The sequence below is a fragment of the Streptomyces sp. NPDC054849 genome (genome assembly GCF_053610945.1).
Genome location: NZ_JBSGZI010000058.1, coordinates 1 through 48,935 on the forward strand (window position 1 = coordinate 1; position 48,935 = coordinate 48,935).

A 48,935-nucleotide genomic window follows, 5' to 3' on the forward strand; every position below is an offset into this window, starting at 1 on the left:
CCGCCCCGGGTCCCGCGCCTCGAACGCCTGCGGGGCTGAAAGATCGGGGCTCCGCCCCCGACCCCGCGCCTCAAACGCCTGCGGGGCTGGAGTGTGCACGGCGGGGCAAAAAGATCGGGGCTCCGCCCCGGGGCCCGCGCCTCGAACGCCAGCGGGGCTGGAGTGTGCACGGCGGGCCGCCGCTGCCGGGGGCTCGGCCCCGACCCCGCGCCTCAAACGCCGGCTGGGCTGGAGTGTGCACGGCGGGGCGGAAAGATCGGGGCTCCGCCCCGGGCCCCGCGCCTCGGACGCCGGCGGGGCTGCACTGGCACGCGCCTCGAACGGCGGCCGGGCTGGAAGGCCGGGGGGAGTCCCCGCGACGGCGGCGCATCCGCACGGCCGTCAGGCGGGCAGGGCCTGAAGGCTCACCGGCGGCCCGGTTTCAGTTCGCAGTGGCCGTTCGTGCACTCCCGGCGGAGCCGGCCCCGGGAGACGGTCTGGGCCAGGCCGATCGTCCAGCACATCGGGCAGCCGCGCAGGGCGAACAGGCCTGCCGGGGCGAGGAGCAGGGTGGCCGGGCCGAAGGCCGGGAGGAGGGCGAAGGCCGCGATCAGCGCGCCGAACCCCACCGCGCCGCGTGCCAGATGCCGGGGCACGGACGCGCTCGCGAAGCCGGACCCGGACCCGGACCCGGAGCCGGACCCGGAGCCGGACCCGGACCCGGAGCCGGACCCGGAGCCGGACCCGGAGCCGGACCCGGACCCGGAGCCGGACCCGGAGCCGGACCCGGAGCCGGACCCGGAGCCGAGAGCCGGGGCCGGGGCAGGGGTTTCAGTGGTGGGCATGGGTGGCTCCCAGGGTGTGCTGGACGGCCGCGCGGGCCCGGTGGAGCCGCGACTTCATCGCGGCCGTGCTGAGGCCGAGGGCCTGCGCGGTCATCCGGCCGCTGTGGCCCTGGACGTCCCGCATGATCAGTACGCGCCGCTGGTCCGCCGGGAGCGCGGCGATCGCCTCCGCCACCCGCCCCGCCTCCAGGCGTTGCAGCACCTCGTCCTCGGCCGACATCACACTGGCCTCGGGCGGCGGCTGCGACAGCGGCGCCCGCTCCCGTGGCATCAGCCGGGCGCGGCGCAGGCACTCGTTGCGGACGATGCGGAACATCCACGACGCCAGTGCCCCGGACGCCCTCAGCATCCCGATCCGGCGGTACAGGATGATCAGCGCCTCCTGGGCCGCGTCCTCGGCGTCCTCGGGCGACGCGCACAGCGAGTGGGCGAAGCGCCGCACGTTCGGGTGGGCCCCGGCGACCAGGGCGGTGAGCGAATCGAGGTCACCGCCCTGCGCGGCGGCGATCAGCGCCTCGCCGGGCCAGGTCCGCTCAGCCACGGGCCCGGCCCCGACCACGGCGCAGTACGAGGACGGTGCACGCGCAGAGCAGGACAACCGCGCCGGCGCCGACGAGAACAGCGATCACGACAACCTCCAGGTCAGGTGCCGACCTTGGCGTCGGCACGTATACAAGAGGCATGGCCGGCGCGAAAGGATTCACCTCAGGCTGGGGTCGATCACCGTTTCTCCCGTCGAGGCGCGGCGGATCGCGTCCGCCAGGTCGTCGACCGGGCCGTCGCGCAGCACCAGCCCGGCCGCGCCCGCGGCGAGCGAGGCGTCCAACAGGCCAGGGTGCGCCGAGCCCGTCAGGACGAGGATCCGGCACTCGGGCTCGTCCGCCAGCAGGGCCGTCACGGCGGTGAGCTCCTCCACCAGCGCCACCGCAGGCCGCGCCATCAGGTCCCGTACGACCTCGATGTCCGGCTGGAGGCCGAGCTGGAGGGCCAGGGCCGGGTTCTGCGGATCGAGCAGGACCCTTAGGGCGCGGGTCTGACGGTGTTCCACGGGCATTTCTTCCACCCGGAAAGCCTATCTGACGTGAAGTCAGGAGTCTTCCCAACTGCAGGGGGGTGCGTTATACATTCCCTCACCGGCCGGGCCTAGAACGCGTTCTAGAACCGGCCCCCGTATACGACCTCGGTGCGGCCGACGGTGCGGACGGCCGCACCGAGGTCTTCCAGGACAGCGATCATCCGAAGACAGGGAGCCGCATCCTCATGCCGATCGATGCCGCCAAGGCCCTCGCCGCCGCCCCCCGCCTGGGGGAGATCGGCTGGGACCACAAGGACATCCAGCTCTACCACCTGGGCCTCGGCGCGGGCCGTCCCGCCAACGACCCCGACGAGCTGCGCTACACGCTGGAGTCCAAGCTCCACGTACTGCCCAGCTTCGCGACCGTCGCAGGCGCCGGCATGGCCATGCTGGGCGGCCTGGCCGCCCCCGGTATCGACGTCGACCTCGCCGCCGTCCTGCACGGCGGCCACTCCATCGAGCTGCACCGGCCCATCCCCGTCAAGGGGCGGGCCACCTCCAGCTCCAAGGTCGCCGCCGTCTACGACAAGGGCAAGGCAGCCGTGATCGTGCTGCGCTCCGAGGTCGCGGACGCCGACGGGCCGCTGTGGACCAGCGACGCGCAGATCTTCGTCCGCGGGGAAGGCGGCTTCGGCGGCGAGCGCGGCCCGTCGGCCAAGGAGGAACGGCCCGAGCGCGCGCCCGACCGCACCGAGGAGCGGCGCATCCGCGAGGAGCAGGCGCTCCTCTACCGCCTCTCCGGCGACTGGAACCCCCTGCACGCCGACCCCGAGTTCGCCAAGCTCGCCGGCTTCGACCAGCCGATCCTGCACGGCCTGTGCTCGTACGGGATGACGCTCAAGGCCGTCGTCGACACGGTCCTCGGCGGGGACGTCTCCCGGGTCCGCGCCTACCGCACGCGCTTCGCCGGGATCGTCTTCCCCGGCGAGACGCTGCGCATCCGGATGTGGCGGGAGTCCGGCCGCGTCCTGGTGGCGGTGACCGCCGTCGAACGGGACGACGCGCCGGTCCTCGCCGACACCGTCGTCGAACACGCGTAAGTACGAGACCGAGAGACCCTAAGGAGCCGCACCGTGCGCGCAGCACTGCAGAGCGAGATCGGCCAGGACAAGCTCGAGGTCGTCGACGACATGGAGGCCGTGGGCCTCGGTTCCGGCAAGGTGAAGATCCGGATCAAGGCCACCGGTCTGTGCCACTCGGACCTCTCCGCGATGAGCGGCGTCCTGCCGCAGCCCGCCCCCTTCATCCCGGGCCACGAGGGCTCCGGGGTGATCTCCGACGTCGGCGACGGGGTGACCTCCCTCAAACAGGGCGACCGGGTCCTCGTCTGCTGGCTGCCGCCGTGCGGCCAGTGTCCGTCCTGCAAGCGCGGCCAGGGTCATCTGTGCCTCGCCAGCCTCGTCAACGCGGGCACCCCCAACTTCCGCCGCGCGGGCGGCGACATCTTCGGCTTCGCCGCGACCGGCACCTTCGCCGAGGAGCTCGTGGTCGACGCCGCGTGCGCCGTCCCGATCCCCGACGACGTGCCCTTCGACATCGCCGCGCTCATCGGCTGCGGCGTCACCACCGGCCTCGGCGCGGCCATCAACACCGCCAAGGTGGAGGCCGGCTCCTCGGTCGCCGTCATCGGCTGCGGCGGCGTCGGCATATCCGTCATCCAGGGCGCCAAGGTGCAGGGTGCGGCCCAGATCATCGCCGTCGACCCGGTGGAGTCGCGGCGCGAGGGGGCCCTGCGGTTCGGGGCCACCGAGGCCGTCGGTCCGGAAGCCTTCGACGACGCCAAGAACCGGATCACCGGCGGTGAGGGCTTCGACTACGTCTTCGAGGTCGTCGGCAAGTCCGCCACCGCCCAGACCGCCTACAAGATGACCCGCCGGGGCGGCAGCGTCGTCATCGTCGGCGCCGGCGCGATGGACGACACCTACCAGGTCGACATGTTCTCCCTCTTCTTCGACGAGAAGAAGATCCTGCCGTCGATGTACGGCGGCGGGGACGTGCTCCGCTCCTACGAGCGCACCATCGCCCTGTGGCGGGCCGGCCGGGTGGACCTGGCGAGCCTGATCACCCACCGGGTGCAGCTCGCCGAGATCAACGACGCGCTCGACCAGATGCGCACGGGCGTGGCCCTGCGCACCTGCATCGAACTCTGACCCCGCTCCGCGCACCGCAGACCTGCGAGAGGAACCGTACGGATGTCACTGCCACTTGAGGGACTCTCCGCCATCGTCACGGGCGCGGGCCGCGGGCTCGGCCGGGCCGAGGCGATCGAGCTTGCACGGCTCGGCGCGAGCGTGGTCGTCAACGACTTCGGGCAGCCGGGCCGCGACGGGTCGGGAGAGGCCTCGGCCGCCCCGGCGCAGGAGGTGGCCGCGCAGATCCGTGCCGCGGGCGGCCGGGCGGTGGCGCACCTGGGCGACGTGGCCGACTTCGCGCAGGCGCGCGAGCTCGTCGAGCTGGCGGTCGGCAGCTTCGGGAAGCTCGACATCCTGGTCAACAACGCGGGCATCCTGCGTGACCGGATGGTCTTCTCGATGTCGGAGGAGGAGTGGGACTCGGTGATCCGGGTCCATCTCAAGGGGCACTTCAACACCACGCACTTCGCGTCCGTGCACTGGCGCGAGCGGTCGAAGGAGGCGGGCGGTCCGGTCTACGGCCGGATCGTCAACACCTCCTCCGAGGCCTTCCTCGGCGGCTCGGCCGGCCAGCCGAACTACGCGGCGGCCAAGGGCGGCATCGTGGGCCTGACCACCTCGACCGCCCTGGCCCTCGCCAAGTACGGGGTCACGGTCAACGCGATCTGCCCGCGCGCCCGCACCCGTATGACCGAGGACGTCTTCGCCGGCTTCGAGGTCCCCGAGGAGGGCAGGCTCGACGCCCTCGCCCCCGAGCACGTCTCCCCGCTCGTCGGATACCTGGCCTCACCGGCCTCGGCCGGGGCCAACGGCCAGCTGTTCGTCGTCCACGGCGGCATCGTCGTCGTCATGGAACGCCCGAAGGTGGCAGCCAAGTTCGACACGGGCAAGGAGGCCTTCTCCTACGAGGAGCTCGACGAGGTCCTGACCCCGCACTACGCCTCCCGCCCGGCGAACGAGACCTTCGCGGCGACGGAGGTCCTGGGCCTCAAGCACGGCTGAGACACGCCTCGGCGACGCCCGTGAGGGCCTCAGGCGACAGGGCGGCCGCGGTCTCGTGCCGCAGCCGCCCCTTGTCGCGCGAGGGAGCTGGGCCACCAGGCGCGCGGCCCGATGTCCAGCACCAGGGCGGGGACCAGGACGGACCGGACGAGGAGGGTGTCCAGGAGGACGCCGAAGGCGACGATGAAGGCGATCTGGGTGAGGAACGCGAGCGGGATGACGATCAGGGCGGCGAAGGTCGCGGCCAGCACCACGCCCGCCGAGGTGATCACTCCGCCCGTCGCCGTCAGCCCGCGCAGGACGCCCTCCCGGGGGCCGTGCAGCAACGACTCCTCACGAACCCGCGACATGAGGAAGATGTTGTAGTCCACGCCCAGGGCGACGAGGAAGACGAACCCGTACAGCGGCACGGACGCGTCGGTGCCGCTGAAGCCGAACGCGTGGCGGAAGACCAGCGCGGCGACTCCCAGCGTGGCCAGGTAGTTCAGCGCCACCGTCGCCACCAGCAGCAGGGGGATGAGGAACGAGCGCAGGAGCAGGACGAGGATGGCCAGGATGATCGCCAGCACGACGGGCACGATCAGGTCCCGGTCCTGCCGCGCGGTCTGCTGGGTGTCGTACTGCTGGGCGGTGTAGCCACCCACGAGGGCGTCCGCCGCCGGTACGGCGTGCACCGTGGCGCGCAGCCGTTCGACCGTCTTCTTCGCGGCGTCGCTGTCCGCGGCGTCCTCGAGGGTCGCCTCGATCCGCACCCGCCCGGTTCCCGGTGCGGCCCCGGGCTCCGCTCCTCCGCGCACGGTGGCCGCGGCCACGCCCTCCGTCCCCTCCGCGGCGGCCCTCACCTCTTCGGCTGCACCCGCATCGGTCACGATGACGGCGGGATTGCCCGAACCGCCCGGGAAGTGCCTGCCCAGTGTCTGCTGCGCCGTCACGGACGGCGCGTCGTTGACGAAGATCTCGTCCAGCGGCACGCCCTTGGGGGACAGCAGGGGCGCGAAGCAGGCCAGCAGAGTGAGCAGCAGGGCTGCGGACACCCATACGCGCCGTGGCGCACGGTCCACGAGGGCGGCGACGCGCCGCCAGACGGCGTGTCCGCCGGAGGCCTCGTCCGCGGGCCTCGGCTTGGCCGGCCAGTACGCGGCCCGGCCCAGGAGGACGAGCATGGCGGGCAGGAACGTCAGCGTGCTGAGCACGGCGCACACGATGCCGATGGCGCCGACCGGCCCCAGGGCACGGTTGTTCGTCAGATCGCTGGCGAGCAGCGCGAGAAGGGCGAGGGCGACGGTCGCGGCGCTCGCGGTGATCGCGCCGAAGGATCGACGCAGGGCCGCGCGGGCTGCGGCGAACCGGTCGTCCCGTGCGGCGATCTCCTCGCGGAAGCGGGCGGCGAGCAGGAGTGCGTAGTCGGTGGCGGCCCCGATCACCAGGATCGAGAGGATGCCCTGCACCTGTCCGTCGACCCGCACGATGTCGTGCCGGGCCAGGACGTAGACGACGGCGCATGCGAGCGCCAGCGAGAAGACGGCGCCGAGAATGATCACGAACGGCAGCAGGACACTGCGGTAGACCGCCAGGAGGATCACGAGTACGGCACCGAGCGCCACTCCCAGCAGGAGGCCGTCGATACCACCGAAGGCTTCCGCCAAGTCGGCCTGGGTCGCGGCCGGTCCCGTGAGCTGCGCGGTCGTACCCGGTACGGATCCGGCCGCGGCCCGGATCCGGTCCAGCGTCGCGGCGAGATCGTCACCGAGGTCCGGCTCCAGCTGGACGACGCCCTGCAGCGCCCTGCCGTCCTCGGAGGGGAGGGCGGGCGAGGGAGCGCCCACCACCCCCGCAAGACCTTGGAGGCCGGCCAGTGCGCGCGTGGCCGCCTCCAGCTGTCCGGGCGTGACGGGGCCCCGGTCGGCGGTCCAGACGGTGATGGCGGGGAGCGTCTGGGACTGGCGCAGCGCCTCCTGCTCGACGGTCACCTCCGTGGACTCGGCGCTCCGCGGCAGGAATGCCGCCCGGTCGTTGGAGGAGACCTCGCCCAGCTTCCCCGCGTAGGGACCGAGCGCGCCGCCGACGAGCAGCCAGACGACGACGAGGAGGCTGGGCAGCAGCCAGCGGATGCGTCGGTGTGCGGTGCTGCCCATTGCTTCCCCAATTCCGCTCTGTGTTCACGGCCGCGGCCGCGGCCACGGCGCCGGGTCCGGGTCCGGGTCCGGGTCCGGTCCACGGTGCCCGGCGCTATTAGCTCAACGATAAAGTATCTCAATGATCGAGAAATACTATCCTTGAGGCATGTCCGGCACGAGGGAAGACCCCCACCCAGATCCAACCCAGGACCCCACGGGCCTGCAGACCTTCGCCGTGTTGCTGCGCCGCATGAACAACGAGTTCAACCGCATGGCCCACGAGTTCGCCCAGGCTCACGGACTGCACCCCACGGACGTTCAGGCGCTGATCGCCCTCCTGGACAACGGCAGCGACGGCTCCGCGCAGCCGATGACGCCCGGGCGGCTGGGGGAGCAGCTCAACCTCACCTCGGGTGCGGTCACGGCCTGCCTGGACCGCCTCGAACGGGCCGGACACGTACGGCGCACCCGGGCCCCGGGTGACCGTCGCGTGGTGCACCTGCAGTACGCACCCGCGGGCCGGGAGGTCGCACGCGACTACTTCATGCCGCTCGCCCGCACCACCGACGCCGTCAGGGCCGAGTTCAGTGCGGGCGAACTGTCCGTCGTCGTCAGGTTCCTGGCGTCCATGAACGACCGCCTCGGCCTGCTGCGCAACGACGCCGACTGAGGGGCGCGACGGCTCGGGCCGGCAGGCGGGTCCGCTACAGCGGAGCCTGCTGGAGCGGCACGGGGCGTGGCGCGGCCGCCGGCGGGTCCACGCGGACCGGCGGGTCGACGCGGACCGGCGGGTCGACGCGGACCGGCGGGGGAGGGGAGACCGGCAGATTCAGGCCGGCGACCCCGCAGGAGACCTCGGGGGTCGCGTACGGGAGGTGCAGGCGGCCCTGGGGGCTCCACAGGCCCGTACCGCCGAGCCAGCCCGCCGGGGCGCCGAGCCGGGAGACGTGCCGGTCGGCGGGACGCCACAGGCCGATGTCGCCCTCGGGCAGCCGCAGCGCCACCCAGCAGGACTCCGGCATCAGGGCCTGCCCCGGCTGCGCCGCGAAGGGGCGCGCGTCCCCCAGCCGCAGGCACTCCGGGAAGCGGACCGGCCGTGCACTGCCCAGCACCCCCCAGCCGAGGCGCGGTTCGCCCGGAGCGTCGGAGCGGATCAGGAGCAGGCCGCTGTCCGGGTCGGCCAGCAGCAACAGGTCGTCGCTGTCCTCGGTGATCTGCAGCAGCGGCGAGACCTCGCCGCGCCCCAGGTCCACGGCGACGGTCTTGGTGGTGCCCTCCAGCTCGCGGTCCAGCGCCAGCATCCGGCCGGCCCGGTCCAGCCAGACGCCGCCGGAGCACCGACCCGGGATCCGGGCGACCGGCTGGGGCCCGAAGGGGCCCCCGGCCACCCGCCACACCGTGGTCACCGACTCCGCCGAGGCGAGGGCGAAGGCGCCGGCTCCGTCCGGCGACGGCGGGAGCAGACGGACCTGTACGCCCTCCTGCGCATCCACCCCGCCGAGTTGGAGCTCCCCGGTCCGGGGTCCGGCCGCGGCGCCCGTCGGGTACAGCAGCACGAAGGCGTGCCGGTCCGCGACCCGCCGGTGGATCAGTACCCGCCCGTCGGCCAGCGGCAGCACCTCGCTGTCCGCCTCCTCGGGCTGCGAGAGCGGCAGCGGGACCGCGTACGGCTCGGGCCCGGCGAGCGTCCAGCGCTCGGCGTAGAGCGCCTCCCCCTCCCCGGCGAGCCGGGCGGCATACGATCCGTCCGCGGCGATCGTGAACGCGGCCGCGGTCGTGATTTCGATGGCACAGACAGTCATCCGTGCTTCACCTCCGGGGGGGAAGCTAGTTTTCGGGCTTCCTGCCGAACAACACCCCCAACACGGCTTCACACATACGGGTGTCCGGGCCGGGATTCGTTTGTGGTGGACGCGGCGACTGTGCTGTCTGAGGCGGGCCCCGGCCGGGCCCGGCCTCCCTACGGCAGGGCCGGGCTGAGGGCGTCCCGTACGAGACCTGCCGCCCGGGCCCCGGCGTGGGCGGCGCCGACCTCGTCCTCGGCACTCCGGGCCGCCTCCCGGTCACGTAGCCGCGGGTCCGGGTCGGGGCCGGGGGCCGGGGGTTGAGGTCGGGTGGCCGTGGGCCGGGGGCGGTCCTGACCGGGACGGTCGCCCCGGACGGTAGCCTTGGCCCGTGCCCCGTCTCTCTGAAGTCATCGCCGCGCTGGACGCTCTCTGGCCCCCCTCGCGGGCCGAGCAGTGGGATGCCGTCGGCACCGTCTGCGGCGACCCCGAGGCCGAGGTCACCCGCGTCCTGTTCGCCGTGGACCCCGTCCAGGAGATCGCCGACGAGGCGGTCACACTGGGCGCCGACCTGATCGTCACCCACCACCCCCTCTATCTGCGGGGTACCACCACCGTCGAGGCCGGCACCTTCAAGGGCCGCGTCGTGCACACGCTGATCAAGAACGACATCGCGCTGCACGTGGCCCACACCAACGCCGACACCGCCGACCCCGGAGTCTCGGACGCCCTCGCCGGCGCCCTGGACCTGCGGATCACCGGTCCGCTGGTGCCCGACGCCGCCGACCCGCAAGGCCGCCGGGGCCTCGGCCGGATCTGCGAACTGGACCACCCAGAGACCCTGCGCGAGTTCGCCGCACGCGCTGCGGCCTGGCTGCCGCCGACCGCCCAGGGCATCCGCGTGGCCGGCGACCCGGACGCGATCATCCGCCGCGTCGCCGTCAGCGGCGGCTCCGGCGACAGCCTCTTCGAGCAGGCCCGCGCCGCCGGCGTGGACGTCTTCCTGACCGCCGACCTGCGCCACCACCCGGTGTCCGAGGCCCGCGAGCAGAGCCCGCTCGCCCTCGTCGACGCCGCGCACTGGGCCACCGAGTGGCCCTGGTGCGAGCAGGCCGCCGCGCAGCTCGACGCGATCTCCGAGCGCCACGGCTGGGGTCTTCGGACCCACGTCTCGCGCACGGTCACCGACCCGTGGACGGCGCACGCGCCGTCCGTCACACCCCCTTCTATCCCTGGAGCCCCCAACTGAACGCCGAGCCCGCCGACCAGATCCGACTTCTCGACGTCCAGGCCCTGGACGTCCGGCTGTCTCAGCTCGCCCACAAGCGCAAGTCACTGCCCGAGCACGCCGAGCTCGACTCGCTCACCAAGGACCTGACGCAGCAGCGCGACCTGCTCGTCGCCGCACAGACCCAGGCGAGCGACACCGCGCGCGAGCAGACCAAGGCGGAGCAGGACGTCGACCAGGTGCGTCAGCGCGCGGTCCGCGACCAGCAGCGGCTGGACTCCGGCGTGGGCATCTCGGCCCGGGACCTGGCGAACCTGCAGAGCGAGGTCGTCTCCCTCGCCAAGCGTCAGGGCGACCTGGAGGACGTGGTCCTGGAGGTCATGGAGCGTCTGGAGGCCGCGCAGGAGCGCGTCACCGAGCTGACCGAGCGGGTATCCGCCCTCGAGGCCAAGACGGCGGACGCCACCGCGCGCCGTGACGCGGCGACCGCCGAGATCGACGCCGAGGTCGCGAAGATCATCAAGGACCGCGAGGTCATCGTCGCGTCCATGCCGGCCGACCTGATGGCCCTGTACGAGAAGATCCGCGTCAAGCAGGGCGGGGTCGGCGCCGCGCGCCTGTACCAGCGCCGCTGCGAGGGCTGCCGGCTGGAGCTCGACATGGCAGAGGTGAACGAGATCAAGGCCGCGGCCCGCGACCAGGTCGTACGTCACGAGAACTGCGGCCGCATCCTGGTCCGTACGGCCGACTCGGGCATCTGATGCCGCGGTTTGTCGTGGAGGCGGACGGCGGATCCCGGGGCAACCCGGGGCCCGCCGGCTACGGCGCGGTCGTCCTCGACCCGGCGACGGGCGAGACGCTGGCCGAGCGCGCTGAGTACATCGGCGTCGCGACGAACAACGTGGCGGAGTACAGGGGCCTGATCGCCGGGCTCACGGCGGCTCGTGAACTCGCTGCGGACGCGCAGGTCCTGGTCCGGATGGACTCGAAGCTCGTCGTCGAGCAGATGTCGGGCCGCTGGAAGATCAAGCACCCGGACATGAAGCCCCTCGCCGCCGAGGCCGCGCGGATCCTGCCGCGCGCCCAGGTGACGTACGAGTGGATCCCGCGCGAGATCAACAAGCACGCGGACCGGCTCGCGAACGAGGCGATGGACGCGGGCAAGCGCGGCAGGCCATGGGAGCCGTCGGCCTCCACCGCCGCCCTCGACCACGGCGCGGCCCGGTCCCTGGCCGAGCCGCAGGGCCCCGCGGGGGACGCGGTCGCCGGTGCGGCGGCCGTGCGGGCGGCCCTGGCCGCCGCCTCCGGCGCGGGCGGCCGCAGCGGCGCCACGGTGTCCCCGGACCTCGCCGACACGCTGTTCGCGGACGCCGAGGCCCTGCCCGGCTCCGTGGAGGACGCCGCCACGATCGAGCCCTGCCTCGACTCCGAGACGCCGGCGTCCCCGGTGTCCGGTTCGGTGGCCGCCCCCGCGGGCGGCCAGGGCTGGGGCCCCGACATGGGGGCGCCGGCCACCTTCGTGCTGCTGCGCCACGGCGAGACGGCCCTCACCCCGCAGAAGCGCTTCTCCGGCAGCGGCGGCTCCGACCCCGAGCTGTCCCCGGCCGGCCGCCGTCAGGCCGCCGCCGTGGCCGAGGCGCTGGCCGCCCGCGGCACCGTCCAGACGGTCGTCAGCTCCCCGCTGCGGCGCTGCCGCGAGACCGCCCAGTCCGTCGCCGACCGCCTCGGCCTCACCGTGACGGTCGAGGAAGGCCTGCGCGAGGTGGACTTCGGCGCCTGGGAGGGGCTGACCTTCGCCGAGGTGCAGGAGCGCTTCCCGGACGACCTCCAGGCGTGGCTGGACTCTCCGAGGGCGGCCCCCACGGGCGGCGGCGAGAGCTTCATGGCGGCCACCCGCCGGATCTCGGCCACCCGCGACCGGCTGCTGGCCGTGCACGCGGGCCGCACGGTCCTGCTGGTCACGCACGTGACCCCGGTCAAGATCCTGGTCCGCCTCGCCCTGGGAGCCCCGCCGGAAGCGCTGTTCCGCATGGAACTCTCGGCGGCCTCCCTCTCGGCGGTGTCCTACTACGCGGACGGCAACGCCTCGGTCCGGCTGCTGAACGACACCTCGCACCTGCGGTAGGCACGACAGGCGAGCGGATGCGGAGAACCCCCGCCCCCGGCGGTCCGGCGGCGGGGTGGCATCACCGTGCAGGCATCAGGGTGCAGGCATCAGGGTGCAGGCATCAGGGTGGGGGCATCAGGGTGGGGGCCTGAGGTGGACGAGGGCTTCCACGGACCGGTCCAGGGCGCGGACCATGTTGCGGGCCTCGGCGTTCGCGGACCGGATCCGGCCGCTCGCCGCGCGCGCGTACGGGCGGGGCTCTCCGTCTGTGGTGGCCCAGTCGTCACGGCGGTCGATGTGCCGCGCCAGCTGTTCCAGTGCCTTTTCGAGGTGGCGGGCGAGGTCGCGCAGGCTCTCGGTCACCGAAGCGACGTCGGCGGGGCTTCCGTAGGCGTCGTGGGGGTTTTCGGTCGCTTCGGCGAGGTCACGTAGGTGCGTGGCGGCGGCGGCCGCTATGGCGGCGTGATCGGTCATGAGGGTGAGCGTGCCGCATCGCATCCTCCACCGGGGAGTGTTTGCGGCAGCTGCCGGGATCCGGGCAGCACCCCGTGATCGCACCACCCCGAACGGAGTGGGAAGGGCAGACGAGCCGGCCTGTACGCCGGGTTCTGTCGCCCGGTGACCTCGCGGTCGCCGGGGAGACGGCCATCCATCTAGGACCGGTGTTGCCACCGGCCTCGTGCGGTCTACCCGCGAACTCGGGCGAGCAGCCCTCGATCGTCCGCGCAGACCCGTCCGGAGACGGATCCTCTTGACCTTGCTCCGGGTGGGGTTTACCTAGCCGCCTGAGTCACCTCAGGCGCTGGTGGTCTCTTACACCACCGTTTCACCCTTACCGAGGGCCGAAGCCCCCGGCGGTCTGTTTTCTGTGGCACTGTCCCGCGGGTCACCCCGGGTGGGCGTTACCCACCACCCTGCTCTGTGGAGCCCGGACGTTCCTCGGCGGGATCCGAAGATCCCGACGCGGCCGCCCGGCCGACTCGTCTGCCGTGGCGACCATGTTACCGGCTGCGCCGTGACGGCTTGACCTTGTCGCAACGGCAGGGTTTCTACTGGTGGGCATGCGAATCGGAGAGATCGCCGCGCTCGTCGGGGTCACCACCCGGGCGATCCGGCACTACCACCACGTCGGGCTGCTCCCGGAGCCGGAGCGGCGACCCAACGGGTACCGGGCCTACAGCGTCCGTGACGCCGTCCTGCTGGCCCGCGTACGGCGGCTCACCGAACTGGGGCTCAGCCTCGACGAGGTGCGCGACGTCCTCGCCGACGACGCCGGGCGCGAACTGGCCGACGTACTCGAAGAACTCGACGCCGACCTGGCCCGGCAGGAGGCCGAGATCGGGGAGCGACGCCGGCGGCTCGCGGCGCTGCGCGCCGCGGGTCCGGGGGAGGGAGAGCCGCTCTCGCCCGCGCTCGCCGCGCTGCTGGCGAAGGCGCCGCAGACGGACTCGCCGACCGCCGCGATGGACCGCGAGCACCTGATGCTGATCGACGCCTCGGGCGCGGGCGGCGAGGAGATCTACGCCGCGCTCGGGCCGCTGGTCGCCGATCCCGCGGTGCTCGCGCTGTACGAGAGGCTGGACGCCCTCGCCGCCGCCCCCGTGGACGACCCGCGGATCCCCGCCCTGACGGCGGAGCTGGTGGCGGCGGTCCCCGACGAGGTGTTCGCCGCGATCCCCGCGGACGGTGTGGTCGTGGCCGGGTTCAAGGAGGCGCTGCTCGCCGAGTTCGCACCCGCCCAGGCGGAGGTCGTCCGCCGGGTGATGGAGGCGTTCATGGAGAGGGGCAGGGGATGAGCGGGATACGGGCGGCACGGATCGCCGCCACCGCCGTCGTCCCGGCGGAGCTGGCGATCGTGGTGTGTCTGACGGCCGGGGTCCGGCTGCCGGGGTGGGCCCTGGCCGCCGCCGAAGTGCTGGTAGTCGGGGTGGTCCTGCTGGAGGCCCGGGTACTGAGCCGGCTCTACGCAGCCGAGCGGGCCCGAGGCGCCGCGCCCGGGCAGGCCGGGCGGGCGGCGCTGCGCGCCGTGGTCCCGGTCCAGCTCCGCCGGCTGCTGCGGCACGAGCTGCGCGCCGTCGCCTCCCTCGGCCGGTGGATCGTGCGCGGGAGGCACGGGGTGCGTCCCGGGGACCTGGCCGCCGGGTACACCGGGCCGCAGACGGCCATGATGTACGGGCTGGTCTTCGTGTCGGTGATCGAGACGGTCGCCCTCGCCTTCCTCATCCCCTGGCCCGCGGTCCACCGGGTGGTGCTCGTGCTCGACGTGTACGGGATCCTGCTCGTGCTCGCCCTGCACGCCTCCTGCGTCACGCGCCCGCACGTGGTCCGCCCCGACGGGTCGCTGCGGATCCGCTACGGCGCCCTCTTCGACCTCGTCGTCCCGCCGGACGCGGTGGCCTCGGTGCGGGTGGACCGCCGCTACCCGGAGGGCCGGCTGGTCACCCTGTCCGAGGCGGGGGTGCTCGACCTGATCGTGGGCGGCCAGACCACGGTGACCCTGGAGCTGAACCGGCCCCTGCCCTTCACCCGCCCGCTCGGCGCCGTGGGAGAGGCGCGGACCATCCGCTTCCACGCCGACGACCCGCGCGCCCTGGTCAGCGGCTTGCGACAGCCCGCGTAGCGCGCTGCCGGCGGAGCCCGTGGAGCGCTCGGGGCGTTCCTCAGGCGGGGGCGAAGAGGATCTTCGCGGTGCCGGGGTCGGCCGCGGTCAGCCGGACCCGGAGGCGTTCGCCCAGCGGCAGGTCCCGCGTGGCGGACTCGATCCGGCCGACCACCGCCGGGTCCTGCAGGTGGACCGTCCCCACCAGCGGCTCCCGCTCCTTGACGTCGATGACCGTGCCCTCGAAGGTCTCCCCGACGCGGTCCTTCAGCACGGCGGCCTCGACGAGGTCCACGCACTCCCGCTCCACCGTGTTCGCCAGCCGGGTGCCGTCCGCCATCGTGTCGGGAAGGGCCCCGAGCGCGGCCACCGCCCACGGCGGGGGTTCGGCCCCGGCCACCGCCGCCACGCACAGTTCGCCGGTGTACCGGTCGACGAGCCGGCGCAGCGGGGCGGTGCAGTGGGTGTACGGGGCGGCCACGGCGGAGTGGATCGCCGGGTCGGGGCTGTCGCCGCCGGTGAAGGCGGTGTAGCCCGCGCCGCGCAGCAGGGCCGTGCACTCCTGGAGGAAGGCCGCGTGGGCGGGGCGGTGCGGGTCGAGGGAGCGGACGAGTTCGGCGTAGGGGACGTGGTGCGGCCAGTCGATCCGCAGGGCCTTCGCCGCCCGCCGGAGCCGGCCGACCGCGCCGTCGGGGGCGCTGGGCAGGGTCCGCAGGATGCCCGTGCCGGTGGCCAGCATCAGATCGGCCGCGGCCATGCCGGTCATCAGGGAGATCTGTGCGTTCCAGCCGTCCGCCGGGAGCGGGGCGCGGTAGGCCAGCGCGTATGTGCCGTCGCGCTCGACGATCTCCTGCTCGGGCACGTTGAGCGAGATGCCGCCGCGCTCCTGTTCGAGAGCCTCGCGGAGCCGGCCGATGTCTTCCAGCAGGGCGAGGGGCTCCTCCGCCGTGCCGGTGTCGATGGCCTTCTGGACGCGGTCGTAGTCGAGTCGGGCCCGGCTGCGGATGAGGGCGCGCTGGACGTCGACGGTCTCGACCCGGCCGTCGGCATCCAGGTCGAGGCGCCACAGCAGCGCGGGGCGGGTCTGGTCGGGCAGCAGGCTGGCCGCCCCCTCCGAGAGCCCGGCCGGGTGCAGCGGAACCTTCCCGTCGGGGAAGTAGAGGGTGCTCACGCGGCGGTGGGCCTCCGCGTCGAGCGGGCCGCCGGGTGTGACGAAGGCGGCGACGTCGGCGATCGCGTAGTGGACCCGGTAGCCGCCGGCGGACCGCTTCGCCAGGTGCATGGCCTGGTCGAGGTCGACGGAGGCCGGCGGGTCGATGGTGAAGAAGGGGATGTCGGTGCTGTCCAGGTCCGGGAGGCGGGGGTGCGCGGCAGCGTGCTCGGCGTCCGCGAGGACCGCCGCCGGGAATTCCGCGGGCACCTCCAGCTTCGTCCGCAGTTCACGCAGTGCGGCCCGCAGAGCAGCCCCGTCTGCGCCGGTCATGTGCATCTGACGGCGTGGCATGGATCGAGCCTATGGGCGGCGGGCCCGGACGGCACGGCGAGCCGTCTACCCTGGCCGGGGGGCCGCACCCCCTGCGCCGTGTCGTATTGAAGGAGAACCACCGTGCTCGTGCTGCTGCCGCCGTCCGAAGGAAAGGCCGCCGGCGGCTCCGGCGCACCCCTGAAGCCGCAAGAGCTGTCGCTGCCCGGTCTGGCCACGGCCCGTGCGGCGGTGCTGGAGGAACTGGTCGAGCTGTGCGCGGCGGACGAGCCGAAGGCGCGCGAGGTGCTGGGCCTGAGCGAGGGCCTGCGGGGTGAGGTCGCGAAGAACACGATGCTGCGCACCGCGGGGGCCCGCCCGGCGGGAGAGGTCTACACGGGCGTGCTCTACGACGCGCTGGGTCTGGCCGACCTGCCCGCGGCGCCGCGGGGGCTCGCCGAGGATGCGCTGCTCGTCTTCTCGGGGCTGTGGGGTGCGGTGCGGATCACCGACCGGATCCCCTCGTACCGCTGCTCGATGGGAGTGAAGCTGCCGGGGCTGGGCGCGCTCGGCGCGTACTGGCGGGGGCCGATGGCGGAGGTCATGCCGGAGGCCGCCGGGGATGGACTGGTCCTGGACCTGCGGTCGGCGGCGTACGGGGCGGCGTGGAAGCCGAAGGGGGAGGTGGCGGGGCGGACCGCGAGCGTGCGGGTGCTGCACTCGCAGGTGGTGGACGGGGTGGAGAAGCGGTCGGTCGTGAGCCACTTCAACAAGGCGACGAAGGGGCGGCTGGTACGGGACCTGCTGCTGGCCGGGGCCGTGCCGGGAGGGCCCGCGGAGCTGGTCACGGCCCTGCGGGACCTGGGCTACACGGTCGAGGCGCAGGCCCCGGCGAAGCCCCGGAAGGCCTGGTCCCTCGACGTGGTCGTCACCCAGATCCACCACTGACGCGTCGCTGCCGGGGCGCGCCGCCCCGGCACACCGCTGCGACGGCAGCCGGGGCTCCGCCCCGGACCCGCGCCTCGAACGCCGGCAGGGCTGGAGATGTCAGCCCCGCCGGACGGACGGGACTGTGACGACACGATCTAACGGCCCAGGGGCCAGGCCACCGTGGCCGGGGTGCGGTCGGAGGCGCCCGCATAGGCGGCGCACGCGTCCGTCAGGGTCTCCAGGAGGGTGAGCGGGTCCGGGAGGGGGTGTTCCATGCCGCGCAGCCAGGTCACCGCCTGGTCACCCGGCAGGGCCGCCGGCGGGACCAGGACGTAGCTGCCGCGGCAGTGCCAGCGCAGGCCCGGGTGTTCGTCCATCGTCTCGGGGTGGCAGTCCAGTTCGCACGGCCACCACTCGTCCTCGTCCTCGGGGGTGCCGCGGGTGGCGGTGAAGAAGAGCATCCGGGCCTGTTCGCCGGTGCCGCCCGACTCGGCGACGGGGCCGACGTCGATGCCGGCCTGCAGCAGTCGGGCGAGGGCGTCGGTGCCGGCTTCCAGCGGGACGTCGAGTACGTCGTGGACCATGCCGGTCGCGGTGATGAAGTTGGCCTGGGGCTGGTTGCGCGCCCATCGCTCGACCTGTGCGCGGTCGGTGGTCGACTGGGTCTGCCAGGCGAAGGAGACGGGGTGCCGTGCGGGCGTCGGACAGCCGATCCGGTCGCACGAGCATCGGTAACCGGCGGGATGGGCGGCGGGGGCGAGCGGCAGGCCGGCGGCTGCAACGGCCAGGAGGAGCGCTTCGCGTTCTCGTCCCGGGTCCTCGGCGATGGGTTTCTGCCGCCGGCGCAGCCACTGGGAAATCCTGCTCTGCTCGCCGCGTTTGACGCGGCCGGACTCAGACCCCATCTATCCCCTCACCTCACCGTATCCCCGGCGGACCTTCACATCGTCCCACCATCCTGCGCCTCGGGTGACCGCGTTTGACGACCGGGGGGTTGCGGATGCAGGACCGAAAACCCTCACATAGCCACAGGATTGGGGCAAATGCTCTGCGGCGGCCGTGGGTCGTCGGCCGGTCAGCGGGCGGTGACGTTTGACACCCCGCCCAGCACCCGGTCCACCAGCGCGTCGGTGTAAGCGTGCGTCAGGGGTGCGGTGCGCAGCAGCCAGCGGTACGTCAGCGGACCGAGCAGCATCTCCACCGTCAGCCGCAGGTCCGTGTCCGGCGCGAGCTGGCCGGCCTCCCGGGCGGTGCGCAACCGAGCCTCGTACAGGGCGAGCTGCGGCTCCAGCAGTTGCTCGGTGAAGCGGGCCCCGAGCTCGGGGTCGGTGGCGCCGGCCGCCGTCAGGGCGCGCGCGGGCGCCTCGTACTTCTCGTCGTTGAACTCGTCGACCGTCGCGCGCAGGACGTGCTTCAGGTCGGCGGCGAGGTCCCCAGTGTCGGGGAAGCCGGTCCACCCGGCCTCCGTCTCGGCGTCTCCGGCGAGGGCGAGGGAGGCTTCGAGGAGGACGGCGGCCTTCGACGGCCACCAGCGGTAGATGGTCTGCTTGCCGACGCCCGCGCGGGCGGCGATGGCCTCGATGGTCAGCTTGTTGTAGCCGACCTCCCCGACCAGGGTGAGCGCGGCGTCGAGGATGGCGCGCCGGGAGCGGTCGCTGCGGCGGGTGGCGTCGGGGGTCTTGGTCATGGCCTGAAAATATCAAAGCGAGACGTCTCGTCTTCTTATGGTCCGGTAAACCACCCAATCGGTTCACTGTGTTGTCCTGGTCGGGGAGAGACGATTCTCTCCAGCACTCGTCCCGAGTCGTGAAAGTCGTGAGGAGCCTTCTTTGCGCAGAGACGCCACACCCCGGCGCTACCTGATGTGCCCACCCGCACACTTCAAGGTCACGTACTCCATCAATCCGTGGATGGATCCCACGAAACCGGTGGACCTGCCCCTCGCACACGCACAGTGGGAAGACCTGAGGGACCGCTACCGCGCCCTCGGCCACACCGTCGAGACCCTGACCCCCGACCCCGAACTGCCCGACATGGTCTTCGCGGCCAACGGCGCCCTGGTCGTCGACGGCCGGGTGCTCGGGGCCCGGTTCGCCTACCCGGAACGCGCCGACGAGGCCGAGATCCACCTCGACTGGTTCCGCAGCCACGGATACCAGGACATCCATGAGCCGTCCCACGTCAACGAGGGCGAGGGCGACTTCGCGGTCACGGCCAGCTACATCCTGGCCGGCCGGGGCTTCCGCTCCAGCCCGCTCTCGCACGACGAGGCCCAGGAGTTCTTCGGCCGCCCGGTCATCGGCCTCGACCTGGTGGACCCGCGCTACTACCACCTGGACACGGCGCTCAGCGTCCTCGACGGCGACGAGGTCATGTACTACCCGGGCGCCTTCTCACCCGGCAGCCAGGGCGTGCTCAGGCGCCTCTTCCCCGACGCGCTGATCGCCGACGGGAGGGACGCGGCCGCCCTCGGCCTGAACGCGGTGTCCGACGGCAGACACGTGCTCCTGCCGCAGGCGGCGACCGGACTGCTGGCGCCACTGCGGGACCGGGGCTTCGAGCCGGTCCCGATGGACCTCGGTGAACTCCTCAAGGGCGGCGGCAGCGTGAAGTGCTGCACCCAGGAGCTGCGCCCCTAACCCTCCTGGGAGGGCGGCCAGGCCTGGCCCCAGTCGGCGTCCCGCGCGGCCTTGTAGAGGTCCCCGTGGCGCTTGGTCACGTTGACCCGGGTCATGCCCTCGCCCTCGGGACCGCACAGTTCCAGCAGGACGAGCCCCTTCCGGATCTGCGGCCTCCGCGTGATCCGGGAGGCGGCCGGCTGCGTCGGGAAGCGGGTCGCGGCGACGTAGCTGAACTTCTCGTCCTCGTAGGGCAGCGAGCCGCCCTTGACCTGCCGGTGCAGGGAGGACCGGCTGACCCGCGCCGAGAAGTGGCACCAGTCCTGGCCGACCTCGATCGGGCACGTCCCGTCGTGCGGGCAGGGGGCGGCGACCCGCAGGCCGGCCTCGATCAGCTGGTCGCGGGCCTCGCGGATGCGCAGGTAGCCCTCCGGGGTGCCCGGCTCGATCAGCACGACGGCCCGGCCGGCCCGCGCCGCCTCGGCGACGACGGCCTTGCGCGCCGCGGGAGTCAGTTCGCCGAGCACGTACGACACCGTCACCAGGTCGGCGTCGGGGAGGTCCAGCCCCGAGCCGATGACGGCCCGCCGCCACTGCGCCCCCCGCAGCGCCTCCGACGGGGAGGCCGCCGCCAGTTCCCGGCCGAGGGCCAGCGCCGGCTCCGCCCAGTCCAGCACCGTGGTCTCCCGCGGGCCGTCCCACGTGGCGTCCACCGCCCAGGTCGCGGCGCCCGTTCCGCCGCCCACGTCCACGTGCGAGCGCGGTGCCCAGCCGGGCGCCGCCTGAGCCAGCCCGTCCAGCGCGGCCCGTACGGCCTCGAAGGTGGCCGGCATCCGGTACGCCGCGTACGCGGCCACGTCGGAGCGGTCGCGCAGCACGGGTGTGTCGGTGGGGGTCTGCCCCCGGTAGCTGGCGATGAGCCGCTCGACGGCGGCCACGGCCTGCTTCGGGGGGAGGCCGTCGAGGAGGCCGCCGAGGGCGGTGCGGAGGGTCTCGGCGGGGGTGGGGGCGAAGGCGTTCACCTGGGAAGTTTACGGCGCGCGCCGGGTGGGCCGAAGCTGCGCCGGGGTCCGGGGTCCAGCCCCCGACCCCGGCGGGGCCGAACGATCGGGGCTCAGCCCCGGGCCCCGCGCCTCAAACGCCGGCGGGGCCGGGGTTGGCGGGGCCGGGGGAGGGCCTCAGGTGATCGAATCGCTTCGGGTCTGCCATGGGCGGCAGAGGAAGAGGAAGGAGCTCAGGGCCAGAAGGGAGCAGGCCAGCTGGACCACTGCCATCGGCACGGCCGTGTCCTCGCCCGCGATTCCCACCAGCGGTGAGGCGATCGCGCCGACCAGGAACGAGGAGGTGCCGAGCAGTGCGGAGGCCGAACCGGCCGCGTGCGGGGTCCGCATCAGGGCCTGTGCGTTGGTGTTCGGCAGGACGATGCCCATCGCCGACATCAGCACGAACAGCGCCGCGGCGACCGGGATCAGCCCGACCTCCCCGAACACCCCGGTCGACATCAGCAGCAGGGACACCGCTGCGGTCAAGACGATCGCGAGTCCGACGGCCAGGGTCTTGTCCAGGCTGACCCGGCCGACCAGCAGCTTGCCGTTGATCTGGCCGACGCCGATCAGGCCGACGGAATTGAGGCCGAAGAGCAGGGCGAAGGACTGCGGCGAAGCCCCGTAGATCTCCTGCATCACGAAGGGGGAGGCGGCGATGTAGGAGAAGAGGACGGCGAAGGCGAAGCCGCCGGTCAGGGTGTAGCCGGTGAACACGCGGTCGCCGAGCAGCCCGCGCATGGTCCGCAGGGCGGAGCCGACGCCGCCGGTGTGCCGCCGCTCGGGCGGCAGGGTCTCGCCGAGGCCGCGCCAGACCAGCAGGGTGAGCACGGCGCCGACGGCGGTGAGGACGACGAACACCCCGCGCCAGTCGGAGAAGCGGAGGACCTGGCCGCCGATGAGCGGGGCGACGATCGGGGCGGCCCCGGATATGAGCATCAGGGTGGAGAAGAAGCGGGCCATCTCGTCACCGTCGTACAGGTCGCGTACGACGGCCCGTGCGATGACGACGGCGGCGGCGCCGGCCAGGCCCTGGAGCAGCCGGAACGCGATCAGCAGCTCCGCGGTCGGGGCGAGGGCGCATATCGCGGTCGCCAGGACGTAGACGACCATGCCGGCGAGCAGGGGCCGGCGGCGGCCCCACTGGTCGCTCATCGGGCCGATGACGAGCTGGCCCAGGGCCATGCCGGCGAGGCAGGCGGTGAGGGTGAGCTGGATCGTCGCGGCCGGGCTGTTCAGGACGTCGGTGACCTGCGGCAGGGCCGGCAGGTACATGTCCATGGACAGCGGCGGGAGGGCGGAGAGCCCGCCGAGTACGAAGGTGACGAGCAGGCCCGTGCGGCGTGCGGCCGTCAGGGGCGCCGTGGTGGTGGGGGAGGGCGATTCGGGCGACGAGTCGTGCGAGGGTGCCGTCGCGGGGCCTCTCTCCGGCATGCGGAACTCCAGTCTTCTCATCTGCTTTGGTGCACCCCTGACCGGCCCATGCTCTCAGCAATCGGAACGTCCCGGGACCGGAGCGCGCTGTGACGTACCCTGCGGCCCCATGGACGAAAGTACGAAGAAGATCGCCGTGGTGACCGGCGCCGGCTCCGGCATCGGCCGCTCCGTGGCGCTGACCCTGGCCGCGGCGGGCTGGGCCGTGGCCGTGGCCGGCCGCCGGACCGAGCCGCTGGAGGAGACCGCCAAGGCGGCCGGGGACGGCGCGGACGTCCTCTGCGTACGGGCGGACGTGAGCGCCCCGGACGACGTGGCTGCGCTGTTCGAGTCAGTACGGGCCAGGTACGGACGCCTCGACCTGCTCTTCAACAACGCGGGCACCTTCGGGCCGGGTGGGGTCCCGCTGGAGGACCTCACCTACGAGGCCTGGCGCTCGGTCGTGGACGTCAACCTGACCGGGTCCTTCCTCTGCGCGCAGGCCGCCTTCCGGCAGATGAAGCAGCAGGACCCGCAGGGCGGCCGCATCATCAACAACGGCTCCATCTCGGCGCACGTGCCGCGCCCCCACTCCATCGCCTACACCGCGACGAAGCACGCGATGACCGGCCTGACGAAGTCCCTGTCGCTGGACGGGCGGCCGTACCGGATCGCCTGCGGCCAGATCGACATCGGCAACGCGGCGACCGAGATGACCGAGCGGATGCAGACCGGCATCCTCCAGGCCAACGGGCAGCTGGCCGTCGAACCGGTGATGGACGCCGCCGACGTGGCCCGCACCGTCCTGCACATGGCGGACCTCCCGCTGGAGGCGAACGTGCAGTTCGCGACGGTGATGGCGACGTCGATGCCGTACATCGGCCGCGGCTGAGCCGTGCCCGGAACCCCGTTGCCAGAGCGCGGGCACGGAGCCGATCATGACCACATGACCGATATCGAGGTACTGCGTTACACCGCCTTCTCCCGCGACCCGGACGGCGGCAACCCCGCCGGGGTCGTGCTCGACGCGGCCGGGCTGGACGCGCAGACGATGGGGGAGATCGCCGCCGGGCTGGGATACAGCGAGACGGCCTTCCTCACCGCGCCGCCCGAGGACCTCGGCGGCGAGCAGGGCCGGTCCTTCACGGTGCGCTACTTCAGCCCGAAGGCGGAGGTCCCCTTCTGCGGGCACGCGACCGTGGCCACCGCCGTGGCGCTCGCGGAGCGGATCGGGCCGGGGGAGCTCCTGTTCGCCACCCGGGCGGGGACCGTGCCGGTGTCCGTCACCTCGCAGGACGGACGGCTGCGGGCCACGCTGACCAGCGTCGAGCCGCACACCGAGGACATCGGCGCGGCCGACCTCGCCGAGGCACTGGCCGCGCTGGACTGGCCGCAGACCGACCTGGACCCGGCGTTCCCGCCCAGGATCGCCTACGCCGGGGCTCGGCACCTGGTGCTCGGCGCGGCCACCCGGGCCAGGCTCGCGGACCTCGCGTACGACTTCGCCCGGCTGGAGGCCCTGATGCGGCGCCTGGACCTCACCACGGTGCAGCTGGTGTACCGGGCGGGCCCGGCGCAGTTCCACGTACGGGACCCTTTCCCGGTCGGAGGCGTCGTGGAGGACCCCGCCACGGGAGCCGCCGCGGCCGCCTTCGGTGCGTACGCGCGGGAACTCGGCCTGGTGCCGGCGGACGCCGTGCTGACCCTCCACCAGGGCGAGGACCTGGGCCGCCCGGGCGTGCTCACGGTGGAACTGCGCGACGGCGACCCGCGCGTGCGGGTGGGCGGAGAGGGCGTACGGATCGCGTGAGCGCGTACACCGGCGGGGGCCGAGCCCGTGCGGTGCCACCGCCAGGGGCTCCGCCCCCGGACGCCCGCGCCTCAAGCGCCGGCGGGGCTGGAATGTCCCCGCGGACGGCGTGCGCCGAATCCGGCTCGTCCGGCGCGTGGGGATAGCGGGGTCCCTGGAGGAGCCCCGGCCGCGGTGACGCGCCCGCGGGTCCTCGGCGGAGGCTGGAGGTGAGCCGCGGCATGCGGGTGCTCGGATTCGCCGAGGCGGACGTGCCCGTGGCGCCGGCCCGCCGGCTCGCGGCGCTGGAGGCGGACGTGTGGCCGGGGTCGACGCCGGGTCATGACCCGGCGCTCGTCCCGCGGGTGATGCTGCTGGTCGACGCGGCCGGGGTGGTGGCCGCCTCGCTGGCCCTGCTGTACAAGGAGATCCCGCTCGCGGGGCGGACGTACCGGGCGGCCGGACTCAGTGCGGTCGTCACCCGGCCGGAGCTGCGGGGCCGCGGACACGGCGGCCGGCTCGTGGCCGCGGCGCGCGCGGAGCCGGCGGCGGACCGGGCCGTGGACGTGGCGCTGTTCAGCTGCGACCGGCCGCTGGCGCCGTTCTACGAGGCGGCCGGCTTCGCGCAGCTGCCCGGCACGGTGCTGGTGGGCGGAACCCCCGGGGATCCGCTGGCCACCGACGCCCCGGGCTTCGACAAGGTGGTGGTGGCGGACTTCTTCACGGACACCCCGGACCGGGACCGCGCGGCCTTCACCGGCGTCCGCGTCCCGCTCCACTCCGGACCCGTCGACCGGCTGTGATGACGGCCTGCGGGCGGTCACCCCAACCGGCCCGCCGGTCTTCCGCTCGTTCGTCCTGCCGGTCGTTCGTCCAGCACGTCAGCACGTCAGCACGTCAGCAGGCCAGCCGGTCAACCGGTCAGCCGGCGGGCGTGGCGTCCGCGGGCTGCGCCTGTGCGACGGCCGGGCGGCGGCGGTCGGCGAAGAACAGCACCAGCACCGGGACCACGTAGAGCACCCACACCGTGAGCTGCAGGACTGTGGGGTCCGGCTGGAAGTTGAAGACGCCCTTGAGCACGGTCCCGTACCAGCTGTCCGGCGGGACGGCGCCGCTGACGTCGAAGGCCTTGTCGGCGAGGCCGCCCAGGAAGCGGGCCTCCTGCAGGTCGTGGATCCCGTACGCGAGCACGCCCGCCGCCACGATCACCAGCATCCCGCCGGTCCACTGGAAGAACTTCGCCAGATTGATCTTCAGGGCGCCCCGGTAGAAGAGGTACCCCAGCACGATCGCCGTGGCGATGCCCAGCAGCACGCCGATCAGCGGGGTCGAGGAGCCCTCGCCGCTGGCCCGTACCGACGCCCACACGAACAGCGCGGTCTCCAGCCCCTCGCGGCCGACGGCCAGGAAGGCGGTGGCGACCAGCGCCCCGGTGCCCATGGCCAGCGCCGCGTCGAGCTTGCCGTGCAGCTCGGCCCTCAGATGGCGCGCGGTGCGCTTCATCCAGAAGACCATCCACGTCACCAGGCACACGGAGACGATCGACAGACTGCCGCCCAGCAGCTCCTGCGCCTCGAAGGTCAGCTCCTGGGTGCCGAATTCCAGCATCGCGCCGAAGCCGAGCGAGATCGCGCAGGCGATCGCGATGCCGAGCCACACGGGACGCAGGGCGTCCCGGCGCTTGGTCTTCACCAGGTACGCGACGAGGATGCAGACGACCAGGCTGGCCTCCAGCCCCTCGCGCAGGCCGATCAGATAGTTGCCGAACACGGCGGTTCTTCCTCTCCGGCGGGGACTACGCGAACAGCGTCCGGCCCCACCAGTCGTCCTGGTCGCGGACGCCCGGCGGGACGGCGAAGACGGCCGAACCCACATGCTGGATGTATTCGTTGAGGACGTCGGACTTCGCCAGGCTGCGCTGGATCGGGATGAAGCCCTTGCGGACGTCGCGCTGGTAGGCGAGGAAGAACAGGCCCGCGTCGAGGCGGCCCAGACCGTCCGTGCCGTCGGTGAAGGAGTAGCCGCGGCGCAGGATCGTCGCACCGTTGTTGGTGTCCGGGTGCGCGAGGCGGACGTGCGCCTCCGGCTTCATCGCCTTGAGGAAGGGCTCGTCGCGCTCCTTGGACTTGCCGACGGGGGCGCCCTCGCCTTTGTCGCGGCCGAAGATGTCCTCCTGCTCCCCGAGGGGGGTGCGGTCCCAGGTCTCGATGTTCATCCGGATCCGGCGGGCCACCAGGTACGAGCCGCCGGTCAGCCAGTCGCTGCCGTCGCCCGCGCCGACCCACACGTGCCGGTCCAGAGCGGCCCTGTCGCTGCCCGAGATGTTCCGGGTGCCGTCCTTGAAGCCCATCATGTTGCGCGGGGTCTGCTCGTCGGGCGTGGTCGACGAGGTCTTGCCGAAGCCCAGCTGCGACCAGCGCACCGCCGTCCTGCCGAACCCGATGCGGGCCAGCTGGCGGATCGCGTGCACGGCGACCTGCGGGTCGTCGGCGCAGGCCTGGACGCAGAGGTCGCCGCCGGAGCGGGCCGGGTCCAGGTTGTCGCCGGGGAACAGCTCCAGGTCCACCAGTGCCTCGGGGCGCCTGCCCTCCAGGCCGAAGCGGTCCTTGGCGAACAGGCCCGGCCCGAAGCCGATGGTCAGGGTGAGCCGGGAGGCCTTCAGGCCCAGCGCCTCGCCCGTGTCGTCCGGCGGGGCCTCCGGGAGGCCGCCGAAGCCGCCTTCGCCGACCGGTTGACCGGCCGTCATCAGCCGGGCCGCCGCAGTCCACTCCTTGAGGAGCGCGATCAGCTCCGCGCGGTCCTTCGTCTTCACGTCGAAGGCCGCGAAGTGCAGGCGGTCCTGCACGGCGCTCGCGATACCGGCCTGGTGCTCGCCGTGGAACGGTACGGCCGCCCCGGCGGCGGCCGCCGACACCATGTCCGAGCGGCCGCCGAAGGCCACCGCCGCGCCGCCGGCCCCGGCGGCGCCGAGCGCGAGCCCGGCCCCGCCCCAGCCCAGCACCGCGCGCCGCGAGGGCGAGGATGTCGCCGCGGATGTCGCCGCGGACGTCGCAGCAGGCGTCACCGCGGACTCGCCGCCGTCCTGCCGCGGCTGCTGCCGAGCAGTCATCTCCGACCTCGACTCCGACTCCGACCCCGACTCGGTCATCGTGCCCTCCCGCCTGCTTCCGTCCCCGCCCGTTACTTCGCGACCGCGGCGGCGAGCTTGGAGAGCGGCTCGGCGAGCGCGTTGACGCCGTCCGAGAGCTCCTTGCGCTCCGCCTCGCCGACCTTGTCGTACGAGGTGAACTCGTAGGAGGTCTTGTCCGCGCGGTACTTGTCCAGCAGCGTGTTCAGAGCCGTGAACTGGGCGTCGAGCTGCTTCGCCAGCTCCGGGTCGTTCTTCGAGGCGATCGGCTTGAGCAGCTCGTACGCCTTCTGCGCGCCCTCGACGTTGGCCTTGAAGTCGACCAGGTCGGTGTGGGAGTACCGCTCCTCCTCACCCGTGACCTTGCCGGTGGCGACCTCGTCCAGGAGCTCCTTGGCGCCGTTGGCGATCGAGGTGGGGGTGATCTCCGCCTGGCCGACCTTCTTCTGCCAGTCGGTCAGGTCCGCCATCAGGGTGTCGGCGAGCGTCTTCTCCGCGTCGCCGATCGCGTTGTCGGCCCACAGGGCCTTCTCCAGGCGGTGCCAGCCGGTCCAGTCCTTCGCGGGGTCCTGGCCGGCCTCCAGGCCGTCCTCGCGGACGTCGACCTTCGGGTCGATGTCGCCGAAGGACTCGGCGACCGGCTCGGTGCGCTCCCAGCCGATGCGGGAGGGCGCGTACGCCTTCTTCGCGGCCTCGATGTCGCCGGCCTTGACCGCGTCGGCGAAGGCCTGCGCCTTGGGGAGGGTCTCCTCGGCCTGCGTGACCACGTACGCGCGGTAGGCGGCGACCGCGGCGTCCATCTCGGGGCTGCGCTTCTGCTCGCCGCCCTGGCCGCCGGTGGCCTTGACCTTCTGGGCTATGCCCTCACCCTTCATGCCGGGCTTGCAGACGATCTCGTAGTCGCCCGCCTTGATCTCGGCGGTGATGGAGGCCTTGGTGCCGGGGCCGATGTTCTCGCGCTCGGTCACGATGCGGGCGTCCGGGAAGAGGACGTAGACCTCGGTGACCTTGGAGCCCTTGTTCTCGACGTCGATCTGCACCTTGCCCGACGGGAACTCCGTCTTCGACACGTCACAGGCGCTGTCGGAGGCCGCGACCTTGATCGCGCCGTCGCCGCCCGCGTCGCTTTTCTGGGAGCAGCCGGTGACGGCGGTCAGAGCGGCGGCCACGGAGGCTGCGGCGATGACGGTGAGGCGGGCGGGGCGCATGGCGGGCTCCTGGGCGTCGGACGAAGGGCCGTCCCGAGCGGGGAGAGGCCGGTGAGGCGGACCTAACTTAACCGAGGCTTACCTGACGCATACCCACCCGTACAGTGATTCGGCTCTCACGTTTCCGGGCCGGACACGGAGCCGTCACGGGCCCTCCACGGCCACCCCATGGGCCGGTCAAATCGCGGTCAAACCCGGGTCGGCGGGCCACGGTTCGGGGGGGCTGGTTCGGCGGGTTCGGACGGTCAGGACGGTGCGGCTGGTTCGGACGGTGCGACCGGCGCGGCCGGTTCGGACGGCGCGGCCGCGCGTACGGGGACCACGAGCGGGGCCCCGGTGCGGGGGTGCGGGAGCACTTCCACCGGCTGCCGGTAGACCCGGCTGAGCAGCGCGTCCTCGAACACCTCGGCGGGCGGGCCCTCCGCGGCGATCCGCCCGTCGTGCAGGACGGCGACCCGGTCCGCGTGGGCGGCGGCCAGCCCCAGGTCGTGCAGGACGACGACGACCGCGTCACCGGCCTCCGCCCGCTCCCGGCAGATGCGCAGCACGAGTTCCTGGTGGCGCAGGTCGAGGGCGGCGGTGGGCTCGTCGAGCAGCAACAGCGGGGCCCGTTGGGCCAGTACGCGGGCCAGCGCGACCCGCGCCCGCTCACCGCCGGAAAGGGCGGAGAACGGGCGCGCGGCGAAGTCGGTGACCTCGGTGGCGGCCATGGCGGTGGCCACCGCCCGGTCGTCGTCCTCGGCACAGGGGGTGCCGGCCCAGGGCGCGCGGCCCATCCGTACGACCTCCTCCACCCGGAAGGGGAAGGACAGCGCGGCCGACTGGGGCAGGACGGAGCGGCGCAGTGCGAGATCCGGGGCGCTCCAGTCGCCCACCGGGCGGCCGTCGATCCGGATCTGCCCGGAGGCGGCGGGCAGGTCGGCGGCGAGGGCGGCCAACAGCGTGGACTTGCCGGCCCCGTTCGGGCCGACCAAGGCCAGCACCTCACCGGCGCGGGCGGTCAGGTCGATGCCGGCGAGGACCTCGCGCTCCCCGAGCCGGACGTGCAGGGCCTCGATTTCGGCGAAGGCGTCACCCGGGCCGGGCCGGGCCGGGACGGTCCTGCGCGTGCGGGTGAGCAATCCGCTCAGCCTGCCGGTCACGCCCAGCCTCCTTGCTTGCGGCGGGTGCGGCGCAGCATCCAGAAGAAGAACGGGCTGCCGATCAGGGCGGTCAGTACACCGAGCGGCAGCTCGGCGGGCTGGGCGAGGGTGCGGGCGGCGAGGTCGCCCGCGACCAGGACGACGGCGCCGGCGAGGGCGCTGCCGGGGACCAGGAAGCGGTGGCCGGGGCCGTTGGCCATGCGCAGAAGGTGCGGGACGAGGAGGCCGATGAAGGTGATGACACCGGCGACGGCGACGGCGGCGGCGGTGAGCAGCGCGACGACCAGGATGAGGGCGAGGCGCAGCCGCTCCACGTCGATGCCCAGGTGGCGGGCGGGCCGTTCGCCGAGCGCGAGGAGGTCGAGCCGGCGGGCGTAGAAGGGGGCGATGAGCAGGCCGGCGAGGGCGCAGGGGAGGACGGCGAGCACCTTGGGCCAGGTGGCCTGGGCGAGGGAGCCGAGCTGCCAGAAGGTGATCTGGTTGACCTGGCCGCTGTCCGCGAAGAAGACGAACAGGCCGATGAGGGCGCCGGCGAAGGCGTTGACGGCGATACCGGTGAGGATGAGGGTGACGACCTCGGTCCTCCCGCCGTTGCGGGAGAGGAGGTAGACGGAGCTGACGGTGATCAGGCCCGCGACGAACGCGCAGACGGTGATGGTCCAGTTGCCGAAGAAGCTGAGGCCGAGGCTGATGGCGGCGACCGCGCCGACGGCGGCGCCGGCCGAGATCCCGATGACGCCGGGTTCGGCGAGCGGGTTGCCGAAGACGCCCTGCATGAGCGCGCCCGCGCAGCCGAGGCAGGCGCCGACGAGCAGGGCGAGGGCGACGCGGGGGAGGCGTACGTTCCACAGCACGCTCTCACCGACCCGGTCGAGGGGGGTGCCGCCGAGGCCCAGGCGGTGCTGGACGGAGCCGAGTACGTCGCCGAGGGGGATGTCGTAGGCGCCGACTCCTGCGGAGAGCAGGGCGAGCAGGAGCAGGGTGGTGAGGAGCGCGGCGGTGAGCAGCGGAGCCGTTTGCCTGCGGCGGGGCTTGGCGAGGCCGGGTTCGGCGGGTTCGGCGGATTTGTAGGGTTCGGCGGTGGCTTCGGCGGTGGCGGGGCCGGCTGCCTCGGGCAAGGGGGCCGTGGTGGGGCCGGTTCCGCCGGGGCCGTGCGCGCGCCGGGGCGTCTCCTCGGGCGCCGAACGTGGCGGGGGGTCGGAGAGCTGGGCGGAAGTGCGTTCGGCGCCCTGCGGGGATCGCCCCGGCACACGCCCGACCGCGTCGGAACCGGTGGCCGGGTTGCCTGTCGGGGTCCGGTTGGCGGTGGCAGGCCGGCCCGTTGGCGGTTCTGTGTTCGGGCCGGTGGCGCCTTTCGGGGATCGCCCCGGCATACTTCCGACCCCGTCGGAACCGGTGGCCGAATTGCCTGTCGGGGTTGGGCCGGTGGTGGCAGGCCGGCCCGTTGGCGGTTCTGTGTTCGGGCCGGTGGTGCCTTTCGGGGATCGCCCCGGCACACTTCCGACCCCGTCGGAACCGGTGGCCGGGTTGCCTGTCGGGGTCCGGTTGGTGGTGGCAGGCCGGCCCGTTGGCGGTTCTGTGTTCGGGCCGGTGGTGCCCTGCGGGGATCGCCCCGGCGTGCTCCCCGCCTCGTCGGAACCGGTGGGGGCGGGCACGTGGGGGGTTCGTGTGGTTTCGGGGTCGTGGAGGGGCACCTCAGGCGGCCTTGCCGTAGAGCTGGGCGATCAGCGAGGACAGCACCTGGTCGGTGCGCGGGCCGTAGTTGAGCAGGACGCCGTCGTCGACGGTGACCACCCGGCGGTCCATGCCGGCCGGGGTCTGCGCGACGCCCGGGATCTTGACCAGGCCGTCGACGCCGCCGACCGATTCGAGGCCCTTGGACATGACGAGGATCGCGTCGGGCGCGGCGGCCGCCAGGGCTTCGCTGGTGATCGGGGTGAAGTCCTTGCCGAGCCCGGACTCCTTGCCGGTGTCGACCGCACCGGCCGCCTCCAGCAGGGAGGCGGCGCCGGAGTCCGATCCGCCGAGGAGATAGACGGACGCGGTGCCGCGCAAGTACAGGAAGGCCACCCGGGGCTGCTTCTGCGAAGCGGCCGGAATGTCCTTGCGGGCGGCGGCGATCCGGGCGGCGGTGCGCTGGTTCAGCTGGGTGCCCGCCTCCTTGACGCCGAGCGCCGAGGCCACCGCGTCGATCCGCTTCGGTACGTCGTCCAGTGCCTTGGCGGGAGCGATGACCAGGACCGGGATGCCGGCGTCGCGGATCTGCTGAATCGCTTCTGCGGGACCGCTCGTGGTCTCCGCCAGCACCAGCGTCGGGCGCAGCGAGAGCACGCTCTCCGCGGAGACGTCGTGGCCACGCGTCACCACCGGCAGCTGGGCGGCCTGTTCGAAGGTGGCGGTGATGTCCCGGGCGACGACCTGCCCGCCGAGGCCCAGCGTGTGGACGATCTCGTTGAGGCTGCCGGTCAGCGGGACCACCCGGTCCGCGGAGGCGACGGTGACCTGGGCGCCGTCGGCCGAGGGCACGGTCACCGGCAGGGCGGGTACGGGCACCGCGGGGAGCGGCTCCACCCGGTCCGGCGCGGCGGCCCGGGTGGGGGCGGATGCGCCCGGGGTGGTGGCCGTGCCTCCGCAGGCCGTCAGCGCCCAGGCCAGTGCTGCCACGGCAAGGGCGAGGCGGGGAAAGCGGTGTGACGCGGCGGGCGTAGGCACGAAGGCACCGTCCTGGTCGTCCGACTGAAGGTTCTGGAGACCGGGGGGTTCTCATCCGGCCGGGATGTAGCTTAGGTTAGCCTAACCTTGCTTGCTAGACCTTGGAGGGGGCATTCATGCCCACGAGACCCGTCCGTGCGTTCGCCGTCACCCTGCTGGCGGCCCTGCTGGGGGCGCTGCTCCCGGCGACCGCGGCCCGCGCGGGCACCGTACAGGGGGGTCGGCTCGACTGGGGCATCAAATCGTCTTTCCAGAGTTATGTCACCGGTCCGGTCGCGAAAGGCAGTTTCAAGCTGAAGGACGGGGCCGCCACGGTCGGCGGCAGCTTGTTCCGCTTCCACTCGGCCGCCGGCTCCTACGACCCGGACGCCGGCACCTTCGAGGCCTCCTACTCGGGCGGTGTGACCTTCCAGGGCCATCAGAAGCCCGACGGAGTCCACGAGCTGGACATGACCGTCAGCAATCCCACCGTCAAGATCAGCGGCGGCAACGGCACCCTGTACGTCGACGTCTCCAGCAAGGCCAAGGACACCGGCGCGGTCGGCCAGCAGTCGCGGGTGCCCTTCGCGACGCTCGGCCTCGGCGGCGTCGACATGAAGGGCGGAGTAAGCCCGCTGACCCTCACGAACATCCCCGCCACCCTCACCGTCCAAGGCGCCAAGGCCTTCGCCGGGTACTACGCGGCCGGTGCGCAGCTCGATCCCGTCTCGCTGTCCGCCGACGTCAAGGCCGCCCCCTCCGCGCAGCCCTCGCCGTCGGCGCCCGCTCAGCCGGACGCCACGGCCGAAGCCCCGCAGGCGCAGGGCGCCTTCGCCGACGCCGCCGTCGACTGGGGGGTGCGCCGCACCTTCCGCGAGTACGTCACCGGGTCGGTCGGCCAGGGCGGATGGACCCTCGCCGAGGGCGCCCAGGACGGTGGCGCGCTGTTCCGCTTCCCGCAGGGCAAGGGCGCGTACGACAGCGCGAAAGGCACTCTTGACGCGGCCTTCGCCGGCACCGTCCGGTTCACCGGCGCGCACTTGGACCTGAGGCTCGGCAAGGTCGGCGTGAAGGTGGAGAACGGCAAGGGCGTCCTGTCCGCGGACGTCACCACCGGCGGCGAGACGAAGAACGCCGTCGCGCTGGTGGAGTTCGACGCCAAGGGCCTGAAGACCGAGGGCAAGCTCGCCACGCTGACCGAGGCCCCCGCCACCCTCACCGAGGGCGGCTCCCAGGCCTTCAACTCCATGTACAAGGCCGGCACCGAGATGGACCCCGTCTCCCTCGCGATCGCCCTGGACGCCACCGCGCAACTGCCGGCCCTGCCCGACCTGGGCTCCACGGCCTCGCCCTCGCTCTCGCCCGCGTCGCCGGCCGCCGAGCCCGCTCCCACCGCGAAGGCCGGCCGGTCCTTCGACACCGGGCTCCTCATCGCCCTGGCCGTCGCCGTCCTGGTCCTGTCCGGCGGCGGCGCCTTCCTGGTGGTCCGCAAGCGGCGTACGGCAGCGGCCCCGGCGGCCCCGGCAGTGGCCCCGGCCCCGGGCCCGGAAGCGGCCGCCCCCGATACAGCGCCCACCGACGCACCGCAGTAGAGCCCCATCCTCCTTCCCCCGTCTGTTCCCTCAGGAGTCCCCAGCCATGTCGCCCATCCGCCGCCCCATCTCCCTCGCGGCCGCCGTCCTGACCGCCGCCGCGCTCGGCGCCACCGCCCTCGCACTGCCCGCCACCGCGGCGGGCGGGCCGCCCACCGAACCGCTGAAGATCACCGGTGGCTCCCTCGACTGGGGCGTGCTCGCCGGCTACCGCGCCTACGTGACCGGCATGGCCAAGGGCACCATCACCGTCGCGGACGGCGCCCGGCAGAACGACGACGGCACCCTGAGGTTCGTCGAGCCGACGGGTCAGTACGACCCGGCCGGCGGCCACGTGGTGAAGGCGGCCTTCAAGGGCAGCGTCACCTTCTCCTCGCCCGCCCCGCCGACCGGCCACGGCTTCGAGGTCAAGCTCTCGGACATCCGCATCGACACCGGCACCAGGAAGCTCACCGCGGACGTCACCAAGGGCGGCGCCACGGCCCAGGACGTACCGCTGGCCACGGTGGCCTTCGGCGGCCAGTCGATGACCAACCTGGAGACCAAGCTCACCAAGGAGGCCGCGGACGCGTTCGGTTCTCCGGGCTACGAGGGCAAGACGGGCGACCCGCTCACCGCGAAGCTGGAGTTCGAGAAGCCCGTCCCGACCCCGACCAAGCCCACGCCGACGCAGCCGACCCCGAGCAACACCGTGCCCACCCCGACGGCGCCCACCAAGCAGCCCGAGCCTCCGGCCGACGGCGTGCAGAGGGTCCTCAGCGGCAAGCTGACATGGGGTGTGAAGAAGTCCTTCCGCACGTACGTGCTGAGCGCGGGCTCGATCACCCCGGCCGGCGGGGCGGGCAAGAACGGCGACCTCTTCGACTTCGCCTTCGGCAAGGGCGAGCTGGACGTCAAGAAGCAGAAGCTGAACGCCTCCTTCGAGGGCAACCTCCGCTTCCGGTACGCGGCCCACGGCATAGACATGACCTTCGCCAACCCCCGCGTCGACGCCACCGGCAAGACCGGCACCCTGTACCTGGACGTCAAGAACGCCGCCGGCAGCAAGGCGGCCGTTCCCTTCGCGACGCTCGACCTTTCCAAGACCGACTACAAGACCAAGGGCGGCGTGCTGGTGCTGAACGCGGTTCCGGCGGCCTTCACCGCCGAGGGCGCCGCGGCCTTCGCCAACGACACCACCGGCTCCCTGTACAAGGCGGGCGACGCGATCGACCCGGTCACCTTCTCCGTGGCGGTGGACAAGGACGCCGTCCTGCCGACCACCGGGGCCATCACCGGCGGTACGGGCGGCAGCACGGGCGCCACCACCGCCGGTACGGGCGGCACTGTGGGAGGCACCGTGGGCGGCGGTACCGTCGGCGGCAACCTCGCCACCACCGGCGCCGAGATCCCGGCGACGGCCCTGCTCACCACCTCCGGCGCGGCCGTCGCGGCCGGCGTCGGCGCGGTGTTCCTCGCGCGCAGGCGGCGCACGGCCCAGGTCTGAGCCGTGTTTGAATTTCCGCGTGAACGATCTCGATGTGTTGAGGGTCTTCTGCGCGGGTGACGGCAGCCACGGCAACCTGCTCGGTGTCGTACGCGACGGCCGGTCCTGCCCCGACGACGCGTCGCGGCAGGCTCTGGCCGCCGAACTCGGCTACAGCGAGACGGTGTTCGTCGACGACCCCGAACGCGGCGTCGTCGACATCCGCACCCCCGGCACGCGGATGTCCTTCGCCGGGCATCCGCTGGTCGGGCTCGCCTGGCTGCTGGACATCGAGGAGCTCCAACCGCCGGCCGGATCCGTATGGGCCCGTGACGACGGGGAGTTCACCTGGATCACGGCCCGCCCCGAGTGGGTCGAGGGCAAGCGCACCGAGCAGTACGCGTCCGTCGCCGAGGTCGAAGCGCTGCCGGCCCCGCCGCCGGGCGAGGGCTGGCTGTACGCCTGGGCCTGGGAGGACGAGACGGCGGGCCGTGTACGGGCCCGCGGCTTTCCGCGCCGCCCCGACGGGGCCATCGCCGAGGACGAGGCCACCGGCTCGGCGGCGATCCTGCTGACGGCCCAGCTGAACCGCGCCCTCAACATCACCCAGGGCGCCGGCTCCCAGATCCTCACCGCTCCCAACCCCGACGGCACGATCGAGATCGGCGGCCGCGTCCGCTTCGCCCGGATCGCGCACCCGGACACCGCCTAGGGGTGGCCGGCGACCCCCGGGTAGCAAGCACGGGGCAAGCGCGTACAAGCCGGGCCCGGTGCGCTGTGCACCGGGCCCGGCCCTCTTTTCCCGCCGAACTCCCGCCGACCTCCCGGCCGAACTCCGCCTGGAACTGCGCCGGACAACTCCCCCGAGGGCTACGCACTGAGCGAGAACTGCTCGCCCAGCTCGCGGAAGACCGCGCCGTTGAAGTCGAAGGCGCGCTTGCACTCGTCGATGATGCGCTGCTTCTCCAGGTCGTCCGCGGCGATCGCGTCCAGCAGCTCGCGGTAGGTCCGCTTGAAGGCCGCCGGGTTGGAGATGTCCGCGAAGACGTAGAACCGGACGCCGTCGCCCTTGCGCTCGAATCCCCAGGTGCGCTCGGCCTTGTCGCGGATGATCTGGCCGCCGGAGAGGTCGCCCAGGTAGCGGGTGTAGTGGTGGGCCACGTACCCGCCCGGCCACTGCGCCGCGCATTCGGCCACGCGGGCGGCGTACGCCAGGGTCGCGGGCAGCGCCACGACGTTCTCGCGCCAGTCCGGCCCCAGCAGGTGCGCCAGGTCGCGCTCGATCTCGGCGACGCGCATCAGCTCGGGCTGGATGAACGGGCCCGCCACCGGGTCGGCCTTGAGGGACTCGGCGGCATCCTCCAGGGCCCGGTACACGAACCACAGCTGTTCGGTGTAGCGCGTGTACGCGTCCACGCCGAGCCGTCCGCCCAGCAGGTCGCTCATGAAGGTCGACGTCTCGGCCTCGGTGTGCTGCTCGTGCGACGCGACGCGGATGACCGTAGAGAAGGCGTCCAAGGCGGACCTCCAGGAAGAGGAAAAAGGCGTGGCGGCCGTGCCGCCACACCTGATCCTCCTACTTAGGCTTGCCTAAGTCAATGTGTTCCCGACGTCCTGTCGGGAAAAAAATCCCCGCTACGGCAGGGTCAGGATGTCCGCCCCGGAGTCCGTCACCACCAGGGTGTGCTCGAACTGCGCCGTCCGCCGGCGGTCCTTCGTGACGACCGTCCAGCCGTCCTCCCACATGTCGTACTCGTGGGTGCCCAGGGTCAGCATCGGCTCGATGGTGAAGGTCATCCCGGGCTCGATGACGGTGGTGGCGTGCGGGCTGTCGTAGTGCGGGATGATCAGGCCGGAGTGGAACGAGGAATTGATGCCGTGACCGGTGAAGTCCCGGACCACGCCGTAGCCGAAGCGCTTGGCGTACGACTCGATGACCCGGCCGATGATGTTGATCTGGCGGCCCGGCTTGACCGCCTTGACGGCCCGGTTCAGCGCCTCGCGGGTGCGTTCCACCAGCAGCCGCGACTCCTCGTCCACCTCACCGCACAGGTAGGTGGCGTTGTTGTCGCCGTGCACCCCGCCGATGTACGCGGTCACGTCGAGGTTCACGATGTCGCCGTCGCGCAGGACGGTGGAATCGGGGATGCCGTGGCAGATGACCTCGTTCACGGAGGAGCACAGCGACTTCGGGAAGCCCCGGTAGCCGAGCGTCGAGGGGTAGGCGCCGTGGTCGCACATGTACTCGTGGGCGACCTTGTCGAGTTCGTCGGTGGTCACCCCCGGCGCGATCAGCTTGGCGGCCTCTTCCATCGCCTGGGCGGCGATCCGGCCGGCGATGCGCATGGCCTCGATGGTCTCGGCCGACTGCACCTCCGGTCCGGTGTACGGAGTGGGCGCGGGCTTGCCCACGTACTCGGGCCGGCGGATGTTTCCGGGAACGGAACGGACGGGGGAAAGCTCGCCTGGTACGAGCAGCGACTGGCCAGACATGCAAGCGAGTGTATCCAGCGGGGATGGGGCAGCATGGCGGCAGAGAGCGGTAACGAGAGGAGCCTGACAACGATGGCCCTGTTCAAGAAGCGCCAGGTGGGCAAAGCGGGCGAGTGGTACTACTGCCTGGTCCACAACAAGGTCGAGGAAGGCCCCGAGTGCCCGGCGAAGGACCGTTTCGGTCCGTACGAGACCCCCGAGGAGGCGAGCCACGCCATGGAAACGGCGCAGGAACGCAACCTCGAATGGCAAAACGACCCGAAGTGGAACGACAAGAGCCGCGAGGAAGAAGAAGGCACGGCCCCCTGAGCGGCCGTGGGCCGGGGGCTCCTGCTCCTACCAGCGGCTGGGCGGCGGGGCGGTCAACTGATCGGCCAGCCGCGCCAGCCGGTCCCTCAGCCGGCGCGGCCCCCGCTGCGCCGGCATGCTGTTCTCCCCGGCCGCCGCGCTGACCAGGTGCTGCACGGTGTCCAGATCCAGTTCGGCGCCGCCCTCCGGCACCGACAGCGCATCATGCGCCAGCGCGCCCAGCTCAGGGTCCCCGCCGTCCAGGGACAGGACGGTCACCCCCGCGCGCCGCGCGTCGTGGACGCGCTCCAGCAGGCGCTCGCCGGGCTCCCCGGGCGCCACCACCAGCAGCGTGTGCCCGCGCCGGGCCGCCTCCAGCCGGCCCAGCCCCACCGACAGGTGCGGCGGCTCCCCGGGCCGCACCCGGTGGCGTACGAGCGTCGGCGCCAGCTCCGGCAGACCCGACCAGGCGGCCTCGTCCACCAGGTGCGCCGCCAGGTGCCAGGGCTCGTAGCGCTCGGTCCCCACCAGCAGCAGGTTCCCCCCGGCCGGCACGACGGACCGCCGCAGCGACCCGGCGAAGCGGCGCGCGGCGCCCGGCCACTGCGTACCGGCGAGCACCTCGCGCAGCAGCGCGACCCTCACGGCGTCCATGACGGGCATCCTGCACCATCCGACGGACACGGGGGAGCGGTTCGCCCCCGGCTCCCCCGTCCGCCGTGCGCCGCCCGCCGTCCCGCGGATCCCCGGCTCCCTGCGTGATCCCTCCCCTTCGACTGTGCCCTACCCGGCAGTACCCTCGCCCCCATGACTTCCTCAGACAGCACGCAGAAGCCGCCGGCCAAGGACCCGTGGGACCTGCCGGACGTGTCCGGCCTCGTCGTCGGCGTCCTCGGCGGCACCGGCGACCAGGGCCGGGGCCTCGCCTACCGGCTCGCCAGGGCCGGCCAGAAGGTGATCATCGGCTCCCGCGCCGCCGAGCGCGCCCAGAGCGCCGCCGACGAACTGGGCCTCGGTGTGGAGGGCGCGGACAACGCCGAGTGCGCGCGCCGCAGCGACATCGTCATCATCGCGGTGCCGTGGGAGGGCCACGCCAAGACCCTCGAAGCGCTCCGCGAGGATCTCGCCGGCAAGCTCGTCGTGGACTGCGTCAACCCGCTGGGCTTCGACAAGCAGGGCGCGTACGCCCTGCAGGTGGAAGAGGGCAGCGCCGCCCAGCAGGCCGCCGCCCTGCTCCCCGGCTCCCGCGTCACGGCGGCGTTCCACCACCTCTCGGCGGTCCTGCTCCAGGACGAGTCGATCGACGAGATCGACACCGACGTGATGGTCCTCGGCGAATCCCGCGCCGACACGGACCTCGTCCAGGCCCTGGCCGCCCGCATCCCGGGCATGCGCGGCGTCTTCGCCGGCCGCCTGCGCAACGCCCACCAGGTCGAGTCCCTGGTCGCCAACCTGATCTCCACCAACCGCCGCTACAAGGCCCACGCGGGCCTGCGCGTCACGGACGTCTGAGCCCGGACGCCCGCCCGGACGCCCCGGCGACGTCCTTACGGCAGCACTGCGGGGCATGGGGGACACTGGTGAGGCTCGACCCCGATCAGTGTTTCCGAGGAGCTCTTTCCATGCCCCGCCTTGCCGTCTTCGCCGTCGTCGTCTGCGTCCTCGCGGTCGTCGCTGCCGTCATCGCCTTCGTGGAGGGCAGCTTCCTGGGGATCGTCTGGGTGCTGCTGGCGGGCCTCACGTCCAACATGGCCTGGTACTACCTGCGCAAGGCGAAGGCCGAGAAGGCCGCCGCCACGCGCAACGCGGTCTGAGCCGGACGCCCTAGTCCAGCGGGACGGCACAGACCCCGGCACCCTCCTGCCAGAAGCGGTAGAGGTCGCGGCCGCACCACCAGTCCAGCTCCGACACGCCGAGTCCGGACAGCACGCCCTCCACCGCGTCGAAGAAGACCGCGTTGACCCCCGGGATCCACAGCAGCACGAAGATGCCGATCAGACCGTACGGCGCCAGCGGCTCCACCTCGCGGCGCACCCGGTGGGACAGCCAGGGCTCGATGACCCCGTAGCCGTCCAGGCCCGGCACCGGCAGGAAGTTCAGGATCGCCGCCGAGACCTGGAGCAGCGCCAGGAACGCGAGCGCGAAACGGAAGGGCATCGGCACCCCGTCGAGGGCGTCCAGCCAGAACGGCGCCGTGCAGACGACGGCGAAGGCCACGTTGGTGAGCGGTCCCGCCGCCGAGATGAGGCTGTGCTTCCAGCGCCCCTGGATCCGGCCGTGCTCGATGTAGACGGCGCCGCCGGGCAGGCCCAGCCCGCCCAGGATCACGAAGATCACCGGCAGGACGATGCTGAGCAGCCAGTGCGTGTACTTGAGCGGATTCAGCGTGAGGTAGCCCTTGGCGCCGACCGAGAGGTCGCCGCCGTGCAGGGCGGTGCGGGCGTGCGCGTACTCGTGCAGGCAGAGGGAGACGATCCACGCCGACGTCACCGAGAGGAAGACGGCGAGCCCGGTGCTCGTCGAGTACCCCGTCCACACCGCCCAGCCGGTGACGACCATGACGGCGACGATGCCTATGAATACCGAACTGATCCGCCGCTCGCTGCGGCTGCCCTGATGACCCATGCGGGGAAACCTATCCCGGGCACCCGGACGAAAACGGTTCGGGTCCCGGGCCGGGTCCGGAGACAATGGGCCGATGCGTTACGCGATCCTCGGCTCCGCCCAGGCCCTCCACGACGACGGGACCCCCGTCGCCGTCGGCGGCGCGCGCCTGCGGGCACTCCTGACCGCGCTCGCGCTGCGGCCGGGGCGGGCGGTGCCGGCCCGGCTGCTGATCGCCGAGGTGTGGGACGGCGACCCGCCGGCCGACGCGTCGGCGGCCCTGCAGGCGCTGGTCGCCCGGCTGCGGCGGGCGCTGGGGCACGCGGCCGTGCGCTCCGCGGATGGCGGCTACCAGCTGGCCGCCGAGCGGGAGGACGTCGACCTGTACCGCTTCGAGCAGCTGGCCCGCGCCGCCGGTGAGAAGCGGGACCCGGCCGAGGCGATGGCCCTCTACGAGGAGGCCCTCGCCCTGTGGCGCGGACCCGCGCTGGCGGACCTGCCCGACCCGGCCGCGGAGTCCGCGCGCTGGGAGGCCGTACGGATGGACGCGCGCCGCGGCCGGCTCGCCGCGGCCCTGGCGCTGGGCCACGCCGAGCGGTCCCTGCCGGAGCTGACCGCGCTGTGCGCGCAGCTGCCGCTGGACGAGCCGCTGCAGGCGCTGCGTCTTCGTGCGCTGCGCGACGCGGGCCGCCCGGCGGAGGCCCTGTCCGCCTACGACGGCGTCCGCCGGGACCTCGCCGACCGGCTCGGCACGGACCCGGGCCCCGCGCTGCGCGCCCTGCACACCGAACTCCTCAGTCCGCCGGACCCCGAGCTCCTGAGTCAGCCGGCCCCCGGGCCGGGGGCCGGGCCCGCGACCTCGTACGCGCCCGGCGGCCGGCCGCCGGGCGCCCCCGCCTCCGGCGGTCAGCCCGCGCACGCAGGGGCGCAGCCCCAGGTCGCCGACCCGGCCGGCGCGGGCGAGGGACCCGGCCCGGCTGCGGGACACGGCCGCGTCTCCGGGGCAGCCGGGCAGTCCCGCGGCCCGGGCGCGGGCGCGGAGGCCGCCTGGGGAGCCGCTGGCCCCGCTGCCCCCACCGCCCCCGCCGGCCCCACGCCCGGGCCGTACGGCGCCGCGGTCCGCCCGGAACCGGCCGCCCCCGTCCGGCCCGGCGCCCGGACTCAGCCGTATCCGGCCGGCGCGGGCGACGATGCCTTCCGGCGCGTCGGGCCGTGGTCCGGGGCGCAGCCTCCGCCCGCCGCCGGCTCCGCCGCCCCCTGGTACGGCCCGCCCCCCGCCGCCCTCGCCGGAGCCGGCCAGGGCAATCTGCGGGCGCGGCTCACCACCTTCGTCGGACGCGAGGACGACATCCGCGTCATCGGGGACGACCTCGCGCGGGCGCGGCTCGTCACGCTTCTCGGCCCCGGCGGGGCCGGGAAGACGCGGCTCTCGCAGGAGGCCGCCGAGGCGCACGCGGCGCACGGCGGATGGCCCGACGGGGTGTGGCTCGTCGAGCTGGCCCCCGTGGACGACCCGGAGGACGTCGCCGAGGCCACGCTCGCCGCGCTCGGGGCCCGGGAGACCAAGCTGCGCGGCGCCGCCGCCGAGGAACTGCGGGCGCTGACCGACCGCAACGGCGACGGCCCCCTGGACCGGCTCGCCGAGCACTGCGCGCGGCAGCGGCTCCTGCTGCTGCTCGACAACTGCGAGCACGTCGTCGGCGCGGCCGCCGAACTGGCCGAGGAACTCCTCGCACGCTGCCCCGGCGTGCAGATCCTGGCCACCAGCCGCGAACCCCTCGGTGTGCCGGGGGAGTCCCTGCGCCCGGTGGAGCCGCTGCCCGACCCCGTCGCCCTGCGGCTCCTCGGCGACCGGGGCGCCGCCGCCCGGCCGGGCTTCCGTACCGACGACGACCCGGCCGCGGCCGCCGAGATCTGCCGCCGCCTCGACGGCCTGCCGCTCGCCATCGAGCTGGCCGCCGCCCGGCTGCGGCTGCTGACGCCGCGCCAGATCGCCGACCGGCTCGACGACCGCTTCCGGCTTCTGACCAGCGGCGCCCGCACCGTGCTGCCGCGCCAGCAGACCCTGCGCGCCGTCGTCGACTGGTCGTGGGACCTGCTCGACGAGCCCGAGCGGGCCGTCCTGCGCAGGCTTTCCGTCTTCGCCGGCGGCTGCGACCTCGCCGCCGCCGAAGCCGTCTGCGCCGACCCCTCCTACGACACCGCGGACGTCCTCGGCTCCCTCGTCGACAAGTCCCTCGTCGTCGCCGCCCCCGGCTCCGACGGCTCCGGCATGCGCTACCGCCTCCTGGAGACCGTCGGTGAGTACGCCGCCGAGCGGCTCGCCGCGGCCGAAGGGGACCGCGAGCACACCGAGCGCCGCCACCTCGTCCACTACCGCGAACTGGCCCGCACCACCGAGCCCCGGCTGCGCGGCCACGGCCAGCGGGCCGCGACCGAGCGCCTCGCCACCGAGTACGAGAACCTGCGCACCGCCCTGCGCCGCGCCGTCGCCGCCCGGGACGCCGGCGAGGTGCTGTGCCTCGTCCACTCGCTGGGCTGGTACTGGCACATGCACGACCTGGCGACCGAGTCCCGGCACTGGTCCGAGGCGGCCGCCGCGCTCGGCCCCAACCCCTTCGCGGCGCCCGTCACCCCCGCCGCGCCCGTCCACGAGCGGATCGTCGACACGCCCCCGCCCTACTCCGGCGAACTGCTCACCGAGGCCTGGCGCGGCGTCCAGCTGATCCGGCTGGCCGCCCGCGACCAGAACAGCGCCACCTGGGACACCCCCGAGGTCCGCGCCCAGATCGACGGCGTGCTCGCCACCTACCGGCCCGGGCTGCCGCAGACCTGCCGGTCCCCCTCCAACCTGTGGATCTACGCCGTCATGATCGCGGGCGACGCCGGGCTGCTCCAGCGCGTCGTGGACGAGACCGTCGAGACCTGCCGTGCGTTCGGATACCGCTGGGAGCTCGCCTCGGCCCTCCAGCTCCGGGCCAACATCTTCGCCAACCGGGCCGACTGGGCCGGCGACGCCTCCCGCGACGCCGACGAGAGCCTGGCCCTCTTCCAAGAACTCGGCGACGCCTGGGGCTGCGCCGAGGCCCTGTCCGCGCGCGCCGAGTCCCGGGAGAAGCGCGGTATGTACGCGCAGGCCGCCGACGACTTCCGGGCGGCGATCGAACACGCCGAACGCCTGGGCGCCAAGGCCCAGGTCACGGTGTTGCGCGTACGGATGGCGGGGACGCTGTTCGAGAACGGGGAGGCGGAGGAGGCCGAGGCGATCCTCACGGAGATCACCGCCAGCGTTCAGCGCTTCGGCAACGAGGCCATGCCCGCCGCCCGGATGTTCTTCGCGGGCATCCTCGGCCGCACCGGCCGGACCGCCGAGGCCCGGGCCCAGCTTGAGGCGCTGCGCGAGGACTTCGCGCTCGGTGCGTACGCCCTCTTCGACGTGTTCCTCCTCGCCACGATCGGCTGGCTGGACAACCAGGAGGGCCTGTACGAGGACGCTCTCGTGCGGACCCGCGAGGCCATGGGCAGGGTCCAGGATCCGCTCGTGCTGATGGTCGCCCCGCAGCTGCCGGCGGTGTACCTGCTGACCGGGGCCGTCTCGCTCGTCTCGCTCGTCTCGCTCGTCGGCCCGCAGCGCGAGCACGACGCCGCCCGGCTGCTCGGCGCCTACCGGGCGCACCTGCCCCCCGGACATTTCCCCGTGACCACGGAACGCGAGGACTTCGCCCACGCCGAGGGGCTGGCGCGGACGGCGCTCGGCGACGCCGCCTACGAGAAGGCGTACGCCGAAGGCGGCGGCCTCTCCCTGGAGGAGGCCACCGCCCTCATCTGACCCGGCCTTGGGCCGGTGTCCGTCCGGGACGCGATCCGGAATGGACCGGTCCGCGGGTCAGGTCTTCTGGCGGAACTTCCGGACCGCGAGCGGCATGGTGGCTGCCGTGAGCACCAGCGACCAGACCAGGGTCATCCACACCGAGTCTCCGACGGGCGTCCCGTTGATCAGCGCACGGGCGGCGTCGGCCAGGTTGGACAGCGGGTTGTAGTCCGTGAAGGCCTGCAGCCAGCCGGGCATCGTGGACGGCGGGGCGAAGATCGAGCTGCCGAACTGCAGCGGCATCAGGACGAGCATCGCCATGCCCTGGACGGCCTGCGCGGTCTTCATGGTGAGGCCGAGCAGTACGAAGATCCACATCAGCGAGGCGCCGAAGACGGCCGCCAGACCGATGGCGAGGAACAGCCCCAGGATCGGGCCCTTGATCGACAGGCCGAGCAGGAAGCCCACGCAGAGCAGGATCGCGATGGCGGCCATCATCCGGCCGATCTCGACGACGATCTTCGCGATGAGCACCGACGAACGGGCGATCGGCATGGACCGGAACCGGTCCATCACACCCTTCTTGAAGTCGTCGTTGACTCCGGTGCCCACTCCCATCGCGATGTTCATGCCCATCATGGCCATGAGGCCCGGGACCACGTAGTTGACGTAGCCCTCCTGGTTGCCCTTGCCGGAGATCGCGCCGCCGAAGACGAAGACGAACAACAGCGTGAAGATGATGGGCATGAGCACGACGTCGAACATCGACTCCGGGTCCTGCTTGATCTGCAGCGCGTTGCGGCGCACGAGCGCGCCGATGTGCCGCAGGTTGGCCCGCAGGCCGATCCGGCCCTCGCCCGAGGGCGCGGCCACCGGGGCCCGACCGGGCGCCGTGGGCGCGCGCTTCGTCGTGGTTACGGTGCTCATGCCGCGACCTCCTCGGTCTTCTCGGTGGGGACGGAGTCCTCGACGGCGGTGGGCTTCTGACCGGTGATGGCCAGGAACACCTCGTCGAGGCTGGGCAGGTAGGTGCCGAGGTCGGCGATCGCGTACCCGCGGGCGGCCAGCAGACCGACCACGGCGGTCAGCTGCTCGTCGCTCAGGATCGGGACCAGCAGCACGCCCTCGTCGGGAACGGCCTGGGTGCCGGCCACGCCGTCCAGTCCGGCCTCGGCCAGCGCGCGGGCCATGCCCGGCAGGTCCGAGGAGGCCACGGGGCGGATCTTCAAGGTGCGCCCGCCGACGCGCGCCTTCAGCTCGTCGACCTTGCCCTTGGCGATGACCTTGCCGCGGTCGATGACCGTGAGCTCGCTGGCGAGCTGCTCGGCCTCCTCCATGTACTGGGTGGTGAGCAGCACCGTGGCGCCCTCGGCGACCAGTCGCTGGACCTCGTCCCACACCTCGTTGCGCGTGCGCGGGTCCAGACCCGTGGTCGGCTCGTCCAGGTAGAGCACGGCCGGGTTGCCGATCAGCGAGGCGGCGAGGTCGAGCCGGCGACGCATGCCGCCGGAGTAGTTCATGGCGGCCTTCTTGGCGGCCTCGGTCAGGGAGAACCGCTCCAGCATCTCGTCCGCACGGCGGCGGGCGTCCTTGCGGGAGAGGTCGAGAAGCCGCCCGATCATGTAGAGGTTCTCCCAGCCGGAGAGCTTCTCGTCGACCGAGGCGTACTGGCCGGTGAGGCCTATGGTGCGGCGCAGCTGCCGCGGCTGGCGGACCACGTCGAAGCCCGCGACGGTCGCCGTGCCGGCGTCCGGTGCGATCAGAGTGGAGAGGCAGCGCACCAGCGTGGTCTTGCCGGCCCCGTTGGGCCCGAGGACCCCGAGGACCGTTCCCTCGCGGACGTCCAGGTCGACACCGTCGAGGGCCTTGGTCTCGCCGTAGTGCTTGACCAGCCCCCGTACTTCCACGGCGTTGGGGTTCTTGTCGTTTCGCGTCATGCCCACCATGGGACCAGGTGCCACTGACAAAACACCGACAGGCGGCCTACAGCCCGGCTACAGGCAGCCGACAGTCCGCCTGGAGCCGGTGTGCGGCAGCCCGCCGGCGAGATGCCGACGGGCTGCCGTACCGCTCACCTCATCAGTGGAAGGCGTGCTCCTCCTGGGGGAACGTTCCGCCGACCACGTCCTCGGCGAAGGCCTTCGCCGCGTCGCCCATGGTCTCGCGGAGCTTGGCGTACTGCTTCACGAACCGGGGCAGCTTTCCGCTGGTCAGGCCCATCATGTCGGTCCACACGAGGACCTGAGCGTCGCATTGCGCGCCCGCGCCGATGCCGACCGTCGGGATGTGCAGGGACCGGGTGACCTCGGCGGCCAGCTCGGCCGGAACGAGCTCCAGCACCACCGCGAAGGCACCCGCGTCCTGCGCCGCCTTCGCATCGCGCAGGAGCTGGTGGGCGGCCTCGTCGCCGCGGCCCTGCACCCGGTAGCCCATGGCGTTGACGGACTGCGGGGTCAGGCCCAGGTGGGACATGACGGGGATGCCGGACTGCACGATCAGCTCGGTCTGGTGCAGCGAGCGCTCGCCGCCCTCCAGCTTCACCGCTCCGACCCCGGCCTCCTTGACGAGCCTGGTGGCGCTGCGCAGCGCCTGCACGGCGCCTTCCTGGTACGAGCCGAACGGCATGTCGCCGATGACCAGCGCGCGGCTCGTGCCGCGCACGACGGCCGCCGAGAGCATGGTCATCTGGTCCATGGTCACCGGGACGGTGGAGTCGTAGCCGAGGTGGCAATTGCCCATCGAGTCGCCGACGAGGATGACCGGGATGCCGGCCTCGTCGAAGACGGACGCGGTCATCGCGTCGTAGGCGGTCAGCATGGGCCACTTCTCGCCGCGTTCCTTGGCGAGGGTCAGGTCGCGGACGGTGATGCGCCGGGTGCCCGTGCCTCCGTACAGGGTGGGGGAGGCCGCGGATGCTGATGCGCGGGCAGGCGAAACGGCATGCGTCATTGCAACTGCTCCTTGTGTCATCTCGAGGCGCCCTCACGGCGTCCCCGGACTCACCCACCATGGTGGCATCCACGTGGCCAAAGGCGGAAGTGGTAGGCGGGGCGAGCCGACGCGCGGGCTGCAATGTGCGCGTTTCGTGACAAGCGGAACCCCTGGCGTACGGCCGTTCGTCCTCCCGGACGTACGACCGCGACGGGCGGTCGTGACGTAGGGCACGGAAGGCTCCGGTCATCGCCTAGGGTCAAGGGGCGGGGACGGAGCGCGAGCACGGCAGTGAGGGCAGTGGCATGGCACAGGCGTACATGACGGAGTCGGGGAACGGCGGCTCGGAGCCCGAGCCCTCCGCATCCCGCTTCCGGCGCCGGCTGGCCGAACTGCGCCACGACCCCGGGATCTGGCGGCGCGGATGGGTCCTGGCGGCGCTCGCCGTGCTGATCGCGCTGGTCATGATCTTCCATGCGGACCTGCCCAACGACGTGGGCAACCTCGGCAGCCTCACCGAGACCTTCCTGCCCTGGCTGGGCCTGGCCGTCCCGGTCCTGCTGGCAGCAGCCGTCTACCGCCGGTCCGCGACCGCGCTCATCGCGGTGCTGCTGACGGCCGTGGTCTGGGGCAACCTCTTCGGCGGCCTCGTCAGCGACAAGTCCGGCCCCGGCGGCAACCTCGTGGTCGCCACCCACAACGTCGACGCCGACAACGCCGACCCGCGCGGCACAGCCGATTCGGTCGCCCGGTCCGGGGCCGACGTCCTGGCCCTGACCGAGCTCAAGGGGAGCGCCGTCCCCGTCTACGAGAAGGCCCTGGCCGGAACGTACAAGTACCACTCCGTCGAGGGCACGGTCGGCCTGTGGAGCAAGTACCCGCTGAGCGCCAGCGCGCCCGTCGACATCAGAATGGGCTGGACCCGTGCCATGCGCGCCACCGTCGCCACGCCCCACGGGGACATCGCCGCCTTCGTCGCCCACCTCCCCTCGGTCCGGGTCAAACTGAAGGCCGGCTTCACTGCGAACCAGCGCGACGAGAGCGCCGACGCGCTGGGCGCCGCGCTCGCCGCCGAACCGCTGAAGAAGGTCATTCTGCTCGGCGACCTCAACGGCACCATGAACGACCGCGCCCTGTCCGAGGTCACCTCGCAGATGCGCTCCACCCAGGGTGCGGCGGGCGACGGCTTCGGCTTCAGCTGGCCCGCGCAGTTCCCGATGGCCCGGATCGACCAGATCATGGTCCGCGGGGTCCGGCCGGAGGCCTCCTGGACCCTGCCGCGCACGGGCAGCGACCACCTCCCGGTCGCGGCCCGGGTGACGGTGAAGAAGTAGGCGGACCCGGGACGAGGGCGCGCACACGGGGAGGGGGGGGGGCCGCCCAAGAGGGGGGGGGCGCCCCTAGCGACCCCAAACACCCCCCCCGGGGCGGGCCGGTGGTGGTGGGGGGCCGCGCCCGCC

46 protein-coding genes and 1 other RNA gene are annotated in these 48,935 nt (G+C 73.1%); 22 read left to right on the plus strand and 25 right to left on the minus strand.

Going from position 1 to position 48,935, the window contains the following annotated elements:
* Window positions 1-404 precede the first annotated feature (404 nt).
* The 3 genes from ACWGIF_RS23440 to ACWGIF_RS23450 all read right to left on the minus strand — a co-directional run bounded on the left by ACWGIF_RS23440 (window position 405) and on the right by ACWGIF_RS23450 (window position 1,878).
* Entirely contained in the window at window positions 405-824 is a 420-nt protein-coding gene (locus tag ACWGIF_RS23440; RefSeq protein WP_453500379.1) for a hypothetical protein, read from the minus strand.
* Window positions 811-1,365 (minus strand): RNA polymerase sigma factor, encoded by a 555-nt coding sequence (locus tag ACWGIF_RS23445; protein WP_453500381.1) that lies wholly within the window; start codon window positions 1,363-1,365, stop codon window positions 811-813. Before ACWGIF_RS23445 ends, ACWGIF_RS23440 begins: the two co-directional genes overlap by 14 nt.
* Window positions 1,366-1,524: 159 nt before the next feature.
* On the minus strand, window positions 1,525-1,878 hold the full coding sequence (locus ACWGIF_RS23450; RefSeq protein WP_453500464.1) for a DNA-binding response regulator: 354 nt from the start codon (window positions 1,876-1,878) through the stop codon (window positions 1,525-1,527).
* A gap of 206 nt (window positions 1,879-2,084) precedes the next feature.
* Here ACWGIF_RS23450 and ACWGIF_RS23455 point away from each other — a divergent pair, with 206 nt between their 5' ends.
* Genes ACWGIF_RS23455 through ACWGIF_RS23465 form a run of 3 tightly spaced genes read left to right on the plus strand, consistent with a single transcriptional unit; the run spans window position 2,085 to window position 5,033 of the window.
* Complete coding sequence (locus ACWGIF_RS23455) at window positions 2,085-2,939, plus strand: MaoC/PaaZ C-terminal domain-containing protein (RefSeq protein WP_453500383.1); 855 nt, start codon at window positions 2,085-2,087, stop codon at window positions 2,937-2,939.
* Window positions 2,940-2,972: 33 nt separating this feature from the next.
* A complete protein-coding gene (locus ACWGIF_RS23460; protein WP_453500385.1) occupies window positions 2,973-4,049 on the plus strand; it encodes a Zn-dependent alcohol dehydrogenase in 1,077 nt (358 codons plus the stop codon).
* Between the two features lie 42 nt (window positions 4,050-4,091).
* Entirely contained in the window at window positions 4,092-5,033 is a 942-nt protein-coding gene (locus ACWGIF_RS23465) for a 3-oxoacyl-ACP reductase (protein WP_453500387.1), read from the plus strand.
* A gap of 29 nt (window positions 5,034-5,062) precedes the next feature.
* Here the strand turns inward: ACWGIF_RS23465 and ACWGIF_RS23470 are convergent, their stop codons facing one another.
* Entirely contained in the window at window positions 5,063-7,168 is a 2,106-nt protein-coding gene (locus ACWGIF_RS23470) for an MMPL family transporter (RefSeq protein ID WP_453500389.1), read from the minus strand.
* Window positions 7,169-7,316: 148 nt separating this feature from the next.
* Between ACWGIF_RS23470 and ACWGIF_RS23475 the strand changes: the two genes are divergently transcribed.
* Entirely contained in the window at window positions 7,317-7,820 is a 504-nt protein-coding gene (locus ACWGIF_RS23475) for a MarR family winged helix-turn-helix transcriptional regulator (RefSeq protein WP_453500391.1), read from the plus strand.
* 34 nt (window positions 7,821-7,854) lie between these two features.
* Here the strand turns inward: ACWGIF_RS23475 and ACWGIF_RS23480 are convergent, their stop codons facing one another.
* Window positions 7,855-8,952 (minus strand): hypothetical protein, encoded by a 1,098-nt coding sequence (locus ACWGIF_RS23480; protein ID WP_453500393.1) that lies wholly within the window; start codon window positions 8,950-8,952, stop codon window positions 7,855-7,857.
* A 373-nt stretch (window positions 8,953-9,325) separates the two neighbouring features.
* Between ACWGIF_RS23480 and ACWGIF_RS23485 the strand changes: the two genes are divergently transcribed.
* The 3 genes from ACWGIF_RS23485 to ACWGIF_RS23495 are packed head-to-tail and all read left to right on the plus strand — an operon-like array spanning window position 9,326 to window position 12,287.
* Window positions 9,326-10,183 (plus strand): Nif3-like dinuclear metal center hexameric protein, encoded by an 858-nt coding sequence (locus tag ACWGIF_RS23485; protein ID WP_453500395.1) that lies wholly within the window; start codon window positions 9,326-9,328, stop codon window positions 10,181-10,183.
* The gene (locus ACWGIF_RS23490; RefSeq protein ID WP_453500466.1) at window positions 10,180-10,923 is read left to right on the plus strand and encodes a zinc ribbon domain-containing protein; all 744 of its coding nucleotides are present in this window, start codon (window positions 10,180-10,182) and stop codon (window positions 10,921-10,923) included. The genes ACWGIF_RS23485 and ACWGIF_RS23490 overlap by 4 nt, the downstream gene beginning before the upstream one ends.
* The gene (locus tag ACWGIF_RS23495) at window positions 10,923-12,287 is read left to right on the plus strand and encodes a bifunctional RNase H/acid phosphatase (RefSeq protein ID WP_453500397.1); all 1,365 of its coding nucleotides are present in this window, start codon (window positions 10,923-10,925) and stop codon (window positions 12,285-12,287) included. The genes ACWGIF_RS23490 and ACWGIF_RS23495 overlap by 1 nt, the downstream gene beginning before the upstream one ends.
* 117 nt (window positions 12,288-12,404) lie before the next feature.
* Here the strand turns inward: ACWGIF_RS23495 and ACWGIF_RS23500 are convergent, their stop codons facing one another.
* Both ACWGIF_RS23500 and rnpB read right to left on the minus strand, forming a co-directional pair.
* Entirely contained in the window at window positions 12,405-12,743 is a 339-nt protein-coding gene (locus ACWGIF_RS23500; RefSeq protein ID WP_453500399.1) for a hypothetical protein, read from the minus strand.
* 107 nt (window positions 12,744-12,850) lie between these two features.
* Window positions 12,851-13,252: RNase P RNA component class A (gene rnpB / locus ACWGIF_RS23505), an RNA gene on the minus strand.
* Window positions 13,253-13,330: 78 nt separating this feature from the next.
* Here rnpB and ACWGIF_RS23510 point away from each other — a divergent pair.
* Together ACWGIF_RS23510 and ACWGIF_RS23515 are read left to right on the plus strand one after the other, a co-directional pair.
* Window positions 13,331-14,065: a MerR family transcriptional regulator gene (locus ACWGIF_RS23510; RefSeq protein ID WP_453500401.1), complete on the plus strand. Its 735-nt coding sequence runs from the start codon at window positions 13,331-13,333 to the stop codon at window positions 14,063-14,065.
* Window positions 14,062-14,889 (plus strand): hypothetical protein, encoded by an 828-nt coding sequence (locus tag ACWGIF_RS23515; RefSeq protein ID WP_453500403.1) that lies wholly within the window; start codon window positions 14,062-14,064, stop codon window positions 14,887-14,889. Before ACWGIF_RS23510 ends, ACWGIF_RS23515 begins: the two co-directional genes overlap by 4 nt.
* A gap of 40 nt (window positions 14,890-14,929) precedes the next feature.
* Here the strand turns inward: ACWGIF_RS23515 and ACWGIF_RS23520 are convergent, their stop codons facing one another.
* A complete protein-coding gene (locus tag ACWGIF_RS23520; RefSeq protein WP_453500405.1) occupies window positions 14,930-16,372 on the minus strand; it encodes an RNB domain-containing ribonuclease in 1,443 nt (480 codons plus the stop codon).
* A gap of 102 nt (window positions 16,373-16,474) precedes the next feature.
* On the opposite strand from ACWGIF_RS23520, the gene yaaA reads away from it, so the two are divergent.
* Window positions 16,475-17,278 (plus strand): peroxide stress protein YaaA, encoded by an 804-nt coding sequence (gene yaaA, locus ACWGIF_RS23525; protein WP_453500407.1) that lies wholly within the window; start codon window positions 16,475-16,477, stop codon window positions 17,276-17,278.
* A 137-nt stretch (window positions 17,279-17,415) separates the two neighbouring features.
* Here the strand turns inward: yaaA and ACWGIF_RS23530 are convergent, their stop codons facing one another.
* Together ACWGIF_RS23530 and ACWGIF_RS23535 are read right to left on the minus strand one after the other, a co-directional pair.
* Complete coding sequence (locus ACWGIF_RS23530; RefSeq protein ID WP_453500409.1) at window positions 17,416-18,165, minus strand: bifunctional DNA primase/polymerase; 750 nt, start codon at window positions 18,163-18,165, stop codon at window positions 17,416-17,418.
* Between the two features lie 170 nt (window positions 18,166-18,335).
* A complete protein-coding gene (locus tag ACWGIF_RS23535; RefSeq protein ID WP_453500411.1) occupies window positions 18,336-18,947 on the minus strand; it encodes a TetR/AcrR family transcriptional regulator in 612 nt (203 codons plus the stop codon).
* A 76-nt stretch (window positions 18,948-19,023) separates the two neighbouring features.
* Here ACWGIF_RS23535 and ddaH point away from each other — a divergent pair, with 76 nt between their 5' ends.
* Window positions 19,024-19,899 carry a dimethylargininase gene (ddaH, locus tag ACWGIF_RS23540; RefSeq protein WP_453500468.1) on the plus strand — a complete coding sequence of 292 codons (876 nt, stop codon included), beginning with the start codon at window positions 19,024-19,026 and terminating at the stop codon, window positions 19,897-19,899.
* On the opposite strand, the gene ACWGIF_RS23545 is transcribed toward ddaH, so the two are convergent.
* Complete coding sequence (locus ACWGIF_RS23545) at window positions 19,896-20,900, minus strand: small ribosomal subunit Rsm22 family protein (protein WP_453500414.1); 1,005 nt, start codon at window positions 20,898-20,900, stop codon at window positions 19,896-19,898. The genes ddaH and ACWGIF_RS23545 overlap by 4 nt on opposite strands.
* Window positions 20,901-21,056: 156 nt before the next feature.
* Window positions 21,057-22,355 (minus strand): Bcr/CflA family multidrug efflux MFS transporter, encoded by a 1,299-nt coding sequence (locus ACWGIF_RS23550; RefSeq protein WP_453500416.1) that lies wholly within the window; start codon window positions 22,353-22,355, stop codon window positions 21,057-21,059.
* Window positions 22,356-22,464: 109 nt separating this feature from the next.
* Here ACWGIF_RS23550 and ACWGIF_RS23555 point away from each other — a divergent pair, with 109 nt between their 5' ends.
* The 3 genes from ACWGIF_RS23555 (at window position 22,465) to ACWGIF_RS23565 (ending at window position 24,926) form a co-directional block, all read left to right on the plus strand.
* A complete protein-coding gene (locus tag ACWGIF_RS23555) occupies window positions 22,465-23,226 on the plus strand; it encodes an SDR family oxidoreductase (RefSeq protein WP_453500418.1) in 762 nt (253 codons plus the stop codon).
* A 54-nt stretch (window positions 23,227-23,280) separates the two neighbouring features.
* On the plus strand, window positions 23,281-24,144 hold the full coding sequence (locus ACWGIF_RS23560; RefSeq protein ID WP_453500420.1) for a PhzF family phenazine biosynthesis protein: 864 nt from the start codon (window positions 23,281-23,283) through the stop codon (window positions 24,142-24,144).
* Between the two features lie 209 nt (window positions 24,145-24,353).
* Window positions 24,354-24,926, plus strand: a complete 573-nt coding sequence (locus tag ACWGIF_RS23565) for a GNAT family N-acetyltransferase (RefSeq protein ID WP_453500422.1) — start codon at window positions 24,354-24,356, stop codon at window positions 24,924-24,926.
* Between the two features lie 118 nt (window positions 24,927-25,044).
* Here ACWGIF_RS23565 and efeU read toward each other — a convergent pair whose 3' ends face one another.
* From efeU to ACWGIF_RS23595, 6 genes are all read right to left on the minus strand, one after another.
* Window positions 25,045-25,893 carry an iron uptake transporter permease EfeU gene (gene efeU, locus ACWGIF_RS23570; protein WP_453500424.1) on the minus strand — a complete coding sequence of 283 codons (849 nt, stop codon included), beginning with the start codon at window positions 25,891-25,893 and terminating at the stop codon, window positions 25,045-25,047.
* A 25-nt stretch (window positions 25,894-25,918) separates the two neighbouring features.
* Complete coding sequence (efeB, locus tag ACWGIF_RS23575) at window positions 25,919-27,232, minus strand: iron uptake transporter deferrochelatase/peroxidase subunit (RefSeq protein ID WP_453500426.1); 1,314 nt, start codon at window positions 27,230-27,232, stop codon at window positions 25,919-25,921.
* 71 nt (window positions 27,233-27,303) lie between these two features.
* Window positions 27,304-28,458, minus strand: a complete 1,155-nt coding sequence (gene efeO / locus ACWGIF_RS23580) for an iron uptake system protein EfeO (protein WP_453500428.1) — start codon at window positions 28,456-28,458, stop codon at window positions 27,304-27,306.
* 245 nt (window positions 28,459-28,703) lie between these two features.
* Window positions 28,704-29,579 (minus strand): heme ABC transporter ATP-binding protein, encoded by an 876-nt coding sequence (locus ACWGIF_RS23585; RefSeq protein WP_453500470.1) that lies wholly within the window; start codon window positions 29,577-29,579, stop codon window positions 28,704-28,706.
* A gap of 17 nt (window positions 29,580-29,596) precedes the next feature.
* Window positions 29,597-30,718 (minus strand): FecCD family ABC transporter permease, encoded by a 1,122-nt coding sequence (locus ACWGIF_RS23590; protein ID WP_453500430.1) that lies wholly within the window; start codon window positions 30,716-30,718, stop codon window positions 29,597-29,599.
* 577 nt (window positions 30,719-31,295) lie between these two features.
* A complete protein-coding gene (locus tag ACWGIF_RS23595; RefSeq protein WP_453500432.1) occupies window positions 31,296-32,312 on the minus strand; it encodes a heme/hemin ABC transporter substrate-binding protein in 1,017 nt (338 codons plus the stop codon).
* A 116-nt stretch (window positions 32,313-32,428) separates the two neighbouring features.
* Here ACWGIF_RS23595 and ACWGIF_RS23600 point away from each other — a divergent pair, with 116 nt between their 5' ends.
* From ACWGIF_RS23600 to ACWGIF_RS23610, 3 genes are read left to right on the plus strand one after another with little or no spacing between them, the layout of a single operon-like run.
* On the plus strand, window positions 32,429-33,883 hold the full coding sequence (locus tag ACWGIF_RS23600) for an HtaA domain-containing protein (protein ID WP_453500434.1): 1,455 nt from the start codon (window positions 32,429-32,431) through the stop codon (window positions 33,881-33,883).
* A gap of 46 nt (window positions 33,884-33,929) precedes the next feature.
* On the plus strand, window positions 33,930-35,369 hold the full coding sequence (locus tag ACWGIF_RS23605; protein WP_453500436.1) for an HtaA domain-containing protein: 1,440 nt from the start codon (window positions 33,930-33,932) through the stop codon (window positions 35,367-35,369).
* A gap of 19 nt (window positions 35,370-35,388) precedes the next feature.
* Window positions 35,389-36,060 carry a PhzF family phenazine biosynthesis protein gene (locus ACWGIF_RS23610; protein ID WP_453500438.1) on the plus strand — a complete coding sequence of 224 codons (672 nt, stop codon included), beginning with the start codon at window positions 35,389-35,391 and terminating at the stop codon, window positions 36,058-36,060.
* 158 nt (window positions 36,061-36,218) lie between these two features.
* On the opposite strand, the gene ACWGIF_RS23615 is transcribed toward ACWGIF_RS23610, so the two are convergent.
* Together ACWGIF_RS23615 and map are read right to left on the minus strand one after the other, a co-directional pair.
* Window positions 36,219-36,866, minus strand: a complete 648-nt coding sequence (locus ACWGIF_RS23615; protein WP_453500440.1) for a biliverdin-producing heme oxygenase — start codon at window positions 36,864-36,866, stop codon at window positions 36,219-36,221.
* A 117-nt stretch (window positions 36,867-36,983) separates the two neighbouring features.
* On the minus strand, window positions 36,984-37,841 hold the full coding sequence (map, locus tag ACWGIF_RS23620) for a type I methionyl aminopeptidase (RefSeq protein ID WP_453500442.1): 858 nt from the start codon (window positions 37,839-37,841) through the stop codon (window positions 36,984-36,986).
* A 72-nt stretch (window positions 37,842-37,913) separates the two neighbouring features.
* Between map and ACWGIF_RS23625 the strand changes: the two genes are divergently transcribed.
* Window positions 37,914-38,150, plus strand: coding sequence for a hypothetical protein (locus ACWGIF_RS23625; RefSeq protein WP_453500444.1), 237 nt, complete (start codon window positions 37,914-37,916; stop codon window positions 38,148-38,150).
* A 27-nt stretch (window positions 38,151-38,177) separates the two neighbouring features.
* Here the strand turns inward: ACWGIF_RS23625 and ACWGIF_RS23630 are convergent, their stop codons facing one another.
* On the minus strand, window positions 38,178-38,783 hold the full coding sequence (locus ACWGIF_RS23630) for a hypothetical protein (protein ID WP_453500446.1): 606 nt from the start codon (window positions 38,781-38,783) through the stop codon (window positions 38,178-38,180).
* 153 nt (window positions 38,784-38,936) lie between these two features.
* On the opposite strand from ACWGIF_RS23630, the gene npdG reads away from it, so the two are divergent.
* A complete protein-coding gene (npdG, locus tag ACWGIF_RS23635; RefSeq protein ID WP_453500448.1) occupies window positions 38,937-39,641 on the plus strand; it encodes an NADPH-dependent F420 reductase in 705 nt (234 codons plus the stop codon).
* Window positions 39,642-39,751: 110 nt separating this feature from the next.
* Window positions 39,752-39,943 (plus strand): hypothetical protein, encoded by a 192-nt coding sequence (locus ACWGIF_RS23640; RefSeq protein WP_453500450.1) that lies wholly within the window; start codon window positions 39,752-39,754, stop codon window positions 39,941-39,943.
* A gap of 10 nt (window positions 39,944-39,953) precedes the next feature.
* Here the strand turns inward: ACWGIF_RS23640 and ACWGIF_RS23645 are convergent, their stop codons facing one another.
* On the minus strand, window positions 39,954-40,754 hold the full coding sequence (locus ACWGIF_RS23645; protein WP_453500452.1) for a site-2 protease family protein: 801 nt from the start codon (window positions 40,752-40,754) through the stop codon (window positions 39,954-39,956).
* 73 nt (window positions 40,755-40,827) lie between these two features.
* Here ACWGIF_RS23645 and ACWGIF_RS23650 point away from each other — a divergent pair, with 73 nt between their 5' ends.
* A complete protein-coding gene (locus ACWGIF_RS23650; protein WP_453500454.1) occupies window positions 40,828-44,562 on the plus strand; it encodes an AfsR/SARP family transcriptional regulator in 3,735 nt (1,244 codons plus the stop codon).
* A 57-nt stretch (window positions 44,563-44,619) separates the two neighbouring features.
* Here the strand turns inward: ACWGIF_RS23650 and ACWGIF_RS23655 are convergent, their stop codons facing one another.
* The 3 genes from ACWGIF_RS23655 to panB all read right to left on the minus strand — a co-directional run bounded on the left by ACWGIF_RS23655 (window position 44,620) and on the right by panB (window position 47,493).
* Window positions 44,620-45,471, minus strand: coding sequence for an ABC transporter permease (locus tag ACWGIF_RS23655; protein WP_453500456.1), 852 nt, complete (start codon window positions 45,469-45,471; stop codon window positions 44,620-44,622).
* The gene (locus ACWGIF_RS23660) at window positions 45,468-46,490 is read right to left on the minus strand and encodes an ATP-binding cassette domain-containing protein (RefSeq protein ID WP_453500458.1); all 1,023 of its coding nucleotides are present in this window, start codon (window positions 46,488-46,490) and stop codon (window positions 45,468-45,470) included. The genes ACWGIF_RS23655 and ACWGIF_RS23660 overlap by 4 nt, the downstream gene beginning before the upstream one ends.
* A 133-nt stretch (window positions 46,491-46,623) precedes the next feature.
* Window positions 46,624-47,493: a 3-methyl-2-oxobutanoate hydroxymethyltransferase gene (panB, locus tag ACWGIF_RS23665; protein WP_453500460.1), complete on the minus strand. Its 870-nt coding sequence runs from the start codon at window positions 47,491-47,493 to the stop codon at window positions 46,624-46,626.
* 287 nt (window positions 47,494-47,780) lie between these two features.
* Between panB and ACWGIF_RS23670 the strand changes: the two genes are divergently transcribed.
* Window positions 47,781-48,809, plus strand: a complete 1,029-nt coding sequence (locus tag ACWGIF_RS23670) for an endonuclease/exonuclease/phosphatase family protein (protein WP_453500462.1) — start codon at window positions 47,781-47,783, stop codon at window positions 48,807-48,809.
* Window positions 48,810-48,935: the final 126 nt, after the last annotated feature.

What these genes read in the sequence shown, in the direction of transcription:
- ACWGIF_RS23500 (WP_453500399.1), bottom strand. Translation starts at nt 12,743, where the DNA reads ATGACCGATCACGCCGCCATAGCGGCCGCCGCCGCCACGCACCTACGT.
- ACWGIF_RS23520 (WP_453500405.1), bottom strand. Translation starts at nt 16,372, where the DNA reads ATGCCACGCCGTCAGATGCACATGACCGGCGCAGACGGGGCTGCTCTG.
- ACWGIF_RS23555 (WP_453500418.1), top strand. Translation starts at nt 22,465, where the DNA reads ATGGACGAAAGTACGAAGAAGATCGCCGTGGTGACCGGCGCCGGCTCC.
- efeO (WP_453500428.1), bottom strand. Translation starts at nt 28,458, where the DNA reads ATGCGCCCCGCCCGCCTCACCGTCATCGCCGCAGCCTCCGTGGCCGCC.
- npdG (WP_453500448.1), top strand. Translation starts at nt 38,937, where the DNA reads ATGACTTCCTCAGACAGCACGCAGAAGCCGCCGGCCAAGGACCCGTGG.
- ACWGIF_RS23480 (WP_453500393.1), bottom strand. Translation starts at nt 8,952, where the DNA reads ATGACTGTCTGTGCCATCGAAATCACGACCGCGGCCGCGTTCACGATC.
- ACWGIF_RS23470 (WP_453500389.1), bottom strand. Translation starts at nt 7,168, where the DNA reads ATGGGCAGCACCGCACACCGACGCATCCGCTGGCTGCTGCCCAGCCTC.
- ACWGIF_RS23535 (WP_453500411.1), bottom strand. Translation starts at nt 18,947, where the DNA reads ATGACCAAGACCCCCGACGCCACCCGCCGCAGCGACCGCTCCCGGCGC.
- ACWGIF_RS23530 (WP_453500409.1), bottom strand. Translation starts at nt 18,165, where the DNA reads ATGGGGTCTGAGTCCGGCCGCGTCAAACGCGGCGAGCAGAGCAGGATT.
- efeB (WP_453500426.1), bottom strand. Translation starts at nt 27,232, where the DNA reads ATGACTGCTCGGCAGCAGCCGCGGCAGGACGGCGGCGAGTCCGCGGTG.
- ACWGIF_RS23660 (WP_453500458.1), bottom strand. Translation starts at nt 46,490, where the DNA reads ATGGTGGGCATGACGCGAAACGACAAGAACCCCAACGCCGTGGAAGTA.
- ACWGIF_RS23625 (WP_453500444.1), top strand. Translation starts at nt 37,914, where the DNA reads ATGGCCCTGTTCAAGAAGCGCCAGGTGGGCAAAGCGGGCGAGTGGTAC.
- ACWGIF_RS23495 (WP_453500397.1), top strand. Translation starts at nt 10,923, where the DNA reads ATGCCGCGGTTTGTCGTGGAGGCGGACGGCGGATCCCGGGGCAACCCG.
- map (WP_453500442.1), bottom strand. Translation starts at nt 37,841, where the DNA reads ATGTCTGGCCAGTCGCTGCTCGTACCAGGCGAGCTTTCCCCCGTCCGT.
- panB (WP_453500460.1), bottom strand. Translation starts at nt 47,493, where the DNA reads ATGACGCATGCCGTTTCGCCTGCCCGCGCATCAGCATCCGCGGCCTCC.
- ACWGIF_RS23640 (WP_453500450.1), top strand. Translation starts at nt 39,752, where the DNA reads ATGCCCCGCCTTGCCGTCTTCGCCGTCGTCGTCTGCGTCCTCGCGGTC.
- ACWGIF_RS23600 (WP_453500434.1), top strand. Translation starts at nt 32,429, where the DNA reads ATGCCCACGAGACCCGTCCGTGCGTTCGCCGTCACCCTGCTGGCGGCC.
- ACWGIF_RS23630 (WP_453500446.1), bottom strand. Translation starts at nt 38,783, where the DNA reads ATGGACGCCGTGAGGGTCGCGCTGCTGCGCGAGGTGCTCGCCGGTACG.
- ACWGIF_RS23670 (WP_453500462.1), top strand. Translation starts at nt 47,781, where the DNA reads ATGGCACAGGCGTACATGACGGAGTCGGGGAACGGCGGCTCGGAGCCC.
- ACWGIF_RS23655 (WP_453500456.1), bottom strand. Translation starts at nt 45,471, where the DNA reads ATGAGCACCGTAACCACGACGAAGCGCGCGCCCACGGCGCCCGGTCGG.
- ACWGIF_RS23560 (WP_453500420.1), top strand. Translation starts at nt 23,281, where the DNA reads ATGACCGATATCGAGGTACTGCGTTACACCGCCTTCTCCCGCGACCCG.
- ACWGIF_RS23455 (WP_453500383.1), top strand. Translation starts at nt 2,085, where the DNA reads ATGCCGATCGATGCCGCCAAGGCCCTCGCCGCCGCCCCCCGCCTGGGG.
- ACWGIF_RS23450 (WP_453500464.1), bottom strand. Translation starts at nt 1,878, where the DNA reads ATGCCCGTGGAACACCGTCAGACCCGCGCCCTAAGGGTCCTGCTCGAT.
- ACWGIF_RS23515 (WP_453500403.1), top strand. Translation starts at nt 14,062, where the DNA reads ATGAGCGGGATACGGGCGGCACGGATCGCCGCCACCGCCGTCGTCCCG.
- ACWGIF_RS23475 (WP_453500391.1), top strand. Translation starts at nt 7,317, where the DNA reads ATGTCCGGCACGAGGGAAGACCCCCACCCAGATCCAACCCAGGACCCC.
- ACWGIF_RS23510 (WP_453500401.1), top strand. Translation starts at nt 13,331, where the DNA reads ATGCGAATCGGAGAGATCGCCGCGCTCGTCGGGGTCACCACCCGGGCG.
- ACWGIF_RS23465 (WP_453500387.1), top strand. Translation starts at nt 4,092, where the DNA reads ATGTCACTGCCACTTGAGGGACTCTCCGCCATCGTCACGGGCGCGGGC.
- ACWGIF_RS23645 (WP_453500452.1), bottom strand. Translation starts at nt 40,754, where the DNA reads ATGGGTCATCAGGGCAGCCGCAGCGAGCGGCGGATCAGTTCGGTATTC.
- ACWGIF_RS23550 (WP_453500416.1), bottom strand. Translation starts at nt 22,355, where the DNA reads ATGCCGGAGAGAGGCCCCGCGACGGCACCCTCGCACGACTCGTCGCCC.
- ACWGIF_RS23605 (WP_453500436.1), top strand. Translation starts at nt 33,930, where the DNA reads ATGTCGCCCATCCGCCGCCCCATCTCCCTCGCGGCCGCCGTCCTGACC.
- ACWGIF_RS23650 (WP_453500454.1), top strand. Translation starts at nt 40,828, where the DNA reads ATGCGTTACGCGATCCTCGGCTCCGCCCAGGCCCTCCACGACGACGGG.
- ACWGIF_RS23440 (WP_453500379.1), bottom strand. Translation starts at nt 824, where the DNA reads ATGCCCACCACTGAAACCCCTGCCCCGGCCCCGGCTCTCGGCTCCGGG.